A 57,671-nucleotide genomic window follows, 5' to 3' on the forward strand; every position below is an offset into this window, starting at 1 on the left:
AATCTAGGTTCAATGGTAATGACAAAATAATTATATATTAAATGGCTTCACACAACAGGAAAAAAGATTAAATGTAAATAACATGCTTAAATAGCATTTAAAAATCAACACTATTTAATTCAACTAGAATTTATAATGCTGATTTAATACTGTTTATAACTACGGGTTAATTGTATACTTTACGAAATCAACATCCTTATTACCATTTCCATCATTCACTTTTAATGAGAATTTCACTTTAACTGGTTCAGCGATATTTTTATTTAATTTTAATTTCACAAAATCACTATTCAAATCATTTTCTATCACTTTAAAATCGTTAATATCAATAATATTCGGTTCAGATTTTTTTAGTTTCCACTTAAATGTTAAATGATCACCATCTGGGTCTAATGATTTACGTCCATTCAATTTTATTTTCTCATTTTGATAAACTTCCACATTTTTACCAGCATTAGCAACAGGTGCAACATTTTCAACTTCTGACAAGTAATCAACTTCTACTGCATATTTATCACCTTTTGTATATATTTTATTATTAGATAGTCTACTTCCATCATAAGAAACAACTCCATTACTTAATACTCCGATAGCAATAAAATCAGRAGTAATTTTATTTTTTAATTCTTTCGCCCACACATTATTTAGTCTATTAGATTCATTTATAACAATTTTTTCTTTGAGGACTTCTATATCCGTTGTAGTATCGAAAACCCTTACTAAAATAGTATCATCAACCTCAGGTTCATATAGAGGTTCTATATAATATTCTTTATATATTGTGTAATTAGCATTATTGTCGTTGTTTCCAAAATTTAAATCACTACAATTATAGAAGCCTTCTCCAGCGCTATCAATTCTTTGCCATCTGGTTACAAGCACCGCATCTCCGCTTCTATCTGTAGGAAGTACAACATTCATCTTATAACGGCTATTTACAACTGGTACGTTTTCTTCTGTGTGTATAAGCTCTAAATCATCCCATACCACTGAGTCTTTCGATTTATCGAAACCAGGCTTTGTCAGGTATAGTTCCCAATAACTTGGATTATGAGATGCTGTTGCATAAAACGAATAATTTAAAGTTTCACCAGATTCAACCTGTGTTTGCTTCCAATGTTCAGAAGGTAAATCGATACCACTTCTTGCTGAGCTACCTCCAGCACATATTAGCCCATCTCTAACAACATCTTTTACATTTTCAATGTTTCTGTATCCATAAACATTCGCACTATATTGGTGGAATTGCGAAGTAATTTCACTTACGCCACTTGTTGCAATTGCTTGTCTGCATGCAAGGTTGGGAATACCGGAACCATCAGCCGGCCACCACAGTCCAGGCTGGCTCTTACAGAAACTTTGCCTAGCTATTGGCACCTCAACAGCTCCATGACTGTATGCATTCGTTATGATTAAAGTAGGTATGGTAAGCATTATATATGTTAAATACTTTATTTTCATGATATCAAACACTCCTTATTAATAGTTAAATTAATATACCACTTGTAACGATATAGACTTCGAACACATTCTAAAAAATATTATACTGACACTTTTATTTATATTGAATAGTCTCGATACTCTGGCGGGCTACACCTTAATTGCAATAATCAAAGTTATATCAATATCGGTAAGAACAAGTTAAAGTCATGATTTCATTGTTAAAGATATTATTTTACAATYTCATGACAATCATACAAATAAACATTATATTATTTAATTATGATTACTTTATACTTAAACAAACAGTCAGACGAGTTAATCGTAGATGATAAGATCTTAACCTTTAATAATCAGGAACTAAGAATACTTGAGCTTTTATCTGATTCATCAAAAAACAATGTTATAAGCAACGACTTTATTCTGAGCGAATGCTGGGGAGATTCTCACGTGAGTGTAAATTCTGTTTTTGTAACTATAAACAATATCCGAAAATCATTAAGAAACGTCGGATATCAAGATGTTATAAGTAACATCAGAGGTAAGGGGTATTACCTAGATGGAAAGTATTCAATTGATGTAAAGACACCTTTAATCGGAAATCAAGAGACAAGAAACACTCTATCATCTGCGTATGCTAACCAAGCCATAAAAATAAACTTTAACAGAGTGATTACATGCATAATTTCAAATTTATTTTTAGTTTTTTTACTCTATCTTACACTGAAACATATCGCTTTTTTGTAAAAACACTTCTGTTTATTATTACCATTAATGCCATTGTATTATTTTATGCCCATATACAGTCTTGGAGTTGTAATAAGTTTACAGAGATGAGTTACAATGAGTTTATTGTTAAGCATACTTGTAATAATGGTTTTTTCAAAACTATTGTAAAACATAATAATATTAATATAGGTTATTCAAGAGGTGTCTTATTTAAATATAAAGACACCTACATAACAATAAAAAGTCATTTTGAAATTTATAACAAAAACCATGATGACATTTTATTATCATGGTCTAACTTTATAATAAAGAGTCAAAGGAATAATAAAACAATAATAAATTCATTATCGAGTCCTACACTACAAAAAGGTCTTATCATAAATGAACAACAACCATTACTGAAGTAATTAAATGCTCACACACTTAACTATATAACCTGATAGTATAATTACAACCAATATTTAAGTGATAATATTACGCTATGGCTATCAAAAGACCCTATAGTATCTTCATTACCAATATCATTTATAAATCGATAGCCAACGGTTGTACTCAATCGATCATTTAAAATATATTCTCCACCAAAGTCTAAGACAGGTGAAATACCTTTGTCACTATCTCGGAGACTAGAAGCATGTTTATCTATTGACCAAAAAGACATACCAACGCCGCTATATAAAGACCAATCATGAGAAAGCCTATGACTATATCGAATAGTGCTATATTGTAACCAACCATCAACTTCAATTCCGTTTCCTTTTAGGTTACCGAGTGACTGTAGCCCTATATTCCAATTCCATCTTTCATCAAACTTATAACCCCCAAATACACCATAAACATATGACGATGCCTCACCACCATTTGATTGTTGATATCCTAGATCAACACCAATGTTCCCCTCATTTTGGACATGTGCATTAGCTTGTAAAGCAAGGAAGAAATAACTCAAAACAATCAAATGCTTATATCGATTATTTCCCATTTTTATTACCCTCTTGAACGCAAATAGGTGACAGCCTTAAAACAACAATATCATCAACTAGCTTCCCCTCATATAGATCATAAATCGATGCACCTCCATTTCCATTTTCATAAAAAATCCATTTTGGTTCATAAGACCATCCATATACATCATATAACTTGTATTGAATGTTATAGTTTAATGGATCGATTCCAAAATCATGCAGAATTTGAAGTTCATCCAACTTTGGTACCCGCATTCCATGATTAGTACAATAAACATACTGGTCTGCAAATGGCATACCCACTAACGCTTCATTAATATCAGACCACGTTGTCATCATATACATTTCATCATCTTCTTGATGATCTATAGAACTTGATTCCCAAGCAAAGTAATAATCTTCATCTACATTATGATTAACTTTTGGGTCAAAAAAATCTGGAGGGCATGAAAATGAAAGATCATACTCCTCGACATAAATATAGTCAGTGCTGCATCCCCTAGCATCTGAGTTAATCACTACACTGAAAGGCTCTAATTTATATTTATCGATATCAGAGAGCGTCGCATTAACAATAACATCTCCGGGTTCGAGCGCTCTGAAAAATGGCCGATGATAGTCATCATAAATAACGATAGCTTCATCGCCTATAACCTCAAAATCCACACGTGATGTTACATCAATATTAGTTTCAATATCATCAGCTGAGTATGTTAATGTTGCAAATAATTTTCGGTATCCTCGGTTAGCTATAAAATTTTTAGTACTAGGATCAAAAAAGTGAACTTTTAATACAGGAACTACAGTCGGTGGCGGCTCAGTCGGTGGCGGCTCAGTCGGTGGCGGCTCAGAAATATCAAAGAGCCCTTCAGAATTGCAACCAGCCATTATTGTCACTACTAAAAAGAATATTATTTTTCTCATCACAATTACATTAATATATGTCAATTAATAAGTGGCTCTACGTCTTGTAGAACCACTTCAGAATTATACAATGTTATAACGGTTATTTAGCGCAACTAAAATAACCGTTATAACTGCTAACATCTGCTGCTGAAATCGAGTTTAAATCATCGATTAGGAAAGTATCATGCCATGTAATACCAGGAATAGGCAATGGCCCATCGACGTCATCACCAGTCCAATACCTTGTTTTAACAGGCATATTATCGAGATTCTCAGGCAATACACTCGCCCCTTGAGCTTGAGCAACAGTGATCGGTTTAAAGTCAGGACCAATTGCTGCACAGTATTGTTTAAATAAATTCGTTTCACCCTTCTTCAATACTGAAGAAGCGTACGTTACACCCCCTACGTCTTCAGTGTAAGTCGGTTGCTCTTTAAAGAGCTGTGAATATAGCTCTACTGTTGGAGGACCAACCCAATTTACTGGATCTACTGGGTTTTTAACAATTTTAACATCACATTCATTACGCTCTATGTTATTTACAGTGGCTTCGCTACCATGAGTAATCATGTAGATTCCACATAATTTCACAAATTCAGTTGTGGCACCAATCTGAAGATCTACAATTGACTCGATACCCTTACTTTCATCTTCATTTATATCATGTACGAAGCTTTTAAATTGAATAAATGATGAAAGCATTGTTCCTTTTTCATCATAAAGAACAGTATATGCAGCAGTTACCTTTGGTATATCAATTTCAGGAAGGTCGCCGATATCTCCGTCATAAATATTCGTTACTATTACTTCAACATCTGTAGATAAAAGATTACCACCGATAATTACTTCTTCTGTAGAGATTTTATCTTCAAGTGTCCATAAATCAAGAACGCTAGCTGCCTGAGTTGCAGATGCAACATTTGTTGTCAACAAACCAGCGACAAGTGTCGCTAAAAGTGTCAGTTTTTTATTAAATAACATAATACTTCCGTTTTATTAATTGTTTTGATGTGATTCTGAAATAACTTCAATCGAATTAGAACAATCTGCTTCTAAACAAAGTCTGATTTTTTTACCGGCATCAGAGCTTTTAGTAATGTAACCTACGCCTGTCCCTACTTTATTATTATTTTCGTCAAACCAAATGTAATTATTCACATTTCCGTCTTGATCATAGTGAAAGATGGGATCTTTCGCATCAGTTGCAACAATTGGCTGATTAACATTCACAGCTAATGAGTCACCATCAAGAGCTGTTAATTCCAAAGCATGCGCCGTATTTACGGCCATACACCCTGCTACAATTGTCGTTAAGAAAGTAATTTTTTTATAAAAACTCATATTTTTTTAATTCCTGTGTCTTTAATCTTTTTTTAATTAAACGTATAAATAAACGTAGAAAGCAAATTAGATCACCTAATCGCTTCGCCAAATAACATACTGGATAATCAAGCAACCACAGACTAACTTAATCTAACTTAATCTAACTTAACCTAACTTAATCTAACTTAATCTAACTTAAGCTAACCTGAGCATGATGGTTGGTAATATTAGTTCGAAAAAAAACAATTAATACAGATGTTAAATCTGATATTTAAAAAATGAAAATTATAAAGCTTACCGATCAATTAAAGAGTAGATATTACAACAGCGTCTCCCCTATTGCTTATACGGCTATTTATCAGATAAGTGATGCACTTCGGATTTCATCAAATGGTGCATTAAGGACATATAAAGATCCAAAACTCCGATGTTCCTTACTTGCACAGCCTACTGGGGCATCGCTTTGCCGCTTGGTATTACCTTAGGAATGACGAATTATATTGTTCCTGCAATGGGAGAAACAGGCTTTTGGATTGGCATTATTGCAGGGTTATCACTGTCCGCAATACTGATGCTACTGCGCCTGACCCAAGTGGTAAAACGCAGAGAGAGCCCGGACACTATGTTATGCGCCGCAGCAACTTAACAGCACTAAAAGTGCTACACCCTGTTGATTTAAGACATTTAAAAAGGAGCATTTAGCTCCTTTTTCTTTATCTACAATTCGTTTGGTTAGAAGTGCAATTTAACGCCTACACCAAAGCCATTATTACCAAATGCCGTTGGATTTGCGTACTCGTCTTTAGACTCCCAAATAACTGATACATAAGGAGAGAAGTTCTTAAACCCTTTATACTCACCCATCAATTCAGCTTCACCAAATTCACCTTTATGCCCTATATCCTTCAAGGCTGACCGAGTTGAATTTTTCACAAAGTTAAAATGCGCAGCGCGGAGATTTATATCCCAGTTCTCGGATCTATAACCCAGTACCAAATCTTTACGGTCTACATTCGTTGCGCCGTAAGTAATACGATCCAGCTTGTTAGACATTCCACGATCAAATCTATACATCGCAAAGGCATATAAGCCATTTCCATGGTTATACATCCCAGCAAAACCTGCTTTTAGCATTGAGCGGTAGCCATCATCAAATTGGTATTTGGCTACGGGACCGAAAGCCAATTTTTTATTAACCGGAAAAAAGTACATAAATCCCGGAGCAAAAAAAGACTCTACATCATTTAAGTCTGCAAAATCCCCGTCAATAGGGAAAAAACCATTCTCACTAAGGTCTTTGGACCAACTATGGTATTCAAGCGTGCTCAGTAACAAGCCTGGGCCGACTTTACCGAAGTTGCTGGTTAATTCCATATAATTGCGGCTGAAGTGGCCTCGATGTTCTGAAACAATTTTCAGATCATGAGATGCCATAGGCTCTGTATTTAAAGCCCAAGCATTCGTTGCCGACAGTAACCCAGCAATAATTAACGTTTTATGTTTCATTGTTTGTCTCACCAATTTTATCGGCTCAGGTGAAATCCTGAGCTCTTTTTATCATGATGAAATGCCCACTTCTTCTCGGCATTTTACATATTGATATTGGTGTGGATTAAAACAATTTACTTGGATAATTTCTTTGCATTGCACGTCCAATACTTTGCCCTTTACGCCATGATATCTGGTGTTTGATGTTGATCATACTCTTGACATTAACAACATATATACAACCAAGTTCATCTGGCTGAGCTTTTTAATTTCAATTCAAAGCTAAACATATATCGCATTAAACCAAAGGGGAAAATCACGATGGCATTAAATGGTAAAAATAACCCAAAATATTGAATTACATTGCTAACCCTAGTTATTCAATGGAAAGTTAAAATGAAAAACTCAATCGTAGCTGCAGCCCTCATCACCCTGTTTAATTCCGCTCCTGTCTATGCCGATGTGTTTGGTGATGCAGCCAAACTGGGTGCTAATGCAGGTGCCATGCAGTTTTGTAAGCGATTAGATAGAGAGAATGAAGGAAAGTATGATCTTCTTGGCTTACGCACAATGGGAGAGTTTGACGACCTCAGTAGCCGCGATCGAGCCAAGGCACTGATATACAGAGAGAAGGCTGAAGAGAGAGGCATTTACCTAAACAACCCGCTAGACAAATCACGTTGCAAAAAGCTACGACGTACAATGCACCTGGCTTTGTAGCGTTCAATATTTAGCAAGATCCTTCATAGCCTCCACATGGAGGCTTTTTACCGTCGCGATAATATACAAAAGCCGCCTAAATTCAGGCGGCTTATAAAGAGTACATGAAACGAAGCTTACCCTTGGCGGGTATCTTTGAATATGTCTCCTCCTTTGATCACAACTTTAATATTGTCTGGGTTGGCGAGAATATCAAGATCGCTAACGGGGTTTCCTTGTACGAAGAGCATATCGGCAAATGCACCAGGGCGTAATACCCCAAGATCAGCACCTGGGTAAGGGTCTAACAGCCCTGAGAGCTTCAACAATTCAGCCGTATCAGATGTCGCTTGCTTGATCCCGGTAAAAGAGCCGAAATATTTCTTACGTGCCGAAAATTCCATATTTTGCTTCGCATGTACTTCTGGTTTTCCGACCAAATCAGTACCAAATGCGCACTTCAAACCATATTTATCCACCAGCTCTGCTTGTTTAAGTAAACCTTTACCAACGCGTTCAGTCTTCTGATATAAGATTTCACTGCCAAGCGGAATTTTACGGTTAGCAATCAGTTCTGCCGTCGCATACTGAGGCACAACCCATACATCTTTATCGAGGCACATACTGGCAACTTCATCATCCATAAACGTGCCATGCTCAATCGACTTTACGCCTTCTTCTATCGCAATTTTCATCGCGGGTTGAGCATGGATGTGGCTACAAACGTACGATCCGTAATTGGTAACAGTCTCTACAATCGCACGTAATTCATCACGGGTATATTGAATGGTATCAAGGGGATCAAATAACGATGACGCACCGCCACCGCCGAAAATTTTGATCTGTGAAGCCCCTTTAAAAATCTGATCTCGAGTTCGCTTAAGGCACTCTGGTACCCCGTCAGCCAAGACAAGATGCTGTTGGCGCATAAAGCTAGAATCTTCAATTCCACGGTTGAAATTTGAGCGCTGGGCTCGGTTCTGTCGATAGTCAGCATGACCACATGTTTGTGATATACCAGCGTAGCTAGGGTAAATTCTTGGCCCCGCAATAAAGCCATTATCAATGCTCTGCTTCAAGCCATAACAGTTACTGCCTACATCTCGAACTGTAGTAAAACCACGCTCTAGCATTCCTTTAGCAATAACGGTTGAGCGAATTGCCACCTCTTCCTCTGTCATCAAATCAATCGCATCGAAGGTGTCTGACAAAGCAATATGGGTATGGGCATCTATCAATCCGGGGATTACCGTATAACCATCAGCATCAATGATCTTATCAACGTCATCGACAGCAACTTCATACTGATAAATATGACGAATAATCCCATCCTCTACCAATACACTGCAATCATGACGCAGCGGCTCATTGATCCCATCGAACAGTGACACATTCTTAATTAGCACTTTCATTTTAACTCTCCCTTACCTCGGAAATATGAACAAGCGTTAGCGATGTTGGTCGCAAACCATTAATTACTCGCTAACAACGTCAGCTTGTTTGCTTTCATGGCTAGGATTTTCGAGGTGATAACGATTAAGTTCGATGGCGTAGGCTTCGATAATTTTCTCGGCCGAGCGGTCAATATCTTGCTCATTGGTATGGCAGCTCAATACTGAAAACAGCATCGTCTTGAGCCCTTTATAACCCGAAGTTGATGGATAACAGTAGCCATCTTGCTGTAAGCGATGTACCACTCGCTCGGTCAAATGATTCCGGAATGTATCATCACCAATGCCAAACTGAGCCGAGAAGCGATTCGAGATGACATCATTAAGAATGGTGATCCCCTCAATTTGCGCTAGCGTGTCTGCCATTCGCTTAGCTAAATCACAGCAGGTATCAAGATGCGCCTCTATACCGGCTTTACCCAATGTTTTAATCGCCGCATACACTGGTACGCCGCGGGCACGTCGAGAGGCGGCAATACCAAAATTAATTGCATTGCGGTCGGGTTTGGCCATTGCATCGTTGAGATAATCTCCCATGTTGCTCCCCCCCATTGCACACGCCAATGCAGCCGCATCTTTAACAATCACCATCCCGCAGTCATAAGGCATGTTGAACCATTTATGGCCATCGGTATCGATAGAGTCAGCCCTTTCAATCCCTTTTAATAAGTGTCGCTGACGCTCACTTGCAGCCGCCCATAAGCCAATGGCACCGTCGACATGCAACCAAGCATTAGGATGAGCAGCAACGCAATCTGCCAATGCTTCAAATGGGTCAAACGCACCTGAATCAATACAGCCAGCTTGCGCACAGACTAAAGTCGGGCCATCGCAACGCGATAAGATGTCAGGTAAATATTTAGGAATGATCCTCAGGTTACTATCTGTTGGAATTGTATGGATATTTTCCAACCCAATACCAATCATTGAAAGCGCACGCTTAATGGTTGAATGGATCTGATCGCTCACCACAACATGAACCCGCGGGGCATCGTAAAGGCCTTGCTTCGCCACATCCCAACCAGCCCGTTGAAGCAATGTATTACGGGCAGTGGATCAACGCGGTATAAATGGCTTCTTGTGCGCCAGAGGTAAACCCTAGCCCAGACTGCTTAGATAAGCCCAGCAGCTCAATCATCCATTCGGCGGCCGTTTCTTCGACTATTGCCATCGACGGGCTCGACACGTAATAAGGTACATTTTGATCCCAAGCACTTACCATCCAGTCTGCGGCAAGTGACACAGGAAAAGTACCGCCTATCGCGTAACCAAAAAAGCGTGGACCACCAGAGCTCATTAAACCTTGTTCAACGCTTTCGGCCAGCTGCTGAAGTACAGTATCTGGGCTGCTCGAGGAAAGTGGTAACGCACCACCGATAGCCTGTCGCAGTGATTCGGAGGTCGCCAGTTTATCGACTGGGCGATCTGGCAATGATTCTAAATAAGAGACCGAATGGTCAAACGATTGATTAAGTAATTGACGGTATTGATTAAACTGATGAGACATAACACAGTTCCTCTTCATGATTGCTATGCCGCTAAGTTACTTCGTCTTCAGTTTAATTATTTACCATTTCACGCCACCAACATATTCTAATATTCAACAACCTTACGACCAAGCAAACACCATACAATCAATAACAAAATATTATCAAAATAATAATTATTGATAATTTAATCTATACAAGGCCACGCGGTATAGTAGCGTTATCAATAATGGTTGCTGGTAGCCCATTAACACTAGTAGATTCGCTTAGCGTCACTATAGAAGGGTGCGATATGAAATTTCTCCATACGATGATCCGCGTTACTGATCTAGATAACTCAATTGAGTTCTACACCAAGATCTTGGGAATGCAGGTACTGGATCGTTTTGAAAACACAGAATATCGTTATTCGCTTGTGTTTGTTGGTTACGAAAAAAACGGGGCAACCATTGAGTTAACGTATAACTGGGATACTGACGCTTACGAACTGGGTAATGCCTTCGGCCACCTCGCACTCGGTGTTGACGATATTTATGCAGCCTGCGACAAAATCAAAGCCCAAGGTGGCAATGTAACACGTGAGCCCGGCCCAATGCTTGGCGGTACTACACATATTGCCTTCGTAAAAGATCCTGATGGCTACGCTATCGAACTTATTCAGACTAGCAAATAAGCACTGGTTGGAGAACTACCGATGAAAGATACACTATTTCAGCCAATGCGACTTGGCAACGCTTCACTTAAAAATCGTATTGTTATGCCGCCCATGACCCGCTCTCGCGCTAGTCAACCAGGTAATATGGCTAATGATATGATGGCCGAGTACTACGCACAGCGTTCTGATGCTGGCCTGATTATTGCTGAAGGTACTCAGATTTCAGAAATGGGCCAAGGTTACGCTTGGACACCGGGTATTTATTCTCACGAGCAAATCGCTGGCTGGAAAAAAGTGACAGATGCAGTACACGCAAAAGACGGCGTAATTTATGCCCAGCTTTGGCATGTTGGCCGTGTAACCCACCCTGCGAACATTGGTGGTCAGCAGCCTATTTCGTCTTCAGCGCTAAAAGCGGAAAACGTTAAAGTCTTTATTGATGATGGTAGCAATGCCCCAGGTTTTGTCGATGTTGTTGAACCTCGTGAGATGACCAAAGACGATATTAAGCATGTTATTTCCGAATATCGACAAGCCGCGTTGAATGCAATTGAAGCGGGTTTTGATGGCATCGAGCTACACGCAGCAAACGGCTACCTTGTTAACCAGTTTATCGATTCAGAAGCCAATAACCGTACCGATGAGTACGGTGGCTCAATCGAAAACCGCTTACGCTTCTTAAGTGAAGTGGTAGAGGCTATGACTGATGCGATTGGCAGTGAACGTGTCGGTGTTCGCCTTGCTCCATTTACATCACTTAACGGCACGGTTGATAAAACACCCGTAGAAACTTACACCGCTGCGGCTGCACTTCTGAACAAACTGAAGGTGGTTTATGTTCATATTGCGGAAGTCGATTGGGATGATGCACCCGATACACCGGTAGAATTTAAGCAGGCAATTCGTGAAACATACCAAGGTACTATCATCTACGCTGGTCGTTATAATACAGAAAAAGCATCACAAGCTATCAGTGACGGTTTTGCCGATATGGTAGGCTTTGGCCGTCCATTTATCGCCAACCCTGATCTACCAAATCGTATTATGAATGACTATCCTCTCGCTGTTCATAACCCAGATACACTGTTCGGTGGCGCAGAAAAAGGCCTTGTTGACTACCCAGAGTATCAAGCAAGCTAATTGCTGTACCCTTACGTAGTAACTGACCTAGCCCTATTCACTATGAATGGGGCTATTTTATTTAATGGTTTCTGAAAAAATTACGGTATAGATAAGCCCCCTTATCATATAAAGGGGTTCTCATTAGATATTTATACAAATTAAAAGTGGTAATTTGCGATGATAACTATTTGCTGAGAGTTATCTATATCAACACCCTCTTCTTCAAAATCTTGGTGCATATACCGGTACAGGATATCAGTGCTCCAATCATTATTGATTTTGAAAGATGACCCAACTTGGAGGCCTCTAAGGAATTCCAGAGAACTCTCATCGACTATATCATTATAGCCAACCCCTAATAAAAAACCGCCACTTAAGGCTATCTTATCACTTAAATAATATAGGTAATCATAGGAAGCAAAAAACAAACTCTGTGAAAACTTATCTTTATAACTGTACGTCCCCGTCACTCTATGTTTTGACTCTATTGTCAAACCAGCGTTCAGTTGAAAAAAAGAATCTTCACCATTTAAAGAACTTTCACCATCCAACCTGTCATTCTGATAACCAACACCGCCACCTACAAAATAATCTGCCTTAGCTAATGAAATTGAAGAAAAAAACATCAATATTATAATTATACCAATGTAATTAGTTGAAATATTCAAATTGCATAATTTAGGATGTTTTAAAATAGACATTATATCAACTACCACCCAACCAATTGTAAAATATTAGAAAAAATATCGCTTCCGATTTAAGGTCTGAGTTCTGTATACCAAATAGAATTTATTGAGTGTTAAAGCAGACATAAAAGCATAATAACAAACACAAATCAYTTAAAGTATCTCAGTAGGGTCAACATCAACTGTTCATAGATGTATCCAATGGCAGACAATAATTCCAAAAGCATAGACGAACAATATGAAAATCACTTTCTCACATTCAAGAAAATTATCGATATTGTGATTTAAAATAATCAAACCATAAACTGACACAAAATCAATAACGATGCATTTATTTATTATATTAATAACTTAATTAGATTATACATCTAAAAGGTTTATTCTTTAAATTACAATCCCCATGTGATCGGATTTATTTTCATTGATGTCAGGTTACTTAATGAAGTAATCTTGTAAAATATTTACAACCATATATTTATAAAATCAAAAAAACACAGCAACAAGATAGGTAATAAAGTGATAGATTATTGCTTTGCCATCATTAAATTCCAAACCCTGTATAAAGGGCTTGGAATTTAATGATAATAGAGTCCGTTACGAGAGCTATCGCGTAAGCGGCTGGCTTATGAGCGCTCAAACACCACTGATTTATCGTTGAATAAGAACACCCGCTTCTCAACGTGATATTGAATGGCCCTTGCTAGTGTTAAAGATTCGACATCCATTCCTTTTCTCGCCAGATCAGCGGGATAATAAGTATGATTAACGGTTTCCATCCCTTGGGTAATAATTGGGCCTTCATCCAGCTCATCACTGACATAATGAGCTGTCGCCCCAACCAGCTTGACCCCTTTGCTATAAGCTTGGTGGTAAGGCTTCGCACCTTTGAAGCCCGGTAGCAGTGAATGGTGAATATTGATGGCTTTCCCCGCCCAACGGGTACACATTTCATTAGAGAGTACTTGCATATAGCGTGCAAGTATTAGCAACTCGCAACCCGTTTGCTCTAGCACAGCTTGCACCTGAGCTTCTTGCTGTTGCTTAGTGTCAGCGGTGATAGGGAAATGGTAATAAGGTATATCGTGCCACTGAGCCAATGATTGCAAGTCAGGGTGATTGGAGATCACAGCTCGAATATCTACCGGGAGGTTACCCGTTCGGTAACGGTATAGTAAATCATTCAGACAGTGATCATATTTAGACACCATGATCACCACTTTGGGGCGGTACTCTGAAGGCGTCAGTTCCCACTCCATATCAAACTCTTCAGCTCGCTTGGTGAAAGACGAGCAAAACGCAACTTGATCAAGCTCTGTATTATTATCTAAACGGAAGACCGCACGAATAAAGAAACGCTGGCTCAATGCATCATCAAACGAATTCAACTCAGTGATATAACAATCAAACTCGCGCAGGAAACGAGTTACTACATCTACCGTTCCCGATCGCCCTGTGCAGCTTGCAGTCAAAATATATGTTTTCATATCCTTGTCCAATTTTGCTTGGCTACGTCACTTTGGTCTGTTCCACGCAGCACCATTAATTTTTAACGCTAGTTATTTATTTTAGCGTCGATATACCGCACTGTGCTCCTGACGCATCCGAAACAACGACTCTGCCGTCACAAGATTCAGTTGCCACCATTGTGGCGGCTTCAGGGTTTACCAATACAACCTACTTTCGTCATTGTTTCAAGTTTTCTCTCTGATATTTGTTCTGTAACGGTTACAAACGCCAGATACAACAAAATACGCAATAAAGCGTTTAATTTTCAAGAGTTTGTAATTGTATAGCTAGAAGGAAAGCTTGGAGCGTGCAGCGGGAATCGAACCCGCATCATCAGCTTGGAAGGCTGAGGTAATAGCCATTATACGATGCACGCTTATTGATGTTGGCATTGCCAATCGGTGATAAGCTTGAACGAGATAGATAATGTCATATTGAGGATTAAAAGAAAGCACTGCTTTCCCAACTGTGACCTATATCACAGAATGCAGGAATAACCGTTTAAAAAACAACCAGATAGAGAAGGTCGATATAAAATCGACCTTCATTAATGCTAATTAGAAGGTGTTATTTAGAAGAAGGATATTCTCCTTCATTCTTCATTTGGTTAGTTATTGTCCAATGTTCGCTCGGATCATATGCTTCATCACATATATCCAATGAAAAACCCATGTCGACGATTTCTTTCAAGGTTAGATTATCTGCCAACTTGGCAATGTCGCCTGACTTGTTACGTAGTTCCATATCGGTCGCCCTTCATTACCCACGACACCTTAACTATAGTGGTGAAGCGCTAAAATTTCCTTTGCTGATTCTAGCGAATCGGCCTACTGCATAAAAAACGCAGACCTCAATATGAGGCCTGCGTTGATCTTACATTAATGTATTTTATTAAAATGAAACCAAACGTTAAATCAGTTCCCAAGGCCCATTGGCGTTACCCGGCTGATCACCTTTCGTCCACCACTTAGCACTGTATTGTTGACCATTGAAGATTACTACATCGCCACCGTTGTAGACTTTAGCTGAACTCCAATCCTGAACACTGCCATCATCAAAAGCTTCCCACGCGCTACTTGTTCCTGGTTGCTCACCCTTAGTCCACCATTTAGCAGTGTACTGAACACCGTCAAAAACAACAGTATCGCCAGTATTGTATATAGTGTCCGCGTCCCACGTTGTGTTGCCACCCGTAGTATCTGCCACAACAGTGACTGAGATTGTCGCACTGTCTGCCGCTAAGCCATCTGATACGGTCACGACTAAGTCAATTACAGTGTCAGTTGTAACCGTTGGTGCCGTATACGTGATATCTGCCCCCATTCCTGTAACAGCAACATTACCGCTAGAAGCAGTGTAGGTTAATACATCACCATCGGCATCGTCTGCACTTACGCTGATCACCACACTTTGGCCACTGTTTACAGAAGTGCTAGCAGGTGCCGTTAATACTGGCGCCGTGTTACCAACAACTCCAGTACCCGTTACATTCACTACAACATTACCAGACACCGATTTACGACCATCTGAAACCGTTACCGAAACTACTTCTTCAATATCAACCGCCGTATTAGCCGCTTGGAAAGTCACAGTCGCAGTTCCATCACCGTTGTCGGCAACTGTCGCATTTGAAGCACTGAAAGATAGCGCATCGCCGTCGACATCCGTTGCCGATACAACAAAGCTAATCACTTGACCGGCATCCGCAGTTTGAGCCGTAGGCAAACTCAGTACTGGTGCATTATTAGGTATTACATCTGCCGAAAAAACACGGTCAATCGCTTCCGCGAGTGGCGAGCTCAGCTGCGTACATTCTTTCAGTTTCGTACCACGATTGATAAATGTGCCTTCACACTTAATGTCACCGTGTACCTGCCAAACAATTACCCCACCAAGGTTATTATCAACAATGTACTGGGCTTTTTTCTCAATCGACGGTACATCATCATAACTTAGGAAGTACTTCCCTTTTACGGCATATGGCACTTCGGCGTTCACATCCCATAAATGCTCCCAGCCGGACGTTTGCTGAATGTAGTTATAATTTGGTTGTCCTTCAAATTCTTTCCAGTTATCTAAATCAACCGCTGATACACCTGGGCCATCAACACTGAATGTCACAGCACGCTTATCTGTCGGTGCACCAACATAAGCTGTGCCTTCAGTTGTTTGAACACCACGGCCATAGAATGCAGCACCAAAGTTAATCTTATCTGAAGGGATCCCCTTAGCGTCCATCCATGCGCGCAGGTAATCCAAATTTAAATCAGGGTATTCTTCTTCAGGGTGTGAATATAACGGCGCATTATGACCTGTCACATTAGACCAACCACCATTCAGGTCGTAGGTCATCATGTTGAAGTAATCCATTGAAGCAACAAGACGTGGCCAGTTATAACCTTCTAGTTTTGCCGTTGAAGCAGAGAACGCAGCAGTCAACAGTTTATTCGGGCCAATACGCTCGCGAATATCTTCCATTAACTGCTCAAAATTACCATAGTCCTCAGGGTTACCACCGAAGTTCATACCACCAGTACCAGGGTATTCCCAATCGATATCAATGCCATCAAAGCCTAAAGCCATTAACTTATCGACATCTTCAAGGAACCGTGCCTTTTTAACTGGGTCGGCCGCCATCTCTGGGAAGTGCTTTGACATACTCCAGCCACCAAGTGAGGCCATAACCTGCACACCTTTTTGCTGAGCAAGGTCAATTAAGCCCGGCGCACCACCCGCTTTTTTCAGTGGGATCGGAAATTGCCCCGTTACGCCTGTTGGCTCATGCAACCAACCACTTCCGCTCTTAACAAACCCCTGCTCTTGTACTTTAAGCAGTGCATCAGCCTCCCACGCTTCGTTGCCTGGGTATTGGTGAATGTACTCAAGTTCACCCCATAAAATGTGTAGGTCCCAACTTGAGTAAACGTCAGGATGAAGCAATGGTCCCGGCTCTTGAACAGCATCAGGTTTATAGATATTTTTATTTCGTAAGTCGCCGCTATGTAAAGAACCGTCTTTAGCGACCCCAAAGAAGGAGAAGTTTAGGATTGAGTAAATATCCATATTTACATTTAAATGAGTCGCTTCGCCTTTAACGCTAAAACCTGCGTTAGTGCCTTTCCATGCTTCCCATTGAGTAATATAACCAATCACATTTTTGTCATGTGTTGGTGCAGCTTGAGTGTTAGCAGCAATCCCTGCTAGTAGCATGGCTGACATTGCGCCAGCCAGTTTGCTAAGGTGTAGTCCCTTTTGCATTTTATTCTCCACGTAATGGTTAAGTAAAATTATTCAAAATCAAAATGGCTCATTCCGGCCTTGTTTTCGTTGACGCATTAAGTGTTAGCGAAGTTTTTTCGTTTCGCGAAGGGAGTGTTGGTTTTTGAAGGGCAATTCAAACTTAAATGTAAATAAATTGTAACAGATGCGCATTAAATCAGCTTCTCGTTCAAATATATGTTTATTATTTGCACGTTCTTTTACGATAAAAAAGAAAGGGAAACAAAGAGCTGATACTCATCTTTTAAAGATATTTACTTAGATCAATTAAAAACAACAATCTCACTAACTTTGATTCCTATCTATAGTGTTAAAAGTTACTATATTGTTTTTAGCTAGCTTCTTTTTATTACAGGGATTGAAGAATGATAAAAAATGCCACTAATCAATCTCAGGGCATGTTGTTGTTCCAACTTACAGCGTTGCAATCTTTTGCTATTGGTACATTAAAAGTAAAAGAGATTGTGCCTTATACAACACTTACTGCAATACCACACTCTCACCCTACTGTACTTGGCGCTGCAAACTTACGTGGCGACACATTGCCTGTTATTGATATGGCAAAATCCATCGGCTACCCTCCACTAACAAAAGATGAATTAAAAAATTGCTACATTATCATTACTGACTGTCGCCGTATGTTGGTTGGATTTTTAGTTCGCGGTATTAATAAAATTACCGAATGTAATTGGCATAACATTGATCCCCCACCAAGCGCATTGGGCAATAATGTTTTCGTCACGGGGGTTACAACCGTTGAAAATAAATTGGTTCAACTCTTAGACGTTGAATTAATTTTATCTAAAATCTTCCCTGATGCACCAGATAGCCTACACCCAATATTGACAGATGTTCAAAGGGAAGTACTTCGTCCTCTAAAAATTCTATTGGTTGATGACTCTGCCGTAGCACGTAAGCAACTGTCGCAAGCATTAGACAGTATTTCTATCCCTTATTTCATTGCAACCAATGGTCGTGATGCGCTTGAAATGCTAAAACATGCAGCCGAAGCCAACCAGCCATTTGATATCTTAGTCAGTGATATAGAAATGCCCGGACTAGATGGCTACGAGCTTGCTTTTGAAGTGCAAAATAACGCTATACTCAGCAATGCGTATATTATTCTGCACACCTCCCTTTCAAGTGAAATTAGCGTTTCACAAGCCCACCAAGTAGGGGCTCATGAAGCACTAACAAAATTTGAAGCCAACGAGCTAATCCATGCGATGCTGCGTGGTGCAAAAATGAAAGACACTGCCGCAATTGCCTAAATGCGGTGACTGATACACGCTGAACGCCAAACCTCCCATGGTTTGGCTTTTTCTTATCTTAATTTGATTTTTTTCCTGCATATACCCTACTTTCTCCCTGGTTAGACTAGTTTTAAAACGAACGGAACGTTATTGGGAGGCACTATGGGCGACTCACTTATATTCGGAATAAACTTTCTTTCAGGTTTATTTGTTATCTGTATCGGGCTCGGCGTGATCGCCGTGATTTACATGTATATCACCGATATTCGGCAGCATAAGCATGCAATAAGGCATAACTATCCAGTAATTGGTAGATTCCGTTATCTATTTGAAAAACAAGGCGAGTTTTTTCGGCAGTATTTTTTTGCAATGGACAGAGAAGAAATGCCATTTAACCGAGCGGAAAGGAGCTGGGTATATAAAGCCGCTAAAAATGTTGACCGTACCTTGGCCTTTGGTTCAACACGTAGCCTAGATCCAACTGGCACAATTATGTTTATGAATTGCGCCTTTCCCACTTTAGAAGAAGATGCCGTTGCACCAGCCCCTATTACTATTGGTGAAAATTGCCGTACCCCTTATACCACCTCATCCATTTTTAATATCTCAGGCATGAGCTACGGTGCAATATCGAAACCTGCTGTCAGGGCACTTTCACGAGGCGCTAAACTTGCTGGTTGCTGGATGAATACAGGAGAAGGCGGGTTAAGTCCTTATCACCTTGAAGGCCAGGCTGACATCGTTTTTCAGATCGGAACAGCGAAATACGGCGTTCGTGATGAGCAAGGAAAGTTAAGTAAAGAAAAGCTGGTTGAACTTGCCAAACACCCAGAAGTAAAAATGTTTGAAATCAAAATAAGCCAAGGTGCAAAACCTGGGAAAGGAGGGATATTACCTGGCCGAAAAGTAACAAAGGAAATTGCCAAAATAAGGGGGATCGAAGAAGGCCAAGACTCCATAAGCCCTAATGGTCACCCTGATATAAGAAGTGTCGGTGATCTACTCGATATGATTAACTTTATAAGAGAAGCGACTGGTAAACCTGTTGGTTTCAAATCGGTAATTGGATCATTAAATTGGTTTGATGATTTACTCAATGAAATTGGTAAAAGAGGCCCACAGAGTGCGCCCGACTTTATTACTATTGATAGCGCCGATGGCGGTACAGGCGCCGCTCCTCAACCTTTAATGGATTATGTCGGCCTTCCCCTTAAAGAAAGTCTGCCGCTAGTTGTTAGTCGGTTAGATGCACATCAACTTAAACCGCGAATTAAAATTATCGCATCCGGTAAACTTATAACGCCTTCAAAAGTTGCATGGGCTATCGCTCTAGGTGCTGATTTTGTGGTATCGGCGCGCGGTCATATGTTTGCACTTGGTTGCATTCAAGCATTGCAATGCAATAAAGATACTTGCCCTACAGGCATTACGACACACAATAAACGGCTTCAACAGGGGTTAGATGTTGAAGATAAAACCATTAGAGTCGCTAACTACAACAAATATATACATTACGGTTTAGGCCTAATCGCGCATTCTTGCGGGGTTAACAATGCTAGACACCTCGATAAATCACATATTCGAATAGTGACCGAGAATGGCCTTTCTGTAGCGTTAGAGAAACTCTATGAGCATCATCAATAGGCTACACTCTAAGAACCTTTATAGTGTTAACAAAGGTTGTGTATGAAATATCTCTATATTGTCGGACTGTTAGTATTAAGTAGTTATTCGTGGGCTACTGGTGGTGGCCTTGGGGGTCTCCCTAGCCCAACGACACCATTCATGACAGTTGCAGTATGCCTTGATATCAACGGCAAACCCATCCCAAAAACTCAGCACCTTAAACAGCAATATCAGTGTGAAACGACAGGTAAGGCTCAAATAGACAAAATTAACTTGAAGTAGTCTCACATTATTAAAGCCCTCTTTTTTAGGAGGGCTATATCGCGCATATTTTGACTTAACATTGACATTCTTTTTTTAAGAAATGGCAAAGTAGCGCCGCTTTTATTTATTACAAATACACAGAATAGTAATCTCATGTTCAAACTACGAATTATTGCACTTTTTTTATTGGCTACTTCATCCTTTGCCAATGCATCGCCAGAATTACTTCTTTCAACCGAAGCTGTTAGTGATCAGTTCGAACTGATAGAGACCGTTGAGATTACAGGCGATATAAACGATAGTCTTCAACGACTTGTCGACGCTTCCCTTGCTGGCAATACCAGTGACTTCTATGTGATTAAAGACCTCTCCGAAGACATCAGCAAAGATACGTTAACTGTTGTGATTGGCCTTTATCGACAGCCATCGAACTCACTAAGCACAGCGATGAACCTTATTTAAATACTAGAGGGGTTATTCCCCCTCTAGTATATCACCAGCAAAAGTTAACCCGTAGACAGTGTTGTATTTAACTTTATGTGCTTTTCAAGCATTGAAGACAACGTTTTTTTACTAACAGGTTTTGAAACAAAATCATCCATACCGGCGTCAAAACACTTGTCTTTCTCTTCTTTTACCACATTAGCTGTTAATGCAATAATGGGAATGTGCTCCCCTTCACTTTCTAATTGTCGAATTGCCTGTGTCGCCTCGAAACCATCCAATACTGGCATCTGACAGTCCATAAAAATCAAATCGAAAGCATGTTGCCTATAAAGATCGACGGCTATCTGGCCATTTTCAGCAATAACAACTGACGCCCCCAGCTTTTCAAGCATCATCTTGGCAACTTTTTGGTTAATGAGTGTATCTTCAACCACTAAAATGGCGACAGACGCTTTACTGTCTACGACCTCATCACATTGATTCGATGACTGATTAGTTTTCGTCGTTTGTGATTTTGTTGGTTTATTCTCTGTCACAGTTGGCGACGATGTAGAACTAACCGACTGAAAAAAAGCTTCTGGGGTCGTTTGAGAAGGTGACATTGATGACGCATCGTCACTCGGATACGCAACGCTCCTATTATTTGTCGATATCGCAGAACCACGCGATGCCAATAGCTGCTGTATTGACCATTTCAAATTACTTTCTTTATATGGCCTTGCTAGGTATGACGTAATCCCCATCAATTTAGCTTTTTTATCATCGCCAACATCAGGGGCTGCTGAAATCATCATTATCTGAGGGCATTGACTCGAGAATTTCGTTTTTAAAAGATGCGCTAACTGAAACCCGTCAATATCTGGCATCACCTTATCAGTAATAATGACATCATATGGTTTCTTTTCATCAATAGCTTGCTGAACTAAGCTGACCGCTTGGTTGGGGTTTTCACAACTGGTTGCTGATGCACCAAGCGCATGAAGCTGAGCAGAAGTAATCCTCATATTTAGCATGCTGTCATCAACTAGCAACACGTTCAATTTATCAAAGGCGTCTTTTTCATCGTGCGATACGATATGCTCGCCAGCCACTAAGTCGAGTACAAAGAAAAAAGTACTACCTTTACCCTCGGAGCTTGAAATCGATAGCTCTCCCCCCATTAGCCGTACCATTTCACGGCCGATTGCTAATCCAAGTCCGGTACCGCCATATTTACGTGTTGTACTGCCATCGGCTTGCTGGAACTTATCAAAAATGGCTTCTTGTTTATCCTTAGGGACACCAATACCACTATCGATAACCTCAAAACGAACTCGACTGCTCAAGTCCGATATTTCTTCCAATTGAATATGCAGGTGCACATAACCATGCTCTGTAAATTTAATTGCATTACTCACGAGGTTATTCAAAATTTGACGTAACTTAGTGGCATCCCCTAATAGAATAGGGCTAATACGTTTATCGACAGTACAACGGAATGTCAGGCCTTTTTCAGCCGTTCGAACAATAAAGAGAGATTCGACTTCTTTATTCAATTCAAACAAATTCAATGGCATGGATTCAAGCTCTAACCGACCAGCTTCAATTTTAGAAAAGTCTAAAATATCATTAATCAAATCAAGTAATGTTAATGATGATGTATGCAACATATCAACATACTCTTTTTGATCGTTGGTCATTTCCATTTCTTTCATCAATCCAGACAACCCAATAATGCCATTCATGGGAGTACGGATTTCATGACTCATGTTCGCCAGAAACTCACTTTTCTTGATATTGGCTTCTTCTGCCGATTTTCGTGCTTCCTCTAGTTGCTGATAGTTATCTCTAATATGAGTAACCGTGCCGTTATATTGCTGGGAAAGCGTGGTTATCTCATCATTCATCCACCGCTTAGGTAAGCTTATCGGTAAGGGGACGTTTTGATCATCAAACTGTGTCACTGCTTTTGACATTAAGGTTAATGGGTGAACCAGTAAGCGGTAGGCAATTAACAAGATAAACACAGCAATAATTGAGATTTGTATTGCCTGACCCAATAGGAGCAGTAAAAATTTATCAAACAGGCCTTGGTATACCATTTTTAGATCAGATTGAAGGGTTAGCGTTGCCAATGCGAACGTTTTATTACCAACCTGATGATTCATCACCCAAGACTTCTCAACTTTCTGGTCCGTCAATTTTGTGCCAAATTCAACAATTACCTCATTTTCATCTCTGATGACTAATGACGAGATTGTCGGGAAATGCATGATACCTTCTGCTTGAGTTAACAGTAACTCGCGGTCTTCAACCCATAAGCTGGAGGTTAGACCAGAAAAGAAACTTTCATGAATTTGTTCAAAGCGTGTATCAATATCTGACAGCTCATCTTTATAATCTAGATAAAGACTGAATGATGTTGATAGTAGTGTAAATACTGAGCTAATTAAGACAATAAAAAACAATAATTGCTTAGATAAGCTAACTTTTCTTTTTAATTTGGTTCGTTGACACGTTTCGTTCATCCTAAACTCGCATCTTATTATTACTCAACTACCATAATAATAGTCGCTCGAATTAGATAGGTTAGTAAGGAAACTAAAATGTTTAAAAAATCTCTCATGTCAATGGCACTAATGTTATCTTGCTCTAGTTTTGCCGATAAAACAGAAGCTATTAATTACTATGTCATCGCCAAACAGGCTGCTCCCTTCCAAATTGAAGAAAACAATAGGCATAAAGGCATTGTTACAGATATTGTCAACGCTGTTTTCGAAAACAGCCCGTACGATATTAATACCCATACTTTTCCATTCAATAGGATGATCACTTTGCTTGAAGCAGGTGGTGAACCTAATTGGATCACTTATGGCAGCCCTAACTGGGGAGGAGTTCAAGCAGAGAACCTTTCAGATATTCCCATCTACAATGTTAAGCACGTACTGGTAAGCAGCAGCAAAAAATCGCCGACATTCAATTCCATGAGTGATATGGAAGACAAGGTCGTCGTACTGCTTCATGGCTTCGATTATCCACAGCTCATACCCTATATTGAAGGAGGGCAAGTCGAAGAACTCCGAGTTAAAGACTATAGCGCTGCTTTTCGAGTAATCAAAAAATTGCCTGGTGATACTGCATTTATCGAAATGGAATCTCGTATTAAGTATAATTTAAAGAAGCAAAACCAGAATACCAAAGATTACAAAATCCAATCATTTAGTACTGTTATACCAGATTACCCTATTTATTTAGCATTCGATCCAAATATGGACCCAGAAATACAAAGTTTCATTAACTCACGTCTATCTGAATTAAAAACAGCAGGTAAACTTGATAATATCGTGAAGCCTTATTTTTGATTAACCCCTATTTTTAATAATGAAAAACCACCACAAAGTGGTGGTTTTATTATTAAGTTCATTTAAATAAATTAAGAATTCATACTTTACTTAATAAATGCATCGTCGAACATGTGGCCAAGTTTAGATGCTTTTGTTTTCAAATATCCACTATTATGTGGGTTATTCCCCTCTTGAAGAGCAACTCTTTTATTAATGTTAATACCAGCATTCTCAAGAGCCTTCACTTTTCGAGGATTATTAGTCATCAAATCAACTGATTTAATATTAAGAAAGCTTAACATTCCACGACAAAAATCATAGTTTCGCATATCAGCGTCAAAACCGAGCGCTTCATTAGCCTCAACCGTATCAGCACCATTATCTTGTAAGTGGTAAGCACGTATTTTATTGATTAAACCAATACCGCGCCCTTCTTGACGTAAATAAAATAAAACACCACTACCTGCACTTACAATATTTTCCATTGCTCGTGAAAGCTGAAACCCGCAATCGCAACGAGCACTAAATAAAGCATCCCCGGTTAAACACTCTGAATGTAAACGAATTAGTGGCGGCTTATTTTCATCAAGCTGGCCATAAACCAGTGCTAAATGCTCTTTTCCTGTGGCCTGCTCAACAAAGCCATACATCTGAAAAGTTCCCCATTGGGTAGGTAGTTTGGCACTATCGACAAAGTGAACTAAGTTATAAGGCTCTATTTCCGAAAAGTAATCCCTTACTTCCATAAGGATTTTTCCTAACTCATTTTGACCTTTACCGTCTCCGCCATCGCCCCAATAATTATCTTTATGAGAGTGCTCAGTCAATAAATTATCGCCAGTGCTGACTAGTAAATGGGTTAGCTGACTATTTTGACGAAATTTTTCAAAAACAATATATCTCATAACCGCATGTCTAACATCCATCCAGTCTTGCTTTACTTTATCAGCATATTTTCGACTTAAACTAAATGCTTCATCTGGTGTTTCGGCGAGTAATATTTCTTTCTGGATACTAGGTTCTTCAAACTTCTGGGCTTGATAATAATGCTCACTGGTAGGCCAAACTTCATTGCTTAATAATATAGGGCTTGGCGAAAAGTTAGATAAAAAACCATGTACTTCGTCAGGTTCATAGAACTGAATTTCGTCAACCATCTACCATACTCCTTAAATAACCAAAGATACTATGTAACTAAAGATACTATGGGTAAAAAAGCATTTATTACTGCCTGTATAACCATACTCTCAAGTATAGTTAATATAAGTAGATAGCAAGTTTTTTTAGCACAATTTTGCGACTAGGATATTTCAGGACATTATAATTACAACAAATATTTATAATGCCTTTAAATTATACAACTTAAATTTGAGCATATAACTCACATTATATAAAACTAATTTCATATTATATATAAGGTATAGCATTCGTTGCTTCATGTTTAGATGAATAACTTAAACCGTCACTGACCCAAAGAAAATAAAATTTACGCTGAAACAACAGGTACTCATCCGTTTTCTTTACCACTTTAAAACGATACTTTGCACCTGTAAGCCCTATATGAGTTCTCATGCTATCCTCCGCTGAATGTCGAGAACAAGATCTAGAGCGTCAAAATATCATCAACAATTCCTTAAATGGATACATCCTCGTCAAAAAAACGCCACAGCACGAGCCACTTAACACTTTCAACACCGTACTTGCTTTTTTTCATACTAAAACGGCACTTCAAAAGTGCCGTTCTAACAAATATGCGTATTAGGTTACGAGTTATGCTTGATCATCTTCTGCAAGAGTTCGCTTACCTGTCATGAATGCTTCTAGCAGCTCAGGAGTCAGCTCACCAGCTTCTTCAAGGCGTTTAAGCTCTTCAACAATACGCTTTTGCTCTTCAATTGATGGAATTGGTAATTCAGCTTCTTTTTCAATTCCCTCAGGAATACTTAGGTTATCTAGCATGGTTTCACTCTTGCATTCTTAATAAAAACTCGGGTTAGTATAACCCCAGCGAGTTCTCGGTGGTAGCTTCAGCGAAAGTTACTTGGTTATAAATGATCCACCGCAAACAAGATTACGCTAACCAATCATTTGAGTGTCGACCATGATTTCATACTCATGCCCATGCTTGTGGAATACAAACAATTCAATCTCACCTAATTTAGGGTGCTTGAAGTGATAATGACCATCAGGGAAATGGGTACTCCCATCGCCTTGAAAATTAATCACAAAGTGTTCAACTAACCGGCCTAAGTCATCCATGCCATGGCGCTCGAGCGTTGTCACACTTTGGATGACAAATTCACCTTCAAGTCCGGACTGATCAAATAATCGTACCGACTCACCAGTCAACTTCTCTACATTTTTAAATGAAAGCGGATTCATACTAACTCCAAGCACGCATATAAGCTTAAGCCTATACCAAATTGTGCAGCTTGGAAGTCCAGTTAGATAACAAAAAAGGGGCAAAAGCCCCTTTTTGTTCAGTATGAGATCATAGGATCATTCAACTCACTGAGCTGGAAAGATTATCTTAATAGTTGTCGTTATACTCCGGAAATTCTTCTCGCTGCCTTACAATTCGGCGCTTTTTCTTTTTTGATTGCTGCTCAAAGTCTTGAAAGTTATCTTCAATATCAAACTTCTGCTTAGACTTCAGCCCTTTGGAGAATTTTTGATCTAACTTAGCCATGCTTGTTTCCTGAAACCATTCCAGAGTAAATAACTAATACTGATTAATTGCACACTTGCAACGATAGCAGCCAATAACAACACATCATTACCGACTGTTATTGCATAGTAATATTTGATTGTGACAAAAATACTAAACAATAGTGGTCCAGCCAAAAATAGTAATGTGGCCAACAACCAAACAATACCATTTGTGATATACATCTCATGCAATCCAACATCTAAGGGACAACGGTGAGCATAGGCGACCTTACCAATTTATGTACAACGAGTATTTTTAATCAATTCAACAAGCAACTTTAATGACTACACACTTTCAACTAATTGCTTAAACGGTACAGCAAGCATTGATTCAAGCAAATCAAGCTTTTCGCTGTCTTCACGCCAAACCAAAAACAAAGATTGCTCCATCACTGGTGCATCTTCAACAGGGAACAACAAACCATCCTGAACACTTTGCGCAATCACAGGCGAAGGTAAATAGCCCGCACCACCGCTATTGATTAAGAAATCAAGCGCCATTCGGCTAGAGTGAGTATGCATTATTGGTGTTTTCTGCAGCGCAGGAATACGGCTTTGCTCAACTGAAAAACGCGTTCCCCAATCTAAAAACACCAAGGGAATTGATTTAACCTTTTCCATAGTGCAGTTCGGCTCGCGACTCACTAACTGTAATTGAAAATCTTTGGCTTTAGTTACTTGTAGGTTTTCAATCTTTGGTGGCTCACTGGTTATCGCTACATCAATGCTATTATCAAACAGCTTTTTTGACATGCTCTGCCTTGGGACCGATTCAAGACGCAAAGCCAACCCCTCAACATCACGATAAATTCGACTTATCCAGTCTGAAATGCCATCAAACTCCCAAAACATGGGTGATGCACCAATCGTTACTTGCTGGTTATGGCTGTCACTTAATGCCACATCTTGCTTTGCCCTGCCCCACGTTTGTAATATTGCTTCCGCGTACGGCTGTAAACGTTCACCTGCAGCCGTTAAATGCACATTCCCCCGTTGTCTTGAAAACAGGTCGTTACCTAATTGCGACTCTAGCTGGCGAATGCGGAAACTCACTGCAGACTGGGTGAGAAAAAGATTATCTGCTGCACGTCCAAAGTGACGTGTTTTTGTAACTTCAAGAAAAGTTTTGAGTAATTCAGTATCCACTAGCGCTCTCGATAACGAAGAAGAATAAAAGGGTGATAGTACACCGAGTATTCATGAAGTATTAATCAAATATTCTTATCGTGACAACTAAAAACATTTGATTTACTTCCCCCCTATCATCGATGAATATCTGCGAAAAATCTCATCAGGAAGCATATTAATGAGAAGTGTAGGCAAATTTTACGACGATAATAATTTCCCACGAGGCTTTAACCGTTCAGGTGTATTCACTGTTAACGAAGCACAGTTACTTGAAACCTTCGGGCGTACCATGCGCGGTCTCTCTGATGGGTCACTGCTTCCAATTAGTGAAGCTGAACAACAATTTATTGCTGAAATATTAGGTCAACAAGATATTCAATCTGGTTATGGAAAGTGTTGGTACAAATACATCACCAAGACTTCGACCAAGATACGCAGTTATACCCTTTGCGTATCACAACGCGCACAACGTGGTCGCTTCGAAGACGACGACGTATTAGAAACAGATACCGAAATCGATATCTGATAAATAAAGGTGACACTTTTTCACCTTTAAAAAACTGAATTAATTATATCTAAGCCATCCACCTTCGTGCGATGGCTTCTTTCTCTTTCCTGTCAAAAATGGCAGACATTGGGCTAATGCTATGAAGATTTGTTTTGTTATGTACCCGTGGGACAAAGTTGAGCCAGAAAACGATTCAACACTACGTCTTATTCATGAAGCTGCACTACGCGGCCATACGGTGGCCATTACAACACCCAATAAACTCACGATGCGCCACAGTACTGCAATCGCATTTTGTAAAGTACTAAAGCAAGGTGATATCTCGTTAAACATTCCAAGCTTCTATCGCAAAGCGGAATTTACTCGAGCACAGTTACCATTAGCCGGGTTTGATGTGATCTTCATGCGCGCTAACCCACCGCTAGATACGATGGCGTTGAATTTCCTCGATTCTGTTCGTGATCATACCTTTATCATGAACGATATTGATGGGCTACGTGTAGCGAATAACAAGCTTTACACCACCTCACTGCCAGATCCGAATAACGAATTTATTCCCGTTACTCATGTTTCAAAAAGCCGTGACTACCTTGAGCGTGTTTTAGATGAAAGTACCAATGACCGCATGATCCTGAAACCATTGAATGGTTATGGCGGTAAGGGCGTTATTCTTGTCGAGAAAAGCGCTAAATCAAGCGTGAAATCATTATTGGATTTCTATATCGGTGACGATAAAAACTATGTGATCCTGCAAGACTACATTGAAGGGGCTGAGGCGGGTGATGTACGCATCATGATGCTAAATGGTGAACCTATTGGCGCGATGCGCCGTGTGCCTGCTCAAGGTGATGTGCGCTCTAACATTCATGCCGGTGGTAAAGAAGTTAAGCACACCCTAACGAAGCAAGAGCTTCGTTTATGTAAGCACATTGGCCCGAAACTGGTGCGTGATGGCTTGTACTTTGTTGGCTTAGATGTGATCAACGGGAAATTGGTCGAGGTTAACGTGCTTAGTCCTGGGGGCATTACCCGTATTAATCGCTTAAACCGCACCAAACTGCAAAGCAAGGTGTTGGATTTTGTCGAAAGCGTTGTAGTGGCAAAAGAAGTTAGCATTGCGCGGAAAAATGAGTTCCGTCAGGTGATCGCCGATGCTACAACTTACTGAAGCGGAAGTGCTGGACAAGATCCAGCACCTTATCCCATTTGAAGCACAGCTAAACGATGGAAGCCTGACCATTCGCATCAGTGAATATCAGCCTTATATTGCAACGGCAATTCATCACGGTCACCGCTTGCGCGGTGATCTAATGTCTAAATGCCAACTAAGTGAAGGTGAGCGCTATTTTGAAGAAGACCCGTTTACCGGTGACTTCATCTCTTCACTGCCAATTGTGCTGCAAGCTGAAGACTCACGCTATGAGTATGATCTTAACCGTGAACCAGAAAATTGCATTTATGATGAAGCGTGGGGCAAACAAGTTTGGTCTGAACCACTAACATCTGAGGAGCGGTCAGCATCACTGGCAAAGCACAGTTGTTATTACCGTATTCTTGCGTGCTTAGTTGACACACTAGAGAGCCGATTTGGATTATGTCTACTATACGACATACATTCATATAACTATCAGCGCATCGACCGAGATGTACCAGTGTTCAATTTAGGGACGAAACAGGTCAATACTCGTCGTTGGCATAAAGAGATCAAAAGTTTTGTTGATAAACTCGCAACCGTAGAGCTGCCAAATATTGCAGTCGACGCAAAGGTGAACGATGTTTTTCATGGTATGGGCTACCAAGCCAACTTCGTAAAAAACAACTTTGCCAATACGTTGATCATGCCACTGGAGTTAAAAAAAGTCTTTATGGACGAGAATCGAGGTGAAAGCTTTCCCTTGGTCGTCGAAAAAATGAAAGAAGCCATGAAAACGGTAATTACCGAGCATGCTGCAGAGACGATTCTGCGTCGTACAAAGGTAAAGCGACTAACCAGTAGCCATGTGTTGGCTTCTACGCTACCGCGTGAAGTACTTAAGCTTGATCGCCAACTGTTTTCGATCGCACGAGGGGTAAATACACTCAGCTATATTAACCCGACGAATATTAAGCAGGAAAAACGCCGGTTCTTACATCGTTCACATGACTATCAGCCGGCTTTTACTTATCGGCAATTAGATCTAGACCCATATAAGTTCCGAGAGCAACTTTATCGTTTACCGGTTGAAGATGTTCGTGATGCTGATATTCAGAAAATGTACCGCAAGGTGATTGATCAACTCGCAGTACGTATTGATCTATTAACCAGTATTGGCACTGATGAGTTTTTATATAATTCACTACGCTACTACGGCCAGCCAGATCAATTAGACATTGCCAATGCGAACTTCATATTGCACTCACGTGAATATGAAGCACCGCTTGAGCCAACAATTTCAGCTAAAGAGGCAATACAAGCGTTTAAAGCCGCAGCAGATGACTACGGCGTTAAATGTAGTGTGGTTGGATCGAAACAGCTCATCGCCCGCGCGATGGTTAGCGGGCGTAGTATCAAAGTAAACCTTGGTTGTAAGTTTACCCAGAAAGACTTAGATGCTCTTATTCATCACGAATTAGGTGTTCACTTAGTCACCAGCGCGAATGCCGATAGGCAGCCGCTCAAGGTACTAAAACTGGGTTTGCCGGGGAATACCCATACTCAAGAAGGGCTGGCGATATTATGTGAGCATTTGTCAGGTAGCTTCCCGCTGCATCGACTAAAAACACTCGCTTTACGCGTAGTCGCTGTGGATATGATGGTACGCGGTGAAAGCTTTAACGATACCTTCCACCTGCTAAAACACGACTATGGACTTAGCGATGATGATGCATTTACGATCACGGCTCGCGCCTATCGCGGGGGCGGATTCACGAAAGACTACTTATACTTAAAAGGTTTAAAAGACGCACTGCATGCGTACAAAAGTGATGACTTAACATCATTATTTGTAGGAAAAACAGGCTTTGAGTTTAAACCTTTACTTGATGAGTTAATAACACGTGAAATCTTAAGCAAGCCCGCATTTTTGCCTAAAGCATTACAGCTTAAAGACAATAGTGATCCGGTTATCGATTATATGCTCAGTTGCATTAAATAGCAGAATTCTGAACACTCCAACAACAAGCCGCTTGGGTACTTTTATTAAAAGTAAACCAAGCGGTTTTATCTTCAAAGGTTTTATCTTCAAAGGTATTGATTCGTCGGTAAGGTGCTTAACGGTTATTCATGGCAGTCAGGTGATTCATAGGTAATAATCGAAAGTACTGCACCATCTGGATCATTAATCGCACACATTCGGCCTACGCCGGGAACATCCATCGGCTCATAAATAGCTTTACCACCCGCCGCAACAACTTTTTCGAGCGTAGCATCGACATTATCTACCGTGACATAGGTTCCCCAATGATTGGGAATATGCTCATAGCCTTCAGGCTTGGCCATCACGCCACCAACGGGCTCCCCGTTTGCCTTTAATACATGATAAGTCCCTTGTGGCATCGGCATCGCTTCAACTTCCCAGCCAATCGTTTGGGTATAAAATTCCAGCGCTTTTTCAGGATCGTCTGTCATTAATTCAGACCAGCTGAAGGCACCATGCTGTTTGAACAAGTTCGCCATCGTCATCTCCTTGTTATTTAATACTGCGACTTCTAAGGCTTCAAATCACACCGAGCACATTGCGTTTAGTCATGTGATATAGCACCCTAGGCCATTGCTGCAGGTATAACATTATTGAGTGTAGCTAAACTCCCGGACAAACATGGAAGATATTAGTTAATTGGAAAACTTACTGATAAAGCAGGCTTTTAATGCCTATAACAGCCCTAGCCGTAATAATTTTCAGCTACATGGTGAACAAGTCTCTAACCTTTATGCGGTAAACTATTACCTTACTCAGGCACTTCTTCAAGCCCCGAAGGAGCAACATACAGATATCGCCATCACCATGGCGAACATCGAAACCTTCAGGGGACAATTAGAGCAAGCAATAGACTATTATGAACAAGCCTTGTTAACAGCCAATACCCAGCAACGCGACATCATTCACTGCTACCTTGCCACTTGGTATCATTTTTTTGATCAGCAAGCACGCAGTGATGGTTACCTCAAGAAACTTACCTTCCAATGCACGACTAAAAACGCTGATGTCGCTATAGGGGCAACCAACACCCTTGCAATTATCGAGCGCAAATTAAGCCAATCAATTCAATATCAGCATGAAATAGAAACTGCCGCACCACACGCTATCGTCACGCTTGGCTATAAGCTCAATGGCGACGGGACGATAGCAAAGCCTCTCGCGCTCCGACTAGAAGCAACACGTAGCCTCGCCTTACTATCACCCAATAGCCTGATCATTGTCACTGGAGGAGTTAAAACAGCAGGAAAAACAGAAGCAGAGCAAATGGAACAATGGCTCATTAACCATGGTATTGCTGGCGAACGTATCATTAAAGAAGACCAAGCAGCCAACACCATTGAAAATGCTCACTACAGTTTGAATTTGCTCCACAAACATCAGATAAAACACGCGACTTTAATCAGCGCCTCGATTCATGTTCATCGGTCTCAAATTCTATTTGAGGTGATTCAAAGCCAACACAAAGACTCAAACATTGCCTTTAACCACCTAGCTGTATCTGACGGCTTATCACCAAGTAGTTTCCCAACCGGCCAAATACGCATCAACTGTTACATTGATGCGCTGCGGGGTTATGGGTTACCTGCTTTTCGCTGTGGGAGCCTAGTACAGGTTTAGGTTAGCGAACAAATGTCGGCAGTATTTGATTTACCATAATGCTATCGATTAACGAACGAGAATGAAAATTAGATGCTGTTTTTACCACGACTAAATCTAACGCTTTGACGATTACAATATCTTGACCACCATAACCCATAGCCTTTATGGCAGGATAGTGTTTGCCATTATGACGATATGTCGTATTCCACCAATAGTAGCTGTATTCGCTGCCTGTTAGTCCCGTTTTGATTACTGGTGTGGTTGAGTTCTCAAGCCATTTAGCATCTACCAGTGATTTTCCATTCCAGTTGCCGTTATTGAGTACCAACAGCCCTAACTTGAGCATGTCTCTTGGTCTTAGGTATACCCCACCAGCAACATTGGAACGTTGATCGTTTTGCTTTACCCAAAATGCATTTTGAAAGCAAAGCGCTGCCAAAGGCCCTTTCATGGCGTAGTCACTAACAGATGAATGCCCACTTGCCTCTCGAACAACTTCACCAATAACGCCAACGCTGCCGCCGCTGTATACAAATTGCTCACCCGGTGTGTGGATCATATCTTGAGATAGAGTAAATGCGACAGAATCATCACTCATCATTTCTTTAATACGAATATTATTGGGATCTTCGTATGACGTAGACCATTCATCCCAATATAAGCCTGACGACATCGTTAATAAATGCTTAATGGTAATATTCGTTTTTTCACCGTCAAAGAGCGCTCGATACTTGGGGAGGTATGTCGATGCGAGGCTGTCATCACCTTGAATCATCCCCTGCTTTTCTGCCATACCGTATAACAATGATGTCAGGCTTTTACTCACCGACTGCACGGTATGCGGCTCTTCTTGCTGCCAACCATTAAAGTACCGTTCAAATACGAGATCGCCATCTTTTAAAATAAGAAGACTATCAATATTGCCGTAATCATAGCGTCCCTGCTCAATATTCTTTATCAGCGCAGCCATTTTTGACGATTGAGTTAGCAGCTTATGGGTTGCTTTCTCTGCATTAGGGAATGGACTGCTGCACTGGGAATGGCTCGTAGGACTGAATGCACTATAGCTACCATCAGCGCTATATAAGGCGGTAATTGCTGGCTTCTCTAATACTTTTCGTTGATAAACATAGGAAGAACCATAAATATCCACTTGTTTACTTTGATATTTTCCATCAACTTTATTGCCGAACTGACCGCTGATATCGATTTGTGGATTTTTTGCTTTAAACTGACCATCGACGCTCATCTCAAGTTCAACCGAGCCCGTAGCAACCTTGGCAAAGTAACGGTCATTATGCTTCTTAATGATGGTAAGAGGTGCAAAATCCACCTCCCCATAATAAGCCCCCGTAAAAGGATCAACCTCGCCAGCGTTCACCACCATAGGGAGAACCATCACACCTACAATACATCCTTTTAATTGGCTACCAGACAATGCCATTGACTTTCCTTATCATTAAATACAAAGCAAAATTAATTAACCACACTACAAGAAAGGCCTTTATCATGCTGATATTGTTTAATAATTCAGCACACACTTCACGTTAATCGTTTATCGGCAACCCAAATTCAATAACAGCACATTGATTGCCAAATAGCATATTTCCTATTTGGCAATCACGATTGTCTTAAAGGCAACTCGCAGGTTTAGCGTGATACCGATAAGGTGTCGCTACCTTGAATAATTGCCCGTACACCATGAATAAATTACTTATCTGCTGCTTTTCTTTAATACTAATGTATCCCCTTGGGATTGACTTATATCTGGTTGGGCTACCTGAAATTGCAGCATCACTCAATGCCTCCGAAGCAGATTTACATGCTGCCTTTTCAATTTATTTGATTGGTATGGCATCCACCATGGTTTTCGGAGGCTATGCCGCCGATAAATTGGGGCGTAAACCCGTAGCGATCGTTGGTTCGATCATTTTCGCAGTTGCCTCTTGGTGGGCGATGGGGGCATCCAATAGCCAAGATTTTTTCTTTGCTCGTTTTGGCCAAGGTATCGGGGCTGGCTTTTGCTACGTCGTTACTTTTGCCATTCTGCGCGATGCGCTTGATGATGATAAACGAGCCAAAGTACTCTCAATGATCAACGGGATCACATGTATTGTTCCAGTTCTTGCCCCAGTGATCGGTCATCTCATCATGCTAAGATTTGCATGGACGAGTTTATTCTTGGCCATGGCAACAACTGCAGCGTTTATAGGTTTACTGTGTTTATTCTTTTTAAAAGAGTCACGTCCGGATACCAGTAAAGAAAAAAGCTCAATTAATCAGCCAAACACACCCTCTCAGCATGCACACCATGCCTTTCTAAGTCGTATTTACCTAACCCGCTTGGTTAATACCTCTTTGTGTGTGACCGCTATTCTTACCTATGTCGGTGTTTCCCCGATGCTATTAATGGATACTCTCGGCTTCGACAAAGGCCAATACTCAACCGCAATGGCAATGCTTGCGGGTGTAAGTATGATCAGTTCATTCCTTACCCCGAAACTGCTAAGCCAATTTGGTCAACAAAAGATAATTATTGTGTCGCAAGTTTTCTTCTTTTGTTCTGCCACCATATTATGGATGGCAAACCAGCAGCAAAGCTCATACGCCATCTATATGTTTGGCTTTGCCTTTATTTGCTCTGGGTTCTCGATAGGATTTGGGACTTTAACCAGCCAAGCTTTAGCACCGTTTAAGCAGCATGCAGGACTCGCTAGCTCAATCCTTGGCGTATGCCAAGTTTCTTTTTCCGCCTTTTATATTTGGTTTATGGGCTGGTTAGGCATCAGCGCCATCAATATATTGATGATATTATTACTCTTGGCTGCCGTGGTTAATCTATTACTAATCATAACGATAAGGCAGCCTGAGCCTAACGCTACTATTGCCTGTAACCAGTAAGAGAACACCATGAGTAAACCACTCCACCGACTCGATTTAAATCTGCTGATTACATTGCAGCTGCTACTACAGGAACGAAGTGTTACTAAGGCTGCAAAGAAACTCTCTGTCACACCTTCAGCAGTAAGCAAATCGCTAACAAAATTACGCGAGTGGTTTGACGATCCGCTATTTGTTCGTACGCCTCATGGTTTACAGCCAACGCTACTATCACTGAGTATGGAAACTGAGTTATCAGAGTGGTTTCAAATTGGGACTCAGCTTTCTTCGAAGCGAGGCTCTGAAGCCCCAAAAGGAGTGAAGTTTCAGCTAATGATGGAATCACCTTTACATATGGTGATGTTAAGCCAGTTGCCGCAGCTTATTAGCCAGCAGTATCATGATTCCAACATTAAAATCCGCAACTGGGATTACGACTCCCTTGAGGCAATTATTAACGGTAATGCCGATATCGGTTTTACCGGACGTGAAACTCACCACCGCTCGCAAGAAACATTGGCGTTACTTCCATACTACATTGATTATGAAGTGCTATTTACCGAAAAACCGATGGTCTATATGCGCAGTGATCACCCTGCAACCAAACAACCTTGGTCACTTGAGACTTTCTTGCAGTACTCGCACATTACCGTGTTGTGGGAAGCCCGTGAGAGCTGGGCGTTGGATGAAGTACTTGCCGCAAAAGGATTAAAGCGCAATGTCTCGCTGTCTGTTTCCACCTTTGAACAGTCATTGTTTATGGCAGCTCAGCCAAATCAATTAATGTTTACCACAGCACCGGGCTACTGCCGCGAGTATATCAAGCATCATCACCCCAACTTAATTGCCAAACCAATCCCGCTTGAAAATGAAGACACCCATGGCCTTGATGTACCATTCACCCTTATGTGGCATAAGCGTAACACCCATAACCCGAAGCTAATTTGGCTACGGAAAGCAATCAAGGAGATGGTTGAGAACTATCGCTATCATCAACCCTCGTAAGCTCAAAACAACAAAAAGCCAACCCAAAGGTTGGCTTTTATATTCATCACCAAAGCAATATAACTTAAATAACGCCTAGCTCACGTAGGCGCTCCATCAAATAGCTGTTTGCCGTGTGGCGCTCTGATAGGACAACGTCTGGTTTTGGGTGCAAGAACAATGGCAGTGAAACACGTGCCTTGGTCTTATCCGACCCTTCAGGGTTAATGACACGGTGTGTCGTTGATGGAAAATAGCCATCCGATGCCTCTTGCAGCATGTCACCGATATTAATGATTAAGTTACCAAAGTCACATGGCACATCTAACCACTCACCTTCTTTGGTTAATACCTGTAGGCCAGGTTCATTGGCAGCAGGTAGTACCGTAAGCAAGTTAATATCTTCGTGCGCCCCGGCGCGAATCGCGCCCAGTTCTTCATCACCTTTCAATGGTGGGTAATGCAGCACGCGAAGCAAGGTTTTATCGCTACCATCAATCATGCTTGAAAGCGATTGAGAGTATAGTGCAGAAACACTCTCTGGCGAGTGTGCTTCAACCCAAGTCAGTAATTCACTTGCTAGCTTGTTTGCTTCTTCATAATAACGCTGTATTTCAGCCTGCAATGATTCAGGGCACTGACCCCAAGGGTAGTAGTGAAAGTACTCTTTGATATCTTTTTTAGAATGCCCTTTCGCTACTTCTGACACTTCAGCCGGAAAGAAGCCATCTTGCGTGTCGACATTAAAACGGAATGCTTCTTTTTCTTCGGTATTGAAGAATTCCTGCCAATGATCATAGATAGATTGTACGAGTTGCTGCTGGATTGGGTGATTTTTTAACACACCAAACCCCGTATTGCGTAAGGATTCAACGAATAACTCTGCGGCATTATCCGCGTTGTAATCAACGGCTTCCAATTTCATCGTTTATCTTCTTTTGGCTGACTATTAATAATTATTGAACCGACGTAATCGGTTGCATTCAATTTTATCGGTTACAACACACTAACAACACCGCGCATTTGGAAACGTTCTGTTTACAGTAGGAAACAGCGAATGATAAACAGGGAAAACCTTCATCCTAGCTCTCCTATATGATTGATAAGTTTCACCTATTAAATAAATAGATAGCAGCAATTTCTTAAACTATAGGCATATCCGTATAGTTTCATTGAAACATAATAATACTAGCGGGTAATAACATAATGAAATTAAAACAAAAATCTTTGGTTCTTGCGCTTTGTATGGCAACAGCCTTTAGCGCAGGTGCAAACACGCTTACTCGAGACAACGGTGCCGCTGTTGGTGATAACCAAAACTCAATTACCGCGGGAAGCCAAGGTAGCGTGCTGTTAGAAGATGTACAACTGATTCAAAAACTACAACGCTTTGCTCGTGAGCGCATCCCTGAGCGTGTTGTACACGCTCGCGGTGCTGGGGCTCATGGCGTCTTTGTCGCCAGTACTGATTTCAGTGATATAACCAGCGCAGCACCCTTTGCAAGTACAGGTAAAAAAACACCGGTATTCGTTCGATTCTCATCCGTTATTCATGGCAAAGGCAGCCCAGAATCATTGCGCGATCCACGAGGCTTTGCGACCAAATTCTATACTGACGAAGGTAACTGGGATCTAGTTGGCAATAACTTACCTGTTTTCTTCATTCGTGATGCGATTAAATTCCCCGACATGGTGCATTCATTAAAACCATCACCCGTCAGGAATATCCAAGATCCAAACCGCTTTTTTGATTTCTTTTCATATGAACCTGGTGCAACACACATGTTGACCTGGCTATATAGCGATCATGGTACACCTGCAAACTACCGCACGATGGATGGCTTTGGTGTTCATGCATATAAGATGATCAACGATAACGGTGAAGTTAACTACGTTAAATTCCAATGGAAGAGCCGCCAAGGCATCGAAAACTTAACCAGTGCGCAGGCAGCTGAGATCCAATCAAAAGATTTCCAGCACATGACCCGAGATTTATACGATAACATTGCCATGGGTAACTTCCCGCAGTGGGATCTGTACATCAAAGTCATGAAACCAACGGATCTTAATAATCATGATTATAACCCGCTTGATGCAACAAAAATGTGGCCAAACGTTGCTGAAACAAAGGTGGGAACAATGACACTAAATCGCACCCCAGATAATTTCTTCCAAGAGAGCGAGCAAGTGGCGATGGCACCTGCGAACTTAATTAAGGGAATTGAGCCATCTGAAGATAGACTGTTGCAAGGCCGCGTCTTTTCTTATGCCGATACACAAATGTACCGTCTAGGTGCAAACCACCAACAGCTACCTATTAATCAATCGAAAGTGAAGGTTGTAAACTACAACCAAGACGGTGCTGGCAATGTTGGTAACACCCGATCTGATATTAACTATCAGCCAAGCCGTGATAACGTAGCAGAAGATAGCCAAGCTCGACACAGTCAGACTCCGCTAAACGGTACTGTGCAGCAAGCTAGCATCGAGAAACAACTCAACTTTGCCCAAGCTGGTGATTTGTACCGCAGTTTTAGTCCAGAGCAGCAAGATAATTTAATCGCTAACTTTGCAGGTGATCTAAGCGCCGTTAAGGATGACAGTATTAAGCACCAAATTCTGAGCTTTACCTACCAGGCCGACAAAGAATACGGTACACGCCTAACTCAAGCCGTTAGTGGCGATCTAAACGAAGTTAAACGCATAGCAAGTACTCATTAATTACGGTAATTACGCTATAGAAACGTGCGGTAGTAACACTACCGCACTATTTGCTGAGAGGCTCATGGGGACTTATATGCATACAACTTTCACCAGAACACTGGGTCTTTTATTCTTATTATTCACAGGGCTTCTACCTAGCGTTCAAGCAAGTACCGTTCAGCCACAGAAGCCAAGTGCCTACGACGAACTTATCATCTATTTTTATGCAGCCGCTCGTACAGGCGATATCGAAATACTTAATGAATTTGTCAAAGCTGGACTACCTATCGATATTCAAGATCCAAAAGGGTATACCGCACTAATGGTTGCCAGTTATAACGGTCGGTCGAGCGCTGTTGAACAATTACTAAAACAAGGTGCAAATGCTTGTCTGCAAGATAACAGAGGGAACACAGCGTTGATGGCTGCTATTTTCAAAGGAGAATTAAGGATAGCCCGCCAATTAATCAATGCAGATTGTGAAACCAATCATCAGAATAAAGCAGGGCAAACTGCACTAATGTACTCAACGTTATTTGGTCGAGCTGAACTCACAGAGCTTTTAATTTCTCGCGGGGCTGATATAGATATTGAAGATAATAGTGGTAATACCGTGCAAAGTATTCAATCAATACAATAGCTTTCAGTTTATGTAAACGCGGCTTCCGAAGAAGCCGCGTTTTATTTTGAATCATTAAGATAACAACAGATCACGTTATTATTGCTTAGCTTTCTCTTGAATGATCAATATGATTCCTTCAACTCGCACAACTTCAACAAGTGTGCCAGAAGAAATGTTTGACTCCGCTTTTGCAATCCAGGTTGTATCTCCAAACTGAAGACGACCTTGACCAATAGGGAATGCTTCTTGCAGTACACATGTTTGACCAACAAGCTGTTCTGTTCGTTGATTTAAGTGTCTCGCATTATCACCAAGGCGATCTTTTTTATGCTGGTAACGCCACCATAGCCACGTTGTAAACAAAGACAACACCGCAAAGGTGGTCCATTGCATTTCCCATCCCAGTGGCAGCGCCAACAACAACGCGCCAACCATCATGGCAGATAAACCCAACCATAATAAATATCCCGCAGTCCCTAACAGCTCAAGCAGCAATAATACTAAACCTAACGCTAGCCAATGCCAGACGTTCATTTGCTCAAGCAGTGTGATCATGCTTTGTTTCCTTTATGGCTGTCTTCACTATTACGGCCTGTTTGCCCTAATAGTTCAGCAATACCTGCAACCGATCCCATTAGGCCAGTTGCTTCTAGTGGCAGCATAATGATTTTCCCATTTTCAGCCTGACCAATAGATTTTAATGCATCGGTGTAACCTTGAGCGATGAAATAATTAATCGCTTTTACGTCACCTTTTGCAATTGCATCTGAAACCATACTTGTTGCTCGAGCTTCTGCTTCTGCTGCACGCTCGCGTGCTTCTGCTTGTAAAATGGCTGCTTGTTTGTCACCTTCAGCTCGTAAAATTTCTGATTGCTTATGGCCTTCAGCTCGTAAAATTTCAGCCTGACGTACACCTTCAGCTTCCAATACTTCTGCACGTTTATTACGCTCTGCTTTCATTTGGGCATTCATTGCAGAGGTCAAATCAGCAGGAGGCTGCACATCTTTAATCTCAATACGTGTAACCTTCACACCCCAAGGGTTTGTCGCCTGATCGACAATCGAAAGTAGACGGCCATTAATCGTATCACGTTGAGATAACATCTCATCAAGCTCCATCGAGCCGAGTACTGTTCGAATATTCGTTAATGTTAGGTTGCGAATAGCGTGCTCAAGATCGGTAACTTCATATGCCGCTTTCGCCGCGTCAATCACTTGAACAAAACACACAGCATCAATAGTGACATTGGCATTGTCCCTCGAGATAACTTCCTGCGCAGGAATATCTAAGACCCTTTCCATCACATTAATTTTGTTACCTACGTTATCAATGAATGGCACGATTAAATTCAAACCCGGGTGTAAGGTTTTGGTATAACGCCCGAAGCGCTCAACCGTCCATTCACTGCCTTGCGGAACGGTTTTCACCCCAGCGGCAATAAATGCGATGGCAACAACAATGAAAATACCAACTGTGACTAAAGTATCGTATGGCATGGTTTACTCCTCAAATATACAGCGTTCACTTTGACGCCAGAATACCGTATGCAACTTAGCGAGTACATATGATTCAATTATTCCTGCTGATTTACTTCAAGTTTTTCAATGATATCGCGTGGCAATTCATGGTTGATATAAAAAACCTCCAACGAGGAGGTTTAAAGTATTTGATGTTGCTTCAGTTCGTTAGATTTTAAACCGTCCAACAAGTGAAGATAATTGTTGGCATTGAGCCGCCAAATTATCAAAGGCGTGCTCTGTCGAATGAACCTGATTAACCACTTCATGACTCATGTCAGCAATATGCTGAACATTCTTATTAATGTCTTCGCTCACTTGGCTTTGCTGAGCCGCTGCTGTAGCTATTTGTAAATTCATTTCATTGATAACTTCAATAGAATGGCTAATAGCATCTAGTGATTCGTTAGCCGTATTTGCTTGCCCGACAGTATTCACCCCGCTGGAGCGGCTGCTTTCCATCGCAACAACGGCTTCTTTCGCCCCGAGTTGCAAACGTTCAATCATTGCTTGAATTTCACCCGTACTGGCTTGGGTCTTACTAGCTAAAGAACGAACTTCATCAGCGACGACCGCAAATCCGCGTCCTTGCTCACCCGCTCTCGCCGCTTCGATAGCCGCATTGAGTGCCAATAGGTTCGTTTGGTCAGCAATCCCTCTTATAACATCCAGAATCGAAGCAATACTACCGACATCTTGTTCTAGCTCTGTGATTACTTGGCTTGACGCGTCAATATCATCAGCGAGCTGGTGAATAGAATTAACCGCTTCACCTAGCACGGTACGCGCAGCATTCGATTCGTCACTTGCATGTTGGCTGGCCTGAGCCGCCTCATTTGCATGGTCACTTACGTTATCACTTGTTGCGCTCATTTCATGTACCGCAGTTGCCACTTGCGCACTCTCTTCTTGCTGAGAAGAAGCGTTCTTCCTAACACCTTGTGTTTCAGCTTGAATATGTTGAGTTGCAGATTGCACAGTTGCAAGGGTGGAAGATACTTCACTGATGGTTTGATGAACCGTAGAAATAAAGGCATTGAATGCGTTACCTAACTGCCCAATTTCATCTGTAGATTCAACGTGAATACGTTGGGTTAAATCGCCCTCTCCTTTTGATATATCATGCATCGTCTCAGATAAGCGTCTTAATGGTGTAATAATGATGCCAGATGTAAACCAAGCAATGAATAATGAGAATATTAAAGCCAGTACCATGCCAGCTTCAATCACCACTGTTGCCGTTTTCACTTCTTTTTCGAGCGCATAGGTTAACTCTGATTCAGCTAACTCAATCTCCGTGCGTAATGACTTGTAAAGAACCACTAACTCATTAAAATCCGAGTCAATATTACGTCGCGTATCAAAATAGTAGTCCGCAGCTTCTGATGGGTTATCCATAATGACTTTGTAATGCGCTAACCAGCGAGTAAACACCACTTCAATTGTACTTAAAGTACGACGATGGCTGTCATCAATAAAGCCACTATCAACTAACAGCTGAGCTGAGAGCAAGCGGCTTAACGCTTTCTCTGAATCATCGGCATAAATATCCTGATACTGACGGATCAAATTTTGATCATCATTAGCCAGCAGAATACCTTGCCCAGCCGTAATCACTTGGTAAAGATCTCGATAACCTTCATCCATTTGTTCCAGTGTTGGCTTTACCTGTTCATTCAACACAGAATTAACTTTTGCTTGGTCACTAGAGACCACAAAAACGACACTAAATAACAACGAGAAAATCAAAACGACCAATAGAATTGGGCTCACAAACTTCCAACGGAAACTCAAGTTATAAAACCACAGCATAAGACTTCCTGAATAAAAACAAATATTAGTTATTGATTAAGCTAAATATTATTTACATTGCGTTGCTTAGACCACGAACATGCCAGCATTGTCACTACGACCATACAGTTTCATAGTGTCATTATTTTGTCATGAGGTACTTTTGACTCAATTCTATTCAACGAATCCAGCTATAAAAGAAAATAACCATTAATACTGCTTTATGTTTGAGTTAACAAAATTTACCACTAAATGATTAATATATTGATATTTATCATAACAATGTGGTTTATTACCCTTGATAAAAATAAAAAATATTAACAACAAGTAACCAACATAAAGGTTTAGTCGTGGCCCGCTCGCTCAATTTCACAAACAACCATCTTCAGACTAATGACAACGAAGTTACCTTTCCAGAAGGCGAACAGTTAGTCTCAACAACCGATCTTAAAGGTGTTATTACCTACTGTAACTCCTCATTTTGTCGAGTCGCTGGCTATCAAGAACATGAATTGATAGGCCAGAATCACAATATTATTCGTCATTCTGATATGCCCAAAGCTGCTTTTGGTGATTTATGGTCAAGACTGCGTGAAAGAAAAGCATGGCGTGGGATAGTTAAAAACAAAACCAAATGTGGCCGCTATTATTGGGTAGATGCTTACGTTACGCCTATTTATGAAAATGGCACAATTACGGGCTATCAATCTGTTCGTGTAAAGCCCAAAGCGCATCTAGTACAAGTGGCAACAAAAGCATACAGCCAATTACTTAAAGCTGAGCAGAAAGGGAAGAACGGTGCAATTAATCTTCCAAACGCACTAAAACACGTAGCCTTAGCTATCGCATGTATCGCGCCATTCGGCTTTAATGCACTCACTGACGGATTGAACATTTCTACCCTAGCCTCACTTTCTCCTGCGGTAGTATTGGCATTGTTTTTCCGTCAGGAGTTATTCGGTACTCCAGCCAAGCTTAAATCACTGCAATCTCAATATGACAGTGTTAGTCGCCTGATTTTTTCGGGCAATGATGCATTTTCAGTCGCTGATTATCACCTAAAAATGGCCTCGGCAAAGATCAGAACCATCCTAGGGAGAATGACCGATTCCGCGGCTCCGCTTCATGATCTTGCTGATGATCTAAATGCATCTGCCAGCCGAGTAAATTCTGCTATTGCACAGCAAAATACCAATATTCAGCATATCGCTACCGCCATGGATGATATTTCAGAATCAGCGCGTTCTGTCGCTTCTCATGCAGCAGAAAGCCACTCATTGCTTGACCAAACTCGCGATCAATGTGAACTCACTCGTCACCAACTGGATTCAACCCAATCAAGTCTAAACAACCTTTCTGCCCAAGCAGAACAAGCAACCGATGCCACTCACCAACTCAGCCAAGAGGCAGGAAAAGTGAGCGCGGTAATGTCTGAAATCCGCGGTATTGCAGAACAGACCAATTTATTGGCGTTAAACGCGGCAATTGAGGCCGCTCGTGCAGGAGAGCATGGCCGAGGGTTTGCTGTTGTGGCTGACGAAGTCAGAGCCTTATCGTCACGCAGCCAAAGCGCTACGGAACAAATTCAATCCAGCATTGAAAGCATGCTTGAAACAATCCAGAATTGGCAGTCATTAATAGAAAGTAACCGTGACAATACCAATACCTGTGTCGATCTTGCCGCTGAAGGGGCTATCGCGCTTAAAGCGGTTGAAGATAACGTACTGGCAATTTACCAGCTGGTCGATCAAGTATCGTCGTCTGCAGCCTCTCAAGAGAATATGTCTCAACAAACAAGCCAGCACATTCATGCTATCGCAGATACCTCAGTTCAAAACCTTAATGAGGTTAACCATGTAGAACGCAGTAGTGCTGTACTAAAATCCAAAGTTGACGATTTTCATCAGCTCTCGGCACGCTTCAAAGAAGACTGATCAGATCTTCATTAACTTAGGCAATACCCGACAGAATTCGTTATTATCTGGGTATTGCCTGATTTAGCTAACCATCTCTATGTATCATCAAACGCTTAAGCACTACTTTGGCTTCGATAGCCTCCGTCCTGGACAAGAGGATGTCATCACCAAGGTTCTCGATGGCCAATCTGCAGCGGCCATTTTCCCGACAGGCTCAGGAAAATCGCTTTGCTATCAACTTCCGGCCTTGCAGTTACCGCACTTAACGTTGGTGATTTCCCCACTGTTAGCATTAATGAAAGATCAGCTCGATTTCCTTCATAGCAAAGGGGTTCCTGCAGCATCAATAGATTCAAGCCAAACTTGGGAGCAGACTCAGCAGGTCATGCAAGGGGTGAGAAATGGCGACATCAAAGTATTAATGATTTCAGTTGAGCGATTGAATAACGAACGCTTTCGTCATTTTATCTCACAAGTACAAACGTCGCTGCTGGTTGTCGATGAAGCGCACTGTATTTCTGAGTGGGGACATAATTTCCGCCCCGACTACCTCAAGCTCCCCCAGCACCGCCAAGCACTCAACATACCGCAAGTGCTACTTCTTACTGCAACGGCAACGCCTGCGGTTATTGAAGATATGGGTAAAAAGTTTGCTATAGACAAAGACAATATCGTCATTACAGGCTTTTATCGCTCAAACCTTGATCTTGCGATACTGCCAACAATTGAGGGTGAGAAAAAGCCGGCTTTGCTCAGCACGCTAATGAAAGCACCCCAGCAGCCAACCATCGTTTACGTCACCCTACAAAAAACGGCGGAAGAGTTAGCTCTGTGGCTATTACAACAAGGCTATCAAGCACAAGCCTACCATGCTGGTATGGACAGTGAACAACGTCAGACGATTCAGCAAAATTTCATGCAAGGTCACCATCACTGTATCATTGCCACAATAGCGTTTGGTATGGGTATCGATAAATCTGATATTCGTCGTGTTATTCATTTCGACCTTCCAAAATCAATTGAAAACTACAGCCAGGAAATTGGCCGAGCAGGGCGGGATGGCAATACCTCTGAGTGCATCATGTTGGCAAATAAGTCAGGCGTGAATGTGCTTGAAAACTTTGTTTATGGTGATACACCTGATAAGACAGCCATTGCGTTTATCCTAGAACAGATCCAATCGAATGATCAGCAATGGGAAGTCATGCTCTCACGGCTATCTAAAGACAGTAACATTCGCCTATTGCCACTAAAAACATTATTAGTTTATCTCGAAATGGCACAAATTATTGAGCCTCAATATACTTATTTTGCTGACTATCGCTTCAAACTCTTGGTTGAACAAGAGTTCATCATGAACCAATTTCAAGGTGAACGACAAACGTTTGTTGGTCATATTTTTGCCTGCTCACCAAAAGCACGAACATGGCACACAGTTGACTTTGATGCGCTATGGCAAGCAACACGCACTGAACGAAAAAGAGCAGTTGCAGCCATCGACTATTTTAGCGAAAAAGGCTGGATAGCTCTCGAAAGTAAGCAAATGACAGACGTATACCGTGTGCGCCAAACACATTTCAATGTTCAAGAACAAGCCGATAGCCTTTACCAGCTATTTAAAGCGAAAGAAGACAGTGAAATTAATCGTCTGGCACGCATGCTAGGCTTCTTTGAAAATGAACAGTGCCTAAGCCATACTCTTGCTACATATTTCGCAGACCACAAGGCACCAGCTACCTGTGGTCACTGCTCAGTGTGCCGTGGCGCACCTGCACAATTGCCAGCAGAGCCGACACTATCAGCACCTTCAGATAACGTATTGAAAGCGTGGTGCGACCCGTTCATCAATGCATGCTCAGTCGCGCCATCGCTAGCTGCAATTACTCGTTTTTTATGCGGAATGACCTCGCCTTTAAATACCAAAGTAAAAGCAAGGCAAATGAATGGTTTCGGCCAGCTAGAGCATGTTCCATTTCAACAAACCCTAAAGCATGTAGCACTCCTCTACCCAGTATTGAATTAAATCACGTTATAAGTGCTTGCCCTCAAAACGGGCAAGCACCTTTAACCTAGTATCACTTCTCTCTTTCAGCAACTTTCCAACTGGTATAGACCTAAACCAGTAATAAATAAGAAAAAAAGTCACCTTACTTGCAAGATAAGCATGACCGATAGGTCTACTCCTATGACAGTGAAACAACCTAAAAGTCATTACTGTTAAAAAAGTGAGGATAAAATCATGAGTAAACTAATTATTACCATCGCTATCATCAGCTTTAGCGCTACATCATATGGCTTTACTCGTAATGTAAACCAAGAGAGTTCAAATTTCACAACTGGCGTCAGTGATTCTCGTGAAGCCGCTTATCAACAAGGACAAGCATTCACGCGTAACTTACAATCAGAATCACCTCGCCAGCTAAAACGTACGCTGGGTATTTATGAGTATGGTTTGAATACCAATACCATCAAAGTTGACAATGCAAATGTTGAAATTGATGAATTTGCAACGGCATCCGGTGACGTTAAATACCGTACTATCGTCAATGTTAGCTACAGCTATGACAAATACGAACCCGATAACCGTTAATTTGCTACAGCCTTCTTCATCAAATTCCCCTTGGTCGATGAATAGTGGAAGGCTTGATTGAGCCTTCCCTATAAAGGCTGTCATATTTGTAAAATGAAAAACCCAATTAAGCCATGGCGATCTTTGTCACAACGTTTTAGAATATCCGCATAATATTAATGGAGATAGAGTAACAGTCATGGCGAATGAAGAATTAGATTTAGAATATCAAGCATGTGAAGCATGTGGCGTTTCTGCGGAAATGGGGTTCATGATTAATGAAGGCGATGATGTTGCTGAAGTCACCATTTTTGCTGGTGATAAAGCAGCACTTGAAGCTGAGCTAGCAAACTACCTAGCCCTTGCAAAAGAAGTTTGTGCTAACTACAAGCACGACGTTAGCCCGCTAACTGACGAAAGTACGGAACTAACTGCTAGAATTCAGTTTGAGTGCAGTGCTGAAAAACTTATTTTCGAACTAAAATCACGATCACTAGCACGCTAGATACTACCGCTAACATTCATTTTATGTAATTCCATTACACATTACTGAACTATCAATCAAAGCCAATTCCTTTCCGAATTGGCTTTTTTTATCCAATTCATACGCTATATTTAGCTATGTTGGTTGTTTTTATGCCCAAAAAGCTCATAAGCATGATTAACTGGTCTAATTTGTAACGCTACTATTTTTATATTCCATGTTATTAGCAAGCCAGATAAATACGTGAGGCGAATTTAGTTGTGGTAATTAAATTCATTTTGTATAAAAATAACATCATAGTATGAATCACATGGCACATAGTGAATTACTGTCACTATGAACAGAAAAGGAATAGTTCAATGCAAAGTAACAAAGCACGCGTGGTCTCAAACTGGAAGCCAACGAACGAACGTGAATCTGCGGCAATGAAAGAATTTTTGATGCAAGAAATGGGCGCAACTACCGAGCACCATCAAGGTGGAACGGGCAAACTAGCGCCCGACTCTGGTCGCCTAGTTCGCTAGAGCTAAGCTCGCTAGATACCGTCATTACTACGAATTAAGTAACAGTTCCCCCTGTTACCAAAAGCGCAATCTTATGAAAATAAGATTGCGCTTTTTCCTTTATGCTTTAACTCGGTGCCACTGCAATTTACCATTCGTTTCGAACGAGTTTTCAGGCTTGCATTCAAGCATGACCCCTTCGACGACAATAACAGCACCTAAAGAGTAACTTTTACCGTCGAAGTAACAAACCCTTTGATTTGTTAACGCCCCTTCTAAGGTTAATGTTGGTTCATGACTAACAGAAATTGACTTTGCATATAGGTTCGATGAAAAACAGAGCATGAATACTAGCCCTAACCCACCCCATACTTTTCTCGTTACTTTATTCATATCCGCAGTATTTCCTTTAAGGCAACATCCATATATATAACAGATACTGATATTACACTTACATTAACAAGCATACGATTATGAGTCAGTGATACCAATCTAGATAAGTAAATATTCATAATTTGCGCAAGGCAAATATAAAAAAACACCAGGTATTGGAAAAGACAACACTGCCTTACTCAATAAACCTGGTGTTTTTATAGCTCGTAAGTAACGCGGATTTTATTTCTCAGCAGCCACGACTGAAATTTCAACCAATAGTGCTTCACGCGCCATGCTTGCTTCAACACAAGCACGTGCTGGTGCGTGACCCGCAGGTACCCAGTTGTCCCATACTTCATTCATATCAGCGAAATCTTTCATATCTTTGATATAAATAGTTGCAGAAAGCATGTGCTCTTTATCACTACCAGCCTGCTCAAGCAGCACTTCAACTTTGTCTAGCATTGTTTGAGTTTGCTCTTTAATGCCTTGTGTTGCATCGGCACACACCTGACCACATAGATATACTGTGCCATTATGTTTAACAATACGGCTCATACGCTGCTTGGTTTCTTGACGTTCAATCATTCTCTTGCCTTCAAATATAAGGGGATGCTAAATGTAACTGTTCACCGTAGTGTATCAATTCATACCTTCAGAGTTAAAGGAAAGCGCTTTAAGTGCTTCTTTCTTGCTCAGTGGTGAAAGGACATCATCATGACGCAGTACAAACTCACGGACGTGCTCAGGGTTTGTTTTGGCATATTCTCGAAGCACCCAGCCAATCGCTTTACGTATGAAAAACTCCTTTTCGGCCGCTAGCATTAATATGGTTTCTTCAAGCAAAAGAACATTTGTTTCTTCTTTATGTTTCAAATGCACTAACAAAGAAGCTCTGCGTAACCACATGTTCTCAGACGTACGCCACTCAACCACCTGGCTTTCTAGCTCTCGATGCTGTTGCACTAAACTACCGATTAAATTTGAGGCTATTTTATCGACAGTATCCCAATGGGTTGCTTCATTGAGCATTTCTTCATAAATAGAAAAGGCCTCTAAGGTGCGAAAAGCCTTATAATATTCGGCAACATCCATGGATAAATATTGTTCTTCACGATTTTCACCTGACCATAACCAAAGTACAAGACGTTTATACTCAGTAAAATCATCGATCTTGGTATGGTCTCTCGCTTGCTTGAAAATAGCTTTACGAGCTGGCGCTTTAACCCCATAAAAGGGTTGTTCGGTTTTCATATAAGCTTGCATCGCTTTGGCATCGTCTTTATCACCCGCCTCTGCCATGCGTTGTTGCATGAATATCACCATCGGTATTACCAGTGACATCAAAACTTCCTTTTTCTTTCTGATTTTTATATTAACAGCATTTGAACACAGTTTATTTCGAACACCAACAAAACTCCGATAGCAAAATAAATAAAATCACCCGAGCGATCAGGCAAATTTAAATCTCGCGCTAACGGTAACGCGTTTAAGTTACCTTTTGCTGAGTTTTCCTTGGTACTGAAGGTAATCTAGAATACTGTCAATTTGTGAAGTCTTTAAGTCTAAATGATCGGGCATTTGGGTATGGCGGAACTTGGATGGTTGCCGAATGTAGTCACGTACCATATCCCGATGACGGTAAGACAAAATATTCATCGGCGCGTTTAGATCAGGTCCCACTTTGCCACCTTCTTTATCTATTGCGTGACACTTCATGCAACGCTCTTTAAACAGTGAAAAACCACTATAAACCTTCGAACTTTTTGCTACACCTTGGGGATATACCGCTGGGTACTGCGCCTGAAAATCAACAGTATCAACTTTAGCTAATTGATACGGCCAAGGATACGCATTTTTGGGGCCTTGTTCTTTCCCTTGCCAAACAATATAAAAAGGGCCCGGATTCACTTGCTTATGCCCTATTCCCTCCCAATCCGGATAATCGAGATCGGCGAACACAATATAACCACCGTGATTAACCACCTTTTTATAATCTGATACGGCTTGATATCCATCCAGTGCAGTAAAATTAATGTCTGTACCTAACGTCTGTAGCCAACTATCACCATAGGCCAAACTCAACACATCATGTAACTTAAATGCCTGATAGTTCTTTTCTTTCCCATACTGAGGATCATAAATCGTTATATTATGAGTTGGTAAAGTTTGCTTAAGGTTTTTAAGTGTCAGCGTTTTGATCTGCCTCCCTGATTCAGAAAAGCTTAGTTCTGCAGCAACACCGTCCTTCATAATTAAAAAACTAGCACTCAAAAGTAATACACATGCCTTCATCCATAAGGACACTGCTTTCATTTCCTACTCCTATATCGCTATAGATCTATTAATAGTTTGATTACTTATAAATATAGACCTAATCAACTGTTTAAATTAAAGATTTATTGAAATCTTAGACAAACGAGGGGGGTGTCACATTTATCCCAATATAGTCAAAATTGATGATCCCGGATAAAGGAGCAACTTATCACACTAAATTTGACGAATATTACCTGCCTACCTACGTTTAATAACAAACAACAAAATAATCCTACTTGGTCACAAGTACACTTATTACCGCGCCTTTAGTTTTGTGACTGTTGTATTGCCACCAGCAAAGGGATGATCTATGGAACCAAGAGACGTGACGAGTATTAACGATGCCAAACAGATCATCGAAGAACGTCAGCTTAGCCATGTAAAAGTCGGACTGTTTGACAATGACGGTGTAATGCGTGGTAAGTACATGTCTAAGAAAAAGTTTTTCTCCTCACTCGATCACGGTTTTGCCTTTTGTGATGTCGTGCTTGGCTGGGATGTTAAAGATCAACTTTATGACAATACTCAATACACTGGCTGGCACACGGGCTATCCGGATGCGCCCGTTCGCATTATCCCTTCAACATGCCGTGATGTGCTTGATGAAGATGGCATGCTGCTATTCATCGCTGAATTTTCCCATGACGCTGAAGCCGTTTGCCCGCGAGCGACACTTAGGCGTGTATTGAATAAAGCAGAAGATATGGGCTTTATTGCCAATGCTGCGTTCGAGTACGAGTTTTTTTTATTTAAAGAAACACCGCACTCTGTCCGTGAGAAAGGCTTTAGAAACCTCCAACCTATCACTCCCGATTGGTTTGGCTATTCAATGATTCGAAACTCAACGTATTCCGATTTATATAAACGCATTCTGCAAATGGCTGAAGCGATGGATTTTCCCATCGAAGGCATTCACTCAGAAACAGGTCCCGGTGTCATTGAGGCAGCCATTGCCGTTGACCACGCCAGTAAAGCCGCAGACAAAGCCGCGCTATTCAAAACATATATGAAGGTACTCGCTCAAAAAAACGAACTAATGGCAACATTTATGGCGAAGTGGAGCAATGATTACCCTGGGCAAAGTGGCCATATCCATATTTCACTGAACCGCCATGATGGCCATTCCGCTTTTTATGATGCCGACAAACCTGATGGCATCAGCAAGTTACAGCGTCATTTCATAGCTGGACAGCAACGATTAATGCCTGAGCTACTCTGTATGGTTGCTCCTTCGGTTAACAGCTATAGCAGAATGGTTCCTGGTTTTTGGGCTCCAACCGATGCCACTTGGGGAATAGAAAACAGAACTGCAGCCCTTCGGGTTATTACAGGCTCAAGCAGCAGCCAACGTATTGAATATCGTATTGGTGCCGCCGATGCGAACCCGTATCTTGCTCTTGCTGCTGCGCTGGGATCAGGGTTGTATGGTATTGAACACCAGTTGGAACCTGAATCTCCCGTCCTTGGGAATGCCTATGAACAAACGCATCGCCCTGAGCTTGCACTCCCTCGTAGCTTATGGGACGCGACACAGCAATTTAAGCAATCATCTTCTGCACGTGCATTATTTGGCGATGCATTTGTTGAGCACTTTGCAGCGTCCCGTGAATGGGAAGACAGGGAGTTTCGCCAGCATGTCACCGACTGGGAGCTAAACCGTTATTTTGAAATTATTTAGTGCGCTGTAAATAACGAAGGACATTGATATGACTCGCCCCGCTCACCTATCAATTCAGGATACAGCAATTATCCAACACACTAACGTTATCCAAAAGACCATTTCTCCTGTTGACGGTAGTGTCGTTACCTCCGTTACTCTGGCCAACCTTGAAGACATTGACCGTGCGCTGGATCTCTCAAACCTTGCCCAAATTGCCTGGCGAGAAACCCCGTTACCACAACGTAAAGCTATCTGTCATAAAGCCATTGATGCGTTACTTAGCCATCGAGATATGATTGCAAGTGAACTGAGCTGGATGATTGGCCGACCTATTCAATATGCCGCTAGCGAATTAAACGGTGTAGAAGAACGGGCTCGGCATATGATCGAGATTAGTGACCATGCCCTCGCACCCATAATATTACCCAAAAAGAAGAATTTCACTCGCCGTATTACCAGAGAGCCTTTAGGCAGTGTTTTAATCATTGCACCATGGAATTACCCATATTTAACCGCCATTAATTCAATTATCCCAGCGCTTCTCGCTGGTAATAGCGTAATCCTCAAACATTCATCACAGACGCCACTCTGTGCCGAACGTCTTTACCAAGCCTTCAAAGAGGCGGGGTTACCAAAGGGGACTTTTCAGTTTTTACACCTTAACCATAAAAATACTGAACGCTTAATTGCCAGCGAACGCATTCAGCATGTTGTATTCACAGGCTCAGTACATGGTGGCACTGCTATCGAGCAAGCAGCAGCTGGCCACTTTCATAGTATCGGACTCGAACTTGGCGGGAAAGATCCCGCTTACGTATGTGCCGATGCCGATCTCGATGTTGCCGTAGAAACCCTTGTTGATGGTGCACTATTTAACTCAGGGCAATCTTGTTGTGGCATTGAACGAGTCTACGTTGACGCCGCAATTCATGATGATTTTGTCGCTAAAGCCATCACGATAATTAATCGGTATCGCTTGGGCTCGCCGCTCGAACTTGATACAACCATTGGTCCAATGGTTAGGGCTAGCGCGGCTGATTTCGTGCGCCAACAAATACGAGAAGCAACTGAACTCGGCGCACAGGCCCATATTGTTGAGTCTAACTTTCCATTGAGCAGAGAGGGAACGCCATACCTTGCTCCACAGCTACTCACTAACGTTAATCATCAAATGAGAATAATGACGGAAGAAACATTTGGCCCTGTTTTACCTATCCAAAAAGTCCATTCTGATGATGAAGCTATTCGCTTAATGAACAATAGTGAATACGGGCTCACTGCCTGCGTTTTTACCACCGACATTAAGAAAGCGGTCAAACTGGGTGAACAAATCGAAACTGGCACCTTCTTTGTAAATCGCTGCGATTACTTAGATCCCGCCTTAGCATGGACGGGCGTTAAACACTCAGGCAAAGGTTATTCATTATCCCAATTGGGTTTTGAAACACTCACTCGACCAAAATCTTTCCATATTAAACATTGTTAGAGTAGCTATGACCATTATGCATTGGCACTATCCGACAGAAATCACAGTGGGTGAAAACACCAGTCAAGAACTCGCTGAGCATTGCTTATCACTGGGGATTCGTAATCCCTTGATTGTCACTGACTCGTACCTAGCTGAAACCACGTTGTTAAATTCACTTATTAAGCTTTGCGTACAAAAAGGATTAACGGTTTCAGTTTTTAGTGACTTCTCAGGTAATCCAACAGGCGATCAAGTCGAACTCGGCATCAAACTATGCTTAAAAGAACAACACGATGGTGTCATTGCCATTGGTGGGGGCTCATCAATTGATACCGCGAAGGCTATCGCACTTGTTGCTAGGCAGTCACATACATTATGGGATTTTGAAGATGTTGGTAATAACTGGAAAAAAGCTAATCCTGCCGATATTTTACCTGTGATTGCCCTCCCTACAACAGCGGGCACCGGTTCAGAAGTTGGTCGAGCATCAGTCATTACCGATGACATCGCCAAAATCAAAAAAATCATTTTTCACCCAAGTATGCTACCAAAACAAGTGGTTTTAGACCCTTTACTGACTGCGAGTTTACCGCCACATTTAACCGCCGCAACGGGTATGGATGCACTATCACATAATATGGAAGCGTTTTGCAGCTCATCTTATCACCCCATGGCCGAATCTATCGCCTTAGAAGGAATCCGCCTATGTAAACTCTATTTACCAATTACTTATGTTGATGGCAGTAACCTTCAAGCCAGAACACAGATGTTAATTGCATCAACAATGGGGGCTACGGCCTTTCAGAAAGGGCTTGGGGCAATGCATGCGATAGCGCATACCTTAGGCGCACGCTATAACCATCACCATGGTTTACTTAACGCCATTCTAATGCCTTATGTTCTGTGTGCTAATCAGCACTATCTGACAGAAAAAATGCAACGCTTAGGCCGCTACCTTGATTTAGAACAACCTGACTTTATGGGCGTGCTAAATTGGGTCATTCAGTTGCGTCAGGCACTCAATATTCCACATACCTTAGCGGATATTGGTCTTAATAACACTGATATAAAACTGATAGGCACAATGTCTTTACAAGACGCCGCAGCAGCTGGCAACCCGATCCATCTTAGTGCCGTACAATACGAAGAGATTTTCCAACATGCCATTAATGGCACACTTGATTTATAGGTGAAGCCATGAAGATAGGCATATTACTCTGTGATGATGTCAGAACGGAATTGCAGCCAGCGCACGGTAATTACCCTGAGATGTTCAGTACACTCATTGAACAAACAGATAGCAGTATTCGATTACAGTTTTACCGGGTAATAGATGGGCAGTACCCTCAGTCGTTAGATGAATGCGATGGCTATATCAGTAGTGGCAGCAAGTTCAGTGTATATGATGAAAGCCGCTGGATTTATACTTTCAAAGCTTTTGTTCACCAACTCTATACCCAGCATATTCCGTTTGTCGGTATCTGCTTCGGCCATCAAATGATTGCCTGGGCTTTGGGGGGAGAGGTCACTCGCTCAGATCATGGGTGGGGTCTTGGCATAAAAGGGGTTAACTTTGAGGCTGCGGCACTAAAACAACATAGTTGGCTAACACCCCATATTGAGCAGTTTTCACTGGTTGTCAGCCACCAAGATCAAATTTTAGAGCCGCCCAAAAATACAACAATATTAGCAGGAAGCACATTTTGCCCTTACTCAATGATACTGGTCGGCGAACATTTTCTTGGCATTCAGGGCCACCCAGAGTTCACCCCTGAATATTCATCAGATTTAATTGAAGCCCGAAAGGAGCTCTATCCGCAGGCTACCGCTGAAAAAGCGATAGTCTCTTTACAACAGCCGACTCACGCTCGTGAAGTTTCACAATGGGTGGTTAACTTTATTAAAAGCCGCGTTATGAATAAGGAGTAATTATAACGCCAATCAACGCTGCCTAGTTAGCCGCTTTACTGCGAAGAACAACCGCAATACCACTTAAAATAACCAATGATGCAATGACTAAACGTAGTGATAACGACTCGCCTAAAACAACCACTCCCCCAACAGCAGCAATAACAGGTACACTCAATTGGATGGTTGCCGCAGTAGT

At 41.3% G+C, this 57,671-nt stretch carries 54 protein-coding genes, 1 tRNA gene and 2 pseudogenes (1 of these 57 running past the window's edge); 27 read left to right on the top strand and 30 right to left on the bottom strand.

From position 1 onward, the window contains the following. Nucleotides 1-159: 159 nt before the first annotated feature. A complete protein-coding gene (locus tag L4D78_RS13270; RefSeq protein WP_428467368.1) occupies nt 160-1,461 on the bottom strand; it encodes a lytic polysaccharide monooxygenase in 1,302 nt (433 codons plus the stop codon). A 261-nt stretch (nt 1,462-1,722) separates the two neighbouring features. Between L4D78_RS13270 and L4D78_RS13275 the strand changes: the two genes are divergently transcribed. Then, nucleotides 1,723-2,187 carry a winged helix-turn-helix domain-containing protein gene (locus tag L4D78_RS13275; RefSeq protein WP_428467369.1) on the top strand — a complete coding sequence of 155 codons (465 nt, stop codon included), beginning with the start codon at nt 1,723-1,725 and terminating at the stop codon, nt 2,185-2,187. A gap of 430 nt (nt 2,188-2,617) precedes the next feature. On the opposite strand, the gene L4D78_RS13280 is transcribed toward L4D78_RS13275, so the two are convergent. The 4 genes from L4D78_RS13280 to L4D78_RS13295 all read right to left on the bottom strand — a co-directional run bounded on the left by L4D78_RS13280 (nt 2,618) and on the right by L4D78_RS13295 (nt 5,382). Beyond that, nucleotides 2,618-3,151: an outer membrane beta-barrel protein gene (locus L4D78_RS13280; protein WP_428467370.1), complete on the bottom strand. Its 534-nt coding sequence runs from the start codon at nt 3,149-3,151 to the stop codon at nt 2,618-2,620. Then, nucleotides 3,141-4,058 carry a hypothetical protein gene (locus L4D78_RS13285; RefSeq protein ID WP_428467371.1) on the bottom strand — a complete coding sequence of 306 codons (918 nt, stop codon included), beginning with the start codon at nt 4,056-4,058 and terminating at the stop codon, nt 3,141-3,143. Before L4D78_RS13285 ends, L4D78_RS13280 begins: the two co-directional genes overlap by 11 nt. A gap of 82 nt (nt 4,059-4,140) precedes the next feature. Then, the gene (locus tag L4D78_RS13290) at nt 4,141-5,022 is read right to left on the bottom strand and encodes a hypothetical protein (protein WP_428467372.1); all 882 of its coding nucleotides are present in this window, start codon (nt 5,020-5,022) and stop codon (nt 4,141-4,143) included. Between the two features lie 15 nt (nt 5,023-5,037). Continuing rightward, on the bottom strand, nt 5,038-5,382 hold the full coding sequence (locus L4D78_RS13295) for a hypothetical protein (RefSeq protein WP_428467373.1): 345 nt from the start codon (nt 5,380-5,382) through the stop codon (nt 5,038-5,040). 320 nt (nt 5,383-5,702) lie between these two features. Between L4D78_RS13295 and L4D78_RS13300 the strand changes: the two are divergent. Next, nucleotides 5,703-6,010: pseudogene (locus tag L4D78_RS13300) on the top strand (MATE family efflux transporter); the annotation flags it as partial. 86 nt (nt 6,011-6,096) lie between these two features. On the opposite strand, the gene L4D78_RS13305 reads toward L4D78_RS13300, so the two are convergent. Beyond that, nucleotides 6,097-6,870: a hypothetical protein gene (locus L4D78_RS13305; RefSeq protein WP_428467374.1), complete on the bottom strand. Its 774-nt coding sequence runs from the start codon at nt 6,868-6,870 to the stop codon at nt 6,097-6,099. 378 nt (nt 6,871-7,248) lie between these two features. Here L4D78_RS13305 and L4D78_RS13310 point away from each other — a divergent pair, with 378 nt between their 5' ends. Further along, nucleotides 7,249-7,572, top strand: coding sequence for a hypothetical protein (locus tag L4D78_RS13310; protein ID WP_428467375.1), 324 nt, complete (start codon nt 7,249-7,251; stop codon nt 7,570-7,572). A 116-nt stretch (nt 7,573-7,688) separates the two neighbouring features. Here L4D78_RS13310 and L4D78_RS13315 read toward each other — a convergent pair whose 3' ends face one another. Both L4D78_RS13315 and L4D78_RS13320 read right to left on the bottom strand, forming a co-directional pair. Then, nucleotides 7,689-8,963 carry a metal-dependent hydrolase family protein gene (locus L4D78_RS13315; protein ID WP_428467376.1) on the bottom strand — a complete coding sequence of 425 codons (1,275 nt, stop codon included), beginning with the start codon at nt 8,961-8,963 and terminating at the stop codon, nt 7,689-7,691. Between the two features lie 63 nt (nt 8,964-9,026). Then, nucleotides 9,027-10,509, bottom strand: a pseudogene (locus L4D78_RS13320) (pyridoxal phosphate-dependent decarboxylase family protein). Nucleotides 10,510-10,781: 272 nt separating this feature from the next. On the opposite strand from L4D78_RS13320, the gene gloA reads away from it, so the two are divergent. Both gloA and L4D78_RS13330 read left to right on the top strand, forming a co-directional pair. Next, complete coding sequence (gloA, locus tag L4D78_RS13325; RefSeq protein WP_428467377.1) at nt 10,782-11,162, top strand: lactoylglutathione lyase; 381 nt, start codon at nt 10,782-10,784, stop codon at nt 11,160-11,162. 21 nt (nt 11,163-11,183) lie between these two features. Then, nucleotides 11,184-12,284 (top strand): alkene reductase, encoded by a 1,101-nt coding sequence (locus tag L4D78_RS13330; protein ID WP_428467378.1) that lies wholly within the window; start codon nt 11,184-11,186, stop codon nt 12,282-12,284. A gap of 140 nt (nt 12,285-12,424) precedes the next feature. Here the strand turns inward: L4D78_RS13330 and L4D78_RS13335 are convergent, their stop codons facing one another. From L4D78_RS13335 to L4D78_RS13355, 5 genes are all read right to left on the bottom strand, one after another. Continuing rightward, nucleotides 12,425-12,967, bottom strand: coding sequence for a porin family protein (locus L4D78_RS13335; RefSeq protein WP_428467379.1), 543 nt, complete (start codon nt 12,965-12,967; stop codon nt 12,425-12,427). Between the two features lie 608 nt (nt 12,968-13,575). Then, complete coding sequence (gene purU / locus L4D78_RS13340) at nt 13,576-14,436, bottom strand: formyltetrahydrofolate deformylase (RefSeq protein WP_428467380.1); 861 nt, start codon at nt 14,434-14,436, stop codon at nt 13,576-13,578. Between the two features lie 323 nt (nt 14,437-14,759). Further along, a tRNA-Gly gene (locus L4D78_RS13345) sits at nt 14,760-14,834 on the bottom strand. 191 nt (nt 14,835-15,025) lie between these two features. Next, nucleotides 15,026-15,202 carry a hypothetical protein gene (locus L4D78_RS13350; RefSeq protein WP_428467381.1) on the bottom strand — a complete coding sequence of 59 codons (177 nt, stop codon included), beginning with the start codon at nt 15,200-15,202 and terminating at the stop codon, nt 15,026-15,028. Nucleotides 15,203-15,367: 165 nt separating this feature from the next. Next, nucleotides 15,368-17,716 carry a glycosyl hydrolase family 18 protein gene (locus L4D78_RS13355; protein WP_428467382.1) on the bottom strand — a complete coding sequence of 783 codons (2,349 nt, stop codon included), beginning with the start codon at nt 17,714-17,716 and terminating at the stop codon, nt 15,368-15,370. Nucleotides 17,717-18,102: 386 nt separating this feature from the next. Between L4D78_RS13355 and L4D78_RS13360 the strand changes: the two genes are divergently transcribed. From L4D78_RS13360 to L4D78_RS13375, 4 genes are all read left to right on the top strand, one after another. Further along, on the top strand, nt 18,103-19,008 hold the full coding sequence (locus tag L4D78_RS13360; protein WP_428467383.1) for a chemotaxis protein: 906 nt from the start codon (nt 18,103-18,105) through the stop codon (nt 19,006-19,008). Between the two features lie 144 nt (nt 19,009-19,152). Next, nucleotides 19,153-20,634 (top strand): FMN-binding glutamate synthase family protein, encoded by a 1,482-nt coding sequence (locus tag L4D78_RS13365; protein WP_428467384.1) that lies wholly within the window; start codon nt 19,153-19,155, stop codon nt 20,632-20,634. Between the two features lie 42 nt (nt 20,635-20,676). Continuing rightward, nucleotides 20,677-20,898: a hypothetical protein gene (locus L4D78_RS13370; RefSeq protein ID WP_428467385.1), complete on the top strand. Its 222-nt coding sequence runs from the start codon at nt 20,677-20,679 to the stop codon at nt 20,896-20,898. Between the two features lie 135 nt (nt 20,899-21,033). After that, the gene (locus tag L4D78_RS13375) at nt 21,034-21,342 is read left to right on the top strand and encodes a hypothetical protein (protein ID WP_428467386.1); all 309 of its coding nucleotides are present in this window, start codon (nt 21,034-21,036) and stop codon (nt 21,340-21,342) included. Between the two features lie 44 nt (nt 21,343-21,386). Here L4D78_RS13375 and L4D78_RS13380 read toward each other — a convergent pair whose 3' ends face one another. Continuing rightward, nucleotides 21,387-23,834, bottom strand: a complete 2,448-nt coding sequence (locus L4D78_RS13380) for a response regulator (RefSeq protein ID WP_428467387.1) — start codon at nt 23,832-23,834, stop codon at nt 21,387-21,389. Nucleotides 23,835-23,912: 78 nt separating this feature from the next. Between L4D78_RS13380 and L4D78_RS13385 the strand changes: the two genes are divergently transcribed. Further along, nucleotides 23,913-24,668, top strand: coding sequence for a substrate-binding periplasmic protein (locus tag L4D78_RS13385; RefSeq protein ID WP_428467388.1), 756 nt, complete (start codon nt 23,913-23,915; stop codon nt 24,666-24,668). Nucleotides 24,669-24,754: 86 nt separating this feature from the next. On the opposite strand, the gene ribA is transcribed toward L4D78_RS13385, so the two are convergent. The 5 genes from ribA to hdfR all read right to left on the bottom strand — a co-directional run bounded on the left by ribA (nt 24,755) and on the right by hdfR (nt 28,505). Beyond that, nucleotides 24,755-25,807, bottom strand: a complete 1,053-nt coding sequence (ribA, locus tag L4D78_RS13390; protein WP_428467389.1) for a GTP cyclohydrolase II — start codon at nt 25,805-25,807, stop codon at nt 24,755-24,757. Nucleotides 25,808-26,420: 613 nt separating this feature from the next. After that, nucleotides 26,421-26,609, bottom strand: a complete 189-nt coding sequence (locus L4D78_RS13395; RefSeq protein ID WP_428457866.1) for an ATPase — start codon at nt 26,607-26,609, stop codon at nt 26,421-26,423. Nucleotides 26,610-26,726: 117 nt separating this feature from the next. Continuing rightward, nucleotides 26,727-27,032, bottom strand: a complete 306-nt coding sequence (locus L4D78_RS13400) for a DUF6916 family protein (RefSeq protein WP_428457865.1) — start codon at nt 27,030-27,032, stop codon at nt 26,727-26,729. 148 nt (nt 27,033-27,180) lie between these two features. Continuing rightward, a complete protein-coding gene (locus L4D78_RS13405; protein WP_428457864.1) occupies nt 27,181-27,339 on the bottom strand; it encodes a hypothetical protein in 159 nt (52 codons plus the stop codon). A 305-nt stretch (nt 27,340-27,644) separates the two neighbouring features. Next, a complete protein-coding gene (gene hdfR, locus L4D78_RS13410; RefSeq protein WP_428467390.1) occupies nt 27,645-28,505 on the bottom strand; it encodes an HTH-type transcriptional regulator HdfR in 861 nt (286 codons plus the stop codon). Nucleotides 28,506-28,665: 160 nt separating this feature from the next. Here hdfR and L4D78_RS13415 point away from each other — a divergent pair, with 160 nt between their 5' ends. The 3 genes from L4D78_RS13415 (at nt 28,666) to L4D78_RS13425 (ending at nt 32,129) form a co-directional block, all read left to right on the top strand. Continuing rightward, complete coding sequence (locus L4D78_RS13415) at nt 28,666-29,013, top strand: MaoP family protein (RefSeq protein WP_428467391.1); 348 nt, start codon at nt 28,666-28,668, stop codon at nt 29,011-29,013. 121 nt (nt 29,014-29,134) lie between these two features. Further along, nucleotides 29,135-30,163, top strand: coding sequence for a glutathione synthase (gshB, locus tag L4D78_RS13420; protein WP_428467392.1), 1,029 nt, complete (start codon nt 29,135-29,137; stop codon nt 30,161-30,163). Continuing rightward, nucleotides 30,147-32,129 (top strand): flavohemoglobin expression-modulating QEGLA motif protein, encoded by a 1,983-nt coding sequence (locus tag L4D78_RS13425; RefSeq protein ID WP_428467393.1) that lies wholly within the window; start codon nt 30,147-30,149, stop codon nt 32,127-32,129. The genes gshB and L4D78_RS13425 overlap by 17 nt, the downstream gene beginning before the upstream one ends. A 122-nt stretch (nt 32,130-32,251) precedes the next feature. Here L4D78_RS13425 and L4D78_RS13430 read toward each other — a convergent pair whose 3' ends face one another. Next, complete coding sequence (locus L4D78_RS13430; RefSeq protein ID WP_428467394.1) at nt 32,252-32,650, bottom strand: VOC family protein; 399 nt, start codon at nt 32,648-32,650, stop codon at nt 32,252-32,254. 160 nt (nt 32,651-32,810) lie between these two features. On the opposite strand from L4D78_RS13430, the gene L4D78_RS13435 reads away from it, so the two are divergent. Then, nucleotides 32,811-33,791 carry a YdcF family protein gene (locus L4D78_RS13435; protein WP_428467395.1) on the top strand — a complete coding sequence of 327 codons (981 nt, stop codon included), beginning with the start codon at nt 32,811-32,813 and terminating at the stop codon, nt 33,789-33,791. 1 nt (nt 33,792) lies between these two features. On the opposite strand, the gene L4D78_RS13440 is transcribed toward L4D78_RS13435, so the two are convergent. Beyond that, complete coding sequence (locus tag L4D78_RS13440; protein WP_428467396.1) at nt 33,793-35,217, bottom strand: serine hydrolase domain-containing protein; 1,425 nt, start codon at nt 35,215-35,217, stop codon at nt 33,793-33,795. Between the two features lie 257 nt (nt 35,218-35,474). Between L4D78_RS13440 and L4D78_RS13445 the strand changes: the two genes are divergently transcribed. Together L4D78_RS13445 and yidZ are read left to right on the top strand one after the other, a co-directional pair. Continuing rightward, entirely contained in the window at nt 35,475-36,674 is a 1,200-nt protein-coding gene (locus tag L4D78_RS13445) for an MFS transporter (protein WP_428467467.1), read from the top strand. A 9-nt stretch (nt 36,675-36,683) separates the two neighbouring features. Further along, nucleotides 36,684-37,658: an HTH-type transcriptional regulator YidZ gene (yidZ, locus tag L4D78_RS13450; protein WP_428467397.1), complete on the top strand. Its 975-nt coding sequence runs from the start codon at nt 36,684-36,686 to the stop codon at nt 37,656-37,658. A 64-nt stretch (nt 37,659-37,722) separates the two neighbouring features. Here yidZ and L4D78_RS13455 read toward each other — a convergent pair whose 3' ends face one another. Then, a complete protein-coding gene (locus L4D78_RS13455) occupies nt 37,723-38,562 on the bottom strand; it encodes a 2OG-Fe(II) oxygenase family protein (RefSeq protein ID WP_428467398.1) in 840 nt (279 codons plus the stop codon). Between the two features lie 281 nt (nt 38,563-38,843). On the opposite strand from L4D78_RS13455, the gene L4D78_RS13460 reads away from it, so the two are divergent. Further along, the gene (locus L4D78_RS13460) at nt 38,844-40,358 is read left to right on the top strand and encodes a catalase (protein ID WP_428467399.1); all 1,515 of its coding nucleotides are present in this window, start codon (nt 38,844-38,846) and stop codon (nt 40,356-40,358) included. Nucleotides 40,359-40,434: 76 nt separating this feature from the next. Next, on the top strand, nt 40,435-40,980 hold the full coding sequence (locus L4D78_RS13465; protein WP_428467400.1) for an ankyrin repeat domain-containing protein: 546 nt from the start codon (nt 40,435-40,437) through the stop codon (nt 40,978-40,980). Nucleotides 40,981-41,058: 78 nt separating this feature from the next. On the opposite strand, the gene L4D78_RS13470 is transcribed toward L4D78_RS13465, so the two are convergent. From L4D78_RS13470 to L4D78_RS13480, 3 genes are all read right to left on the bottom strand, one after another. Further along, a complete protein-coding gene (locus L4D78_RS13470; RefSeq protein ID WP_428467401.1) occupies nt 41,059-41,517 on the bottom strand; it encodes an NfeD family protein in 459 nt (152 codons plus the stop codon). Next, complete coding sequence (locus L4D78_RS13475; protein ID WP_428467402.1) at nt 41,514-42,461, bottom strand: SPFH domain-containing protein; 948 nt, start codon at nt 42,459-42,461, stop codon at nt 41,514-41,516. Before L4D78_RS13475 ends, L4D78_RS13470 begins: the two co-directional genes overlap by 4 nt. A gap of 189 nt (nt 42,462-42,650) precedes the next feature. Beyond that, a complete protein-coding gene (locus L4D78_RS13480) occupies nt 42,651-44,294 on the bottom strand; it encodes a methyl-accepting chemotaxis protein (RefSeq protein ID WP_428467403.1) in 1,644 nt (547 codons plus the stop codon). Nucleotides 44,295-44,623: 329 nt separating this feature from the next. On the opposite strand from L4D78_RS13480, the gene L4D78_RS13485 reads away from it, so the two are divergent. The 5 genes from L4D78_RS13485 to L4D78_RS13505 all read left to right on the top strand — a co-directional run bounded on the left by L4D78_RS13485 (nt 44,624) and on the right by L4D78_RS13505 (nt 49,766). Further along, nucleotides 44,624-46,207, top strand: coding sequence for a methyl-accepting chemotaxis protein (locus L4D78_RS13485; protein ID WP_428467404.1), 1,584 nt, complete (start codon nt 44,624-44,626; stop codon nt 46,205-46,207). 79 nt (nt 46,208-46,286) lie between these two features. Then, a complete protein-coding gene (locus L4D78_RS13490; RefSeq protein ID WP_428467405.1) occupies nt 46,287-48,212 on the top strand; it encodes a RecQ family ATP-dependent DNA helicase in 1,926 nt (641 codons plus the stop codon). A 216-nt stretch (nt 48,213-48,428) separates the two neighbouring features. After that, the gene (locus L4D78_RS13495; protein WP_428467406.1) at nt 48,429-48,779 is read left to right on the top strand and encodes a DUF3316 domain-containing protein; all 351 of its coding nucleotides are present in this window, start codon (nt 48,429-48,431) and stop codon (nt 48,777-48,779) included. 178 nt (nt 48,780-48,957) lie between these two features. Further along, nucleotides 48,958-49,263 carry a YfcZ/YiiS family protein gene (locus tag L4D78_RS13500; protein ID WP_428457846.1) on the top strand — a complete coding sequence of 102 codons (306 nt, stop codon included), beginning with the start codon at nt 48,958-48,960 and terminating at the stop codon, nt 49,261-49,263. A 338-nt stretch (nt 49,264-49,601) separates the two neighbouring features. Beyond that, nucleotides 49,602-49,766 (top strand): hypothetical protein, encoded by a 165-nt coding sequence (locus L4D78_RS13505; protein WP_428457845.1) that lies wholly within the window; start codon nt 49,602-49,604, stop codon nt 49,764-49,766. 99 nt (nt 49,767-49,865) lie between these two features. Here the strand turns inward: L4D78_RS13505 and L4D78_RS13510 are convergent, their stop codons facing one another. The 4 genes from L4D78_RS13510 to L4D78_RS13525 form a co-directional block, all read right to left on the bottom strand. Next, a complete protein-coding gene (locus L4D78_RS13510; protein WP_428467407.1) occupies nt 49,866-50,138 on the bottom strand; it encodes a DUF1496 domain-containing protein in 273 nt (90 codons plus the stop codon). Between the two features lie 222 nt (nt 50,139-50,360). Beyond that, the gene (locus L4D78_RS13515) at nt 50,361-50,708 is read right to left on the bottom strand and encodes a RidA family protein (protein WP_428457843.1); all 348 of its coding nucleotides are present in this window, start codon (nt 50,706-50,708) and stop codon (nt 50,361-50,363) included. 54 nt (nt 50,709-50,762) lie between these two features. Continuing rightward, nucleotides 50,763-51,464 carry a DNA alkylation repair protein gene (locus L4D78_RS13520; protein WP_428467408.1) on the bottom strand — a complete coding sequence of 234 codons (702 nt, stop codon included), beginning with the start codon at nt 51,462-51,464 and terminating at the stop codon, nt 50,763-50,765. A gap of 150 nt (nt 51,465-51,614) precedes the next feature. Next, a complete protein-coding gene (locus L4D78_RS13525) occupies nt 51,615-52,436 on the bottom strand; it encodes a cytochrome c (RefSeq protein ID WP_428467409.1) in 822 nt (273 codons plus the stop codon). 310 nt (nt 52,437-52,746) lie between these two features. Between L4D78_RS13525 and L4D78_RS13530 the strand changes: the two genes are divergently transcribed. Genes L4D78_RS13530 through L4D78_RS13545 form a run of 4 tightly spaced genes read left to right on the top strand, consistent with a single transcriptional unit; the run spans nt 52,747 to nt 57,493 of the window. After that, on the top strand, nt 52,747-54,114 hold the full coding sequence (locus L4D78_RS13530) for a glutamine synthetase family protein (protein WP_428467410.1): 1,368 nt from the start codon (nt 52,747-52,749) through the stop codon (nt 54,112-54,114). A 28-nt stretch (nt 54,115-54,142) separates the two neighbouring features. Continuing rightward, nucleotides 54,143-55,582, top strand: a complete 1,440-nt coding sequence (locus tag L4D78_RS13535) for an aldehyde dehydrogenase family protein (protein ID WP_428467411.1) — start codon at nt 54,143-54,145, stop codon at nt 55,580-55,582. 7 nt (nt 55,583-55,589) lie between these two features. Next, on the top strand, nt 55,590-56,753 hold the full coding sequence (locus tag L4D78_RS13540) for an iron-containing alcohol dehydrogenase (protein WP_428467412.1): 1,164 nt from the start codon (nt 55,590-55,592) through the stop codon (nt 56,751-56,753). A gap of 8 nt (nt 56,754-56,761) precedes the next feature. Continuing rightward, entirely contained in the window at nt 56,762-57,493 is a 732-nt protein-coding gene (locus tag L4D78_RS13545) for a glutamine amidotransferase-related protein (RefSeq protein ID WP_428467413.1), read from the top strand. 22 nt (nt 57,494-57,515) lie between these two features. Here the strand turns inward: L4D78_RS13545 and L4D78_RS13550 are convergent, their stop codons facing one another. Next, a protein-coding gene (locus L4D78_RS13550; RefSeq protein ID WP_428467414.1) for a DMT family transporter crosses the window boundary here: on the bottom strand, nt 57,516-57,671 show its final stretch. It continues 732 nt past the right edge of the window; 156 of the gene's 888 nt are visible here — the last part of the coding sequence; the start codon falls outside the window, past its right edge — the gene reads right to left on this strand; its stop codon occupies nt 57,516-57,518.

The sequence above is a fragment of the Photobacterium minamisatsumaniensis genome (assembly GCF_050336695.1).
Lineage (GTDB): Bacteria > Pseudomonadota > Gammaproteobacteria > Enterobacterales > Vibrionaceae > Photobacterium > Photobacterium minamisatsumaniensis.

Excerpts from the sequence above, each read along its gene's own strand:
- L4D78_RS13440 (WP_428467396.1), bottom strand. The coding sequence starts at position 35,217 with ATGGCATTGTCTGGTAGCCAATTAAAAGGATGTATTGTAGGTGTGATG.
- L4D78_RS13385 (WP_428467388.1), top strand. The coding sequence starts at position 23,913 with ATGTTTAAAAAATCTCTCATGTCAATGGCACTAATGTTATCTTGCTCT.
- L4D78_RS13330 (WP_428467378.1), top strand. The coding sequence starts at position 11,184 with ATGAAAGATACACTATTTCAGCCAATGCGACTTGGCAACGCTTCACTT.
- L4D78_RS13355 (WP_428467382.1), bottom strand. The coding sequence starts at position 17,716 with ATGCAAAAGGGACTACACCTTAGCAAACTGGCTGGCGCAATGTCAGCC.
- L4D78_RS13540 (WP_428467412.1), top strand. The coding sequence starts at position 55,590 with ATGACCATTATGCATTGGCACTATCCGACAGAAATCACAGTGGGTGAA.
- L4D78_RS13545 (WP_428467413.1), top strand. The coding sequence starts at position 56,762 with ATGAAGATAGGCATATTACTCTGTGATGATGTCAGAACGGAATTGCAG.
- L4D78_RS13430 (WP_428467394.1), bottom strand. The coding sequence starts at position 32,650 with ATGGCGAACTTGTTCAAACAGCATGGTGCCTTCAGCTGGTCTGAATTA.
- yidZ (WP_428467397.1), top strand. The coding sequence starts at position 36,684 with ATGAGTAAACCACTCCACCGACTCGATTTAAATCTGCTGATTACATTG.
- L4D78_RS13525 (WP_428467409.1), bottom strand. The coding sequence starts at position 52,436 with ATGAAAGCAGTGTCCTTATGGATGAAGGCATGTGTATTACTTTTGAGT.
- L4D78_RS13310 (WP_428467375.1), top strand. The coding sequence starts at position 7,249 with ATGAAAAACTCAATCGTAGCTGCAGCCCTCATCACCCTGTTTAATTCC.
- L4D78_RS13510 (WP_428467407.1), bottom strand. The coding sequence starts at position 50,138 with ATGAATAAAGTAACGAGAAAAGTATGGGGTGGGTTAGGGCTAGTATTC.
- L4D78_RS13500 (WP_428457846.1), top strand. The coding sequence starts at position 48,958 with ATGGCGAATGAAGAATTAGATTTAGAATATCAAGCATGTGAAGCATGT.
- L4D78_RS13275 (WP_428467369.1), top strand. The coding sequence starts at position 1,723 with ATGATTACTTTATACTTAAACAAACAGTCAGACGAGTTAATCGTAGAT.
- L4D78_RS13515 (WP_428457843.1), bottom strand. The coding sequence starts at position 50,708 with ATGATTGAACGTCAAGAAACCAAGCAGCGTATGAGCCGTATTGTTAAA.
- L4D78_RS13415 (WP_428467391.1), top strand. The coding sequence starts at position 28,666 with ATGAGAAGTGTAGGCAAATTTTACGACGATAATAATTTCCCACGAGGC.
- L4D78_RS13475 (WP_428467402.1), bottom strand. The coding sequence starts at position 42,461 with ATGCCATACGATACTTTAGTCACAGTTGGTATTTTCATTGTTGTTGCC.
- L4D78_RS13280 (WP_428467370.1), bottom strand. The coding sequence starts at position 3,151 with ATGGGAAATAATCGATATAAGCATTTGATTGTTTTGAGTTATTTCTTC.
- L4D78_RS13370 (WP_428467385.1), top strand. The coding sequence starts at position 20,677 with ATGAAATATCTCTATATTGTCGGACTGTTAGTATTAAGTAGTTATTCG.
- L4D78_RS13350 (WP_428467381.1), bottom strand. The coding sequence starts at position 15,202 with ATGGAACTACGTAACAAGTCAGGCGACATTGCCAAGTTGGCAGATAAT.
- L4D78_RS13360 (WP_428467383.1), top strand. The coding sequence starts at position 18,103 with ATGATAAAAAATGCCACTAATCAATCTCAGGGCATGTTGTTGTTCCAA.
- L4D78_RS13405 (WP_428457864.1), bottom strand. The coding sequence starts at position 27,339 with ATGGCTAAGTTAGATCAAAAATTCTCCAAAGGGCTGAAGTCTAAGCAG.
- L4D78_RS13535 (WP_428467411.1), top strand. The coding sequence starts at position 54,143 with ATGACTCGCCCCGCTCACCTATCAATTCAGGATACAGCAATTATCCAA.
- L4D78_RS13470 (WP_428467401.1), bottom strand. The coding sequence starts at position 41,517 with ATGATCACACTGCTTGAGCAAATGAACGTCTGGCATTGGCTAGCGTTA.
- purU (WP_428467380.1), bottom strand. The coding sequence starts at position 14,436 with ATGAAAACATATATTTTGACTGCAAGCTGCACAGGGCGATCGGGAACG.
- L4D78_RS13505 (WP_428457845.1), top strand. The coding sequence starts at position 49,602 with ATGCAAAGTAACAAAGCACGCGTGGTCTCAAACTGGAAGCCAACGAAC.
- L4D78_RS13480 (WP_428467403.1), bottom strand. The coding sequence starts at position 44,294 with ATGCTGTGGTTTTATAACTTGAGTTTCCGTTGGAAGTTTGTGAGCCCA.
- L4D78_RS13290 (WP_428467372.1), bottom strand. The coding sequence starts at position 5,022 with ATGTTATTTAATAAAAAACTGACACTTTTAGCGACACTTGTCGCTGGT.
- L4D78_RS13395 (WP_428457866.1), bottom strand. The coding sequence starts at position 26,609 with ATGCTAGATAACCTAAGTATTCCTGAGGGAATTGAAAAAGAAGCTGAA.
- L4D78_RS13400 (WP_428457865.1), bottom strand. The coding sequence starts at position 27,032 with ATGAATCCGCTTTCATTTAAAAATGTAGAGAAGTTGACTGGTGAGTCG.
- L4D78_RS13295 (WP_428467373.1), bottom strand. The coding sequence starts at position 5,382 with ATGAGTTTTTATAAAAAAATTACTTTCTTAACGACAATTGTAGCAGGG.
- L4D78_RS13520 (WP_428467408.1), bottom strand. The coding sequence starts at position 51,464 with ATGTCACTGGTAATACCGATGGTGATATTCATGCAACAACGCATGGCA.
- gloA (WP_428467377.1), top strand. The coding sequence starts at position 10,782 with ATGAAATTTCTCCATACGATGATCCGCGTTACTGATCTAGATAACTCA.
- L4D78_RS13455 (WP_428467398.1), bottom strand. The coding sequence starts at position 38,562 with ATGAAATTGGAAGCCGTTGATTACAACGCGGATAATGCCGCAGAGTTA.
- L4D78_RS13305 (WP_428467374.1), bottom strand. The coding sequence starts at position 6,870 with ATGAAACATAAAACGTTAATTATTGCTGGGTTACTGTCGGCAACGAAT.
- L4D78_RS13375 (WP_428467386.1), top strand. The coding sequence starts at position 21,034 with ATGTTCAAACTACGAATTATTGCACTTTTTTTATTGGCTACTTCATCC.
- L4D78_RS13335 (WP_428467379.1), bottom strand. The coding sequence starts at position 12,967 with ATGTCTATTTTAAAACATCCTAAATTATGCAATTTGAATATTTCAACT.
- L4D78_RS13315 (WP_428467376.1), bottom strand. The coding sequence starts at position 8,963 with ATGAAAGTGCTAATTAAGAATGTGTCACTGTTCGATGGGATCAATGAG.
- L4D78_RS13425 (WP_428467393.1), top strand. The coding sequence starts at position 30,147 with ATGCTACAACTTACTGAAGCGGAAGTGCTGGACAAGATCCAGCACCTT.
- L4D78_RS13460 (WP_428467399.1), top strand. The coding sequence starts at position 38,844 with ATGAAATTAAAACAAAAATCTTTGGTTCTTGCGCTTTGTATGGCAACA.
- L4D78_RS13285 (WP_428467371.1), bottom strand. The coding sequence starts at position 4,058 with ATGAGAAAAATAATATTCTTTTTAGTAGTGACAATAATGGCTGGTTGC.
- L4D78_RS13530 (WP_428467410.1), top strand. The coding sequence starts at position 52,747 with ATGGAACCAAGAGACGTGACGAGTATTAACGATGCCAAACAGATCATC.
- L4D78_RS13465 (WP_428467400.1), top strand. The coding sequence starts at position 40,435 with ATGCATACAACTTTCACCAGAACACTGGGTCTTTTATTCTTATTATTC.
- L4D78_RS13490 (WP_428467405.1), top strand. The coding sequence starts at position 46,287 with ATGTATCATCAAACGCTTAAGCACTACTTTGGCTTCGATAGCCTCCGT.
- L4D78_RS13365 (WP_428467384.1), top strand. The coding sequence starts at position 19,153 with ATGGGCGACTCACTTATATTCGGAATAAACTTTCTTTCAGGTTTATTT.
- L4D78_RS13495 (WP_428467406.1), top strand. The coding sequence starts at position 48,429 with ATGAGTAAACTAATTATTACCATCGCTATCATCAGCTTTAGCGCTACA.
- gshB (WP_428467392.1), top strand. The coding sequence starts at position 29,135 with ATGAAGATTTGTTTTGTTATGTACCCGTGGGACAAAGTTGAGCCAGAA.
- ribA (WP_428467389.1), bottom strand. The coding sequence starts at position 25,807 with ATGGTTGACGAAATTCAGTTCTATGAACCTGACGAAGTACATGGTTTT.
- L4D78_RS13380 (WP_428467387.1), bottom strand. The coding sequence starts at position 23,834 with ATGAACGAAACGTGTCAACGAACCAAATTAAAAAGAAAAGTTAGCTTA.
- L4D78_RS13445 (WP_428467467.1), top strand. The coding sequence starts at position 35,475 with ATGAATAAATTACTTATCTGCTGCTTTTCTTTAATACTAATGTATCCC.